Origin of the sequence: Lactobacillus colini (assembly GCF_017874575.1) — a bacterium.
In the GTDB taxonomy this organism is placed as follows: domain Bacteria; phylum Bacillota; class Bacilli; order Lactobacillales; family Lactobacillaceae; genus Lactobacillus; species Lactobacillus colini.
In genome coordinates, this window is sequence record NZ_JAGGLU010000014.1 from 1 (window position 1) to 48,704 (window position 48,704).

Sequence of the window (48,704 nt, forward strand, 5' to 3'; positions counted from 1 at the left end):
ATTTCTATAAAATTTTGATTTGGATATTAATACTGAACTAACCAAACAAGAAAATTTATTAAAAATATTGATATTACTTGACTTTAGGTGGAAAAGGCATCCCAGTAAAGACTCATCCAAGCAAGGGTCCATCAGAAACTTGGCAGTTCTGGGCAGTGGATCCTGACGGTAATAATTTTGAGGTACAAGAATTTACAGAAAAATCCTATCAAAAAATAGGACACGTTAATGAATAATAAAATTTAAATAAAGCAATTCACTATAAAAAGCTGCTAGTCTAAGTTCATCTCAATGAAACTTAGTTAGCAGCTTTTTAACTTTATATTTAGCTTAATTATTTAGAACTTGATGATGAAGAGCTGGTTGAAGTAGAACTACCAGTTGATACGTATGATGATAATACATTCTTCAAGTCATTGTCCTTGATAGAAACATCAGCACGTTTTAAGACAGTAGAAATGACACTCTTCATTACATTTTGATCTTGAGCCATTTCGCTGTAAATTTGCTTATCAATTTCTTTCTTGTGTTCCTTGAAGGTACCCTTAGCTGGGTGCTTGATCATCTTGATTACGTGGTAACCATATTGTGACTTAACTGGAGTTGTAGTGTATTCACCAGTCTTCAACTTGAAGGCAGCAGTCTTAAAGTCTGAGTCTAAAGTAGTATCAGTTGAATCAAATGCTGGTAATTTACCTGCATCGTTCTTAGTAGCAGTATCAGTTGAATACTTCTTAGCTAAAGACTTGAAGCTCTTGCCATCCTTTAACTCTTGGATGATCTTTTCAGCAGTACTCTTCTTAGATACTAAGATATGTTGTACAGTAACTTTAGGTTGATAACTCTTCCAGGCTTTCTTTTCTTGAGCTGAAGTAATCTTCTTGATGTGCTTTAAAGCAGCTTCAGTCAAGAGGTTAGTCTTCAAGTTCTTCTTGAAGCTAGAGTTAGTCAATCCATTCTGTTCCAAAATTGAACTAAATGATGAACCGTATTGCTTCTTGTACTTGTTGTATTCCTTAGTAACTTGCTTATCAGAAACGTCTTTACCGTATTGGCTTTCTAAGGCATCATAGATAATCATATTAGCTAAGGTAGATTGACCAGCTTGAGACTTCTTCATCTCATCATAATATTGTTGCTCGGTAATCTTACCACCTTTATAATTTACAACTGTCTTACCGCTACTTGAGCATGCTGCAGCACCAAGGGCGATACCTACGAAGGCTAAGGCTGCAGCAGCTTTTTTCCATACATTCTTTTTCATAAGAATAAATCTACCATCCTTTGCTTAATTACAGATTCAAATATAACATAAAAACTCCCGATGCCCAAAGAAAGCACCAAGAGTTTTTTTATTTTTTAATAGTTACTTTAAATTTTTACTTTCTGAATTCAATTTATCAAGGCTAGCTTGAATGTTTTTCAAGTTAGGTTGAATATTATATTGAAATTCTTTAATAGAACGTTGAATACTTTGAATATTTTTTTTAGCTTGTGGAATATTTTTCTCTTTAAGCAAGGCAAGTTGTTTTTGGGCTTTTTGAGTATTAGTAGAAATATCTTTAATATCTGAACTTGTACTATCTACCAAGTCTTTAACTTCTTTATTAATTGGCTGACCAGTTTTTTGATCAGTCATAAAAGAAACTACCGTCCCCAGTAACCCGCCTAGGCCTAATCCAATCACAAAAGGCTTAAATTTAATCATTAAAATTCTTCCTTATCTTCATCAGAATATTTAAAATCCTGAACACGGTCTGCCAGATCGCTTAAGTCATTATTCTTCTTGATGACACTCTTAACTGCAGTTACTAAGTCAGCTGCCTTATCCTTAATTGGACCACGGCTTGCTTGAACTTCATCATTGACTTCAGGATCAATATTTTCTTGAGTGAGGTTCCGTTCTTCTTGTAAAGAAGCGTAGGTAGCTCTGATATCATCACAAGAATCACTAAGAGAGCTTGCAGTAGATTGAATATCTTTTCTAACGGAGTTATTAGTTAATGGATTCTTGGCAAAGGAAGCCACACTACCAACGATAGCACCAGAAATAAATCCAAGTAGAAATTTAGCCATAATATTACCTCCAATTGGTAATTTAATAAAATTTATTTTTTCTTTATAGCTTAATTATAAGCTATTCGAGGTTACTTTTGATAGCATTAGCAACTGCTTGGTAATTTTTTTCTGAATATTGGCTAGAGTTATCAACGTGAGGTACAACCATATCATCATCTTCGCTATAGCGTGGAATTAGGTGGATATGTGAGTGCATTACGGCTTGACCAGCAATCTCACCATTATTAACTTCTAAGTTCATCCCCTTAATTGCAGGGTCAGATTCTCTAATTGCCTTGGCAACAGTTGGAATGTATTGTAAGTACTTAGCTGCATCTTCTTGACTGTAATCAAAGATGTTCTCTAAGTGCTTTTTAGGGATTAAGAGGGTGTGACCTTTAGTGACTTGGGAAATATCCAAGAAGGCCTTAACATCATCATTTTCAAAAACGGTATAAGATGGAATTTCACCGCGGATAATTTTACAGAATAAACAATCTTTTTCTAATTCTGACATAGAAAAAACCTCTTTCTACTATGATATATAATTTAGTTTGAATTAATTTCATGATAACATTAAGTAGCAGTCTTTTCAGTAATAGGAGGACATAAATTTTGAGTTTAAAAATAAATAAATTAACTGGTGGTTATACTGGTATCACCATTATTAAAGACCTCAATTTGAATATTGAACCTGGTCAAGCAATCGGCTTGATTGGACTTAACGGAGCTGGTAAATCAACTACAATTAAGCATATCTTAGGCTTGTTAAGAATGCAGAAGGGGACAATTGAGTTAAATGGTACTAATTTAACCCAGAATCCTTCTAAATTTAAAAAGATGGTGGCATATATTCCTGAGACACCAATTTTGTATCCAGAACTCACTCTAAAAGAACACTTGGAACTTACCATGCTTACTTACGGTTTAACTGATATTGACAAGGCTTGGCAGCGAGCACATGAATTGTGTAAGATGTTCAGGTTAGATAATAAGCTTGACTGGTTACCAATTAACTTCTCTAAAGGGATGCAGCAGAAAGTTATGCTAGTAGCTGCATTCTTGGCTAACCCTGATCTCTATGTAATTGATGAGCCGTTTACAGGACTTGATCCCTTGGCAGTGGCTAACTTTATTGACTTAATTAAAGAAGCTGTAAAGCAAAATAAAATGGTATTGATGACTACTCATGTTCTAGCAGAAGCCCAAGAAGCTGTTCAGAAGTTTGCCGTGCTTAATAATGGTACGATCGAGATTGTGGGTAGCTTAGAAGAAATTAGGAGCTTCTACCATCTTAAGCCAACTGATTCAATTGACCGTTTATACAAGATTTTGAACCAGGAGAGCGCGAATGAATAGAATAGTAAATAAGCGCCTGCAATCTAATCAAAAAAAGCAACTTCATTATCTAACTTTAGTGTTTAATGACTTCTTTATCTTGGCTTTGATTTTTATGTTTGGTGCATTAATGTTCTGGTATGCCAAGAATATTAAGTCCTGGCCTAATAATTTGTGGTTTTATAAGCCACTGATAGCCTTGATTTTGGCTACAGTTATGAGTGTTGGGCATTTGGCAACTTTATTTGAGAAGGCAGATATCCAATTCATGCTTAATCAAGATGATCAGATGCAAGCTTACCTGAATCCGATGATCAAGCATAGCATGTACTTGCCAACGCTATTAATAATCTTAGTTGCGGGGATATTATTTCCATTTGCTTTGACGCGGGCAGGAATTTCAAATTATGCCTATTGGTTTGTAATATTAGGGCTAATTTTGACTAAGTTTACCCAGTTAAAATTAATTTCTCAGAGTTTTTATTTCAATGAACATAACTTTTATCAAGCTGGGTGGTTCTTTTTAGTAGTATTAGTTATCTTAATATTATGCTTAATCTACTTGCCATATTTATATTTCATATTTGCCTTAATTAGTGCAATAGGTGTTAATTACTTACCATGCGGTAGAGTCTTTAACTGGAATTATGCTGTTGAATATGAAGAACGTAGACGGGATATTGTAGATAACTTTTATAGTATGTTTACTGATGTGCAGGATAAGAAGGTTAAGATTTATCGTAGGAAGTATCTCGACTTCTTACTTGATAAGAAGAATCAGACGCCGAATACTTTCTTATATCAGCGGGCGCTATTGCGTGATCCAGAATACAGTAACTTATTGATTAGAATGACGCTCTTTTCATTATTGCTAACTTGGGTCTTACAAGATTATTTATGGGCAGGTGTCTTTGGCGGGTTGGTTATCTTTTTGACTATGTATCAACTAATACCATTAGGGACGGTATATGAACATAATATGATGTATCATGTGCAGCCAATCTCTCAAGCAAAGAGAGGGCAAGACCTGGCAAGGGTACTGCAGAAGGGAATGCTACTACAGTGGCTAGTAATAAGTCTAGGTTTGATTATCTTTTCACCAATGAAACTCTATGCCTTATTAGCCATAGTTGTCTTATTGGCATTTACATTTATCTTGCTCTATCTTTATTTACCAGTTAGAATTAAACAGTTATTTAGTAAGATTAGATATTAATTGAAGGGATAATTAAATGAGATTACGCAATAAGCCTTGGGCACAAAAGTTAGTTAAAGAACATCCAGAAGCAATCCTAAATGAACCAGATCCAGAGGTAAAGATTAATTGGAATGAGCGTTTTGAAGATTTTTCTAAGCCTTTAGCAATTGAAATTGGCTCAGGCAAAGGACAGTTTATTACTACGTTAGCTAAGCAGCATCCTGAGATGAACTTCATTGGTGTGGAGTTACAGACTACAGCTGCAGGGATGATCTTGAGGACTAAGCTTAATGAAGGTATTGATAACTTGCAATTAATGTGTGCTGATGCAGCTAATATTGCACAATATTTACCTAAAAATAGTGTCGATGTCCTTTACTTAAACTTCTCAGACCCTTGGCCTAAGACTAGGCATGAGAAGCGTCGCTTAACTTATCAAAGCTTCTTAGATAAGTATCAGACTGTCCTTAAAGACGAAGGGCACATAGAATTTAAGACTGATAACCGGGGATTATTTGAATATAGTTTAATAAGCTTAAATAATTATGGAATGAAGTTCGATCATGTGAGTGTTGACCTTCACAACGACGATGATGAGATTGCTCAACGTAATGTTGAAACTGAATATGAGCATAAATTTGCGGCAAAGGGTAATCCAATATACTGTTTGCATGCACATTTTGCATAAAATTGTTATAATTAACTTATAACTGAATAGCGGGGAGCTTAGATATAGGCTGAGAGGAAGTTAGATACTTCGACCCATGAACCTGATGCGGATAATGCCGACGTAGGAATTTTAAGTATAGATATTAATTTTCGAGAAGACACCGCGAGGTGTCTTCTTTTTTTGTAATAAGGAGCAGAGATATATGTTTGGGGAATTATTAGAGAATGTCCGCCGTAATGTGCCACTAGTCCACAATATTACCAATTACGTGACTGTTAATGATGTGGCTAACATAATCCTAGCTGTAGGTGGCTCGCCAATTATGGCTGATGATGAACGTGAGGTAGCAGAGATAACTTCTAAGAGCAGAGCTTTGTATCTTAACTTAGGAACATTGAATACTAGGACAATCAAGTCGATGCTTATAGCAGCTGAAGAAGCGAATAAAAATAATATCCCGGTTATACTAGATCCTGTAGGGGCTGGCTTTTCTAAGTTGCGAGATGAAGCTATTGATCAATTATTAGGTCAGGTCAAGTTTTCAGCGATTCGCGGGAATATGTCAGAGATTAAAGCCTTACTCAAAAAGGGCAGCCAGGCTAAAGGGGTTGATGTTCAAGTAAGTGATCAAATCGGTCAAGATAATTTAAAATCATGTGTTGAATTTGCCAAGCAAGCGGCTAGGGCCCTGCAATGTGTGATAGCAATATCTGGTCCAATTGATATTGTTTCAGACGGAGAAGTAGCTTATTGCGTATATGGTGGCGATAAGTTGATGAGTCGAATTACAGGGACTGGTTGCCAGTTAACAGCAATGATTGCGACTTTTATTGGAGCTAATCCTAGGAAAGTTTTGCTTGCGAGCGTTGCAGCTATAGCGATGATAGATATTTGCGGTGAGCAAGGGGTTAGAAGAATGACTGATCTAGATGGTAATGCAAGTTTACGAAATTATATTATTGATGCAGTATTCAATTTAACCGAGACAGAACTAGATAAGGAAGCAAGATATGAAACTAAATAAAAAAGACCTATTACTCTATGCAGTAACTGACCGTCATTGGGTGGGCAAGCAGACTTTATTTGAGCAAGTAGAAGAAGCAATTCAAAACGGCGCAACCTTAATCCAACTTCGTGAAAAGCATTTGGATGAAGCAAATTTTTTAAAAGAAGCTATTGCGATGAGAGAATTATGTCACAGATATGGCGTGCCATTTATTGTCAATGATAATGTAGAAGTGGCTTTAAGGAGTCATGCCGATGGTGTGCATGTGGGGCAGGACGATATGGCAGCTAGGGATGTACGGCGCTTGATTGGCGATGAAATGATTTTGGGTGTATCAGCACATAATGTTCAAGAAGCTAAGGCTGCGCAAGATAACGGTGCGGACTATTTAGGTGTTGGTGCAATCTTTACTACTGCAACTAAAAAAGACGCTACTGCGGTATCATTAAGTGCTTTAAAGGAGATAGTTGCTAATGTTGATATTCCCGTAGTGGCAATTGGCGGAATTAATGAAAACAATATCTTGCAGTTAAAAAACACTAGAGTAGCGGGTGTATCAATAATTTCAGCAATCTTCGGCGCAGAAGATATTGGATCAGCAAGTAAGAATTTATTAAAGTTAGCAAAAGAGGTCGTGAAATAAAATGAAATGTGTCTTATCAATAGCTGGTAGTGATTCAAGTGGTGGAGCTGGTATTCAAGCAGATTTAAAAACCATGATAACTAATGGTGTCTTTGGTATGACTGCTATCACAGCCCTAACGGCTCAGAATACAACTGGGGTAGCTGATGTAATGAATGTGACGCCAGAGTTTTTGGCTGAACAGATTGATGCTGTCTTTGAAGATATTCACCCTGATGCAGTGAAGATTGGGATGGTTTCAGAACCAGATTTAGTAGCAACGATTGTTCAACGATTGCAATATTACAAGGCTCAAAATATCGTTGTTGATCCTGTTATGGTCGCAACCAGTGGGAGTAGCCTTGCTAAAGATAGTACTGTAGTAATGATGCGTGAGCAGCTATTGCCAATAGCAACTGTAATTACGCCAAATATCCCTGAAAGCGAGGTTCTTGCTGGAATAAATATCAAATCTGAAGTTGATATGGAACATGCTGCCAAAAAAATTGGAGATGAACTAGGTTGCAGTGTTCTATGCAAGGGTGGTCATCGTGTAAATGATGCCAATGACTTATTGTATGATCATGGTAAATTCACTTGGTTTAAGGGTGAGCGGATCGATAATCCTAATACTCATGGGACTGGTTGCACCTTATCGAGTGCAATTGCCTCTAACTTGGCTAAAGGACAGGATTTAGTGAATGCAATTAGGCTTGCTAAAGAATATTTATCTCGGGCCTTAGACCAGCAATTGAACTTAGGGCACGGAAGTGGTCCGGTGGATCATGCATTTGATCTTAAAGGAAAATTTTCTAGATAAATTACTAGCAATTTTGGACAAAGATTAGTACAATAAAATTAACTTATAAAAAGTAAGAAAGAAGGATGCGTTATGGAAGAAATCAAAGCATTAACCAAGGAAAAACTTGAAGAAATCACTGCTGCAGGTCGTACAGTCTTGCTTTTTAGTGCAGGTTGGTGCCCAGATTGCCGTTTCTTAGATCCATTTTTGCCAGAAATTGAGCAAGACTTTTCTGATTCAAAATTCTATAAAATTGATCGTGACGACTCAATTGATATTGCTAAAGAATTAAATATATTTGGAATTCCTAGCTTTGTTGTCTACCAAGATGGCGAAGAAATTGGTAGACTAGTAAATAAGGACAGAAAGACAAAAGAAGAAGTAGAAAACTTCCTCAATTCTCTTAAATAGTCTAAGAAAGGAAAATTTACTAGAATGATTGTTTCTACTAATAAAACTAGTTATCCAAATACATTAGTTGTCATTACTGCTCAAGATAAGAGCCGGAGTCAATTTGAAGAAAAAGATAATATTACCGTCGTTAAAGATGAAGATGGTAAGATTATCGGCTACAATTTCTTTGAAGTTAGTGACTTTTTAGATTATGACAAGTTGCCAAATGGTGAAGTTCACCCAACACAAGATTTAGTTGATACCTTGAATAAGAAGTTGGCTGAAGCTGGCTTTGAAGCTAATTTAGAACTTGGTAAACCAACTTTAGTTTATGGCTATGTTGAAACTTGCACTCCTCACCCGGACTCTGACCACTTACATGTAACAACTGTTGATGTTGGCGATGAGAAGCACCAAATCGTTTGTGGTGCTCCTAATATTGCACAAGGCCAGAAGGTTGTTGTAGCTTTACCGGGTACTTTAATGCCAAATGGACAACAAATTTGGCCGGGCGAATTACGTGGCGTAGATTCATATGGTATGATTTGCTCAGCACGTGAATTGGGCTTACCACATGCTCCACAAAAGCGTGGTATTATGGTGGTTCCAGATAGCTTTAAGGTTGGAGATGAATTTGAACCAACTAAGTGTGATGAATTGCTGGCTAGTGGTGCAATCACTTTAGACTAGTATGAATATCCTGTCTTCTTAATGAAGATGGGATTTTTATTTTTTGCAAAAATTTGCCGAGGAGAATAGTATCTTTTTTGATTAGATTTAATCAATTATCTAGTAAAAATGTTAAAATTAAAGACGGTATAATTTTGACATAAAATTAATGGAGAAGACTTAAATGTTAGATAAAACAAAACAAATTTGGTTCATTGGTATTAAGGGTACCGGTATGGCATCTTTGGCATTGCTCTTGCACGACTTGAGTTATAATGTAGCTGGTTCAGACATTGAAAAGTATACCTTTACCCAAGTTCCATTAAAGGAAGCGGGAATTGAGGTTAAAAATTTTGCCTCAGAGAATATTAAAGGTGAAGGACAAGTTATTGTTAAAGGAAATGCCTTTAAAGAGGATAATATTGAAGTTGCCGCTTGCTTAGACAAGGGAGTTAAGTGGCAATCTTATCCAGATACTGTTGAAGAGATTGTGCAAGCACATACTTCAATTGGGATTTCAGGTACTCATGGCAAAACCTCAACTACTAGTCTTTTAGCACATGTATTAGGAGAAGTTGAACCAACTTCTTACTTGATAGGTGACGGTCGCGGTAAGGGTGTTGAAAATTCACGCTTCTTTGTCTATGAAGCAGATGAATATCGCCGTCACTTTTTGGCATATCACCCAGATTATCAGATTATGACTAACATTGACTTTGATCACCCAGATTATTTCAAAGATCAAGCTGATTATACTTCTGCATTTCAAACGGCTGCTGAACAGACTAAGAAGGCACTCTTTGTTTGGGGTGATGACGAGAGGTTGCAATCTTTAAGAACTGAAATTCCTAAGTATACTTATGGTTTTAAGGATAGTGATGACTTTCAAGCAGTTAACATTGAAAAGACCACTGAAGGGTCTAAGTTTAATGTTTTAGCACATGGTAAAGATTTAGGCAGGTTTGAGATACATTTATTCGGTGACCACAGCATCTTGAATGCTACTGCGGTAATTGCTGTTGCTTATACTGAGAATGTTCCAATGGAAGATATTAAAGAAGGTATGCTTACCTTCAAAGGTGCGAAGCGAAGATTCTCTGAAAAAGATTTCGGCGATATTGCAGTAATTGATGATTATGCTCATCACCCAACTGAAATGCGTGCAACTATTCAAGCAGCTCGTCAAAAGTTCCCTGACAAGGAGTTAGTTGTAGTATTTCAACCACATACTTTTTCAAGAACCAAGAAGTATCAAAAAGATTTCGAAGAAATTTTACGTGGTGTAGATAAAGCATATATTACTCCAATCTATGCTTCAGCTCGTGAGGCTAATGGCGATATTACTAGTGAAGATTTAACTGTTAATATTCCAGGATCAGAAGTTATTGATTTAGATAATATTGCAGACCTAACTAAGCACAAGAATGCCTGTGTAGTCTTTATGGGTGCTGGTGATATTCCTAAGTATGAAGATGCTTATGAAGATTTGTTAACAAAGTAAATTTAAAGAAGAGTAATTAAAACGCTCAATCTTGATTCTTTGATGGATTAAGATTGAGCGTTTTAGCTATTTAAATTAAGTAAATAGTCTAAAAAAATACTTTGATTAATTAAAAAAATAACCGATATTTTGCGTAAAAAAAGTAGGTAGGCTTATGGCTAGCTTACTCAATTTAATTACGGAGGATATTATGGTTACTTCAAATAGTCTAAAGAATTGGATAAGTGAAGATATTACTAATGATGCAATCTTTGGTGATGTGATTGGGCGTAAGGAGAATTGTTTACAGTTATTGCGGGCAATTCTACCACAATTGAATATTCAAAAGATTGTTAAAATTCAACGCCAAAAAACTATCTCGCTCAAAATGTTGCGTAAAGGAACACGCTTCGACGTTTGGGCAACAGATGATAAGGGGCAGAATTTTGATATTGAGATGCAAACATCAAATGATCCGGCTTTATTAAAGCGTTCATTGTTCTATCTTGGTCGTATCAATGATGAGCAATTACTGTCTGGTAAGAAGTATGGTGAAATTAAGAATAGCTATATCATTTTCTTATGTACTTTTGATCCATTTGGTTATAATGAAGCCAAGAATGAAATTATTCAAGTTTTAGAAAGACATCGCAGTCAAAAATTACATTCAGGTCAGCACATTATCTTTTTTAATGCCAATGCATTGGACAAGTCAGAATTAACACCAGACTTGCGAGATTTTCTAAATTATATGAATGGAAAGATTAATTCAAGTAGTGATTTTATCAAGCGACTAGATAAGGATAGACGAAAATACATTAATGGAAGGGAATGGAGAAGTTTTATGTTAGACTTTAAGCAATTTGAAGCTGAGGTAAAGGAACAAGGGAGAATAGATGAAAAAATTCGCAGTATCAAGGTTATGGTTAAGACCTTACGTAGCTATGGGATTTCAGATAAAGAAATATTAAATACATTAATCAAAAACGAAGGAGAATATTTTTCAAAGGATGAATTACAGAAGTTCATACAAGAAAGTAAATAGTCGTTAATAAAATTAGAAATTAGTTAATTTTTTTGAAGTTAATTGTCTATAGCGATTCTTTAAGATAAAATTTTGTAATTAGTAACAAGTTGAGGAGAACTTTATGAATCTAGAAAAAATTACTTGGGTAAGGTTAGCATATTCGTTAATTTTAATTTTTGAGCCAATAGCTTTAGTTAAGTTGATTGATGGGATGGTTGGCATTGATAATGACTATTTATTATTAGTTACTGTATTGGTAATAGCTGAAGTAATTACTTTTAAGTTACTTGGCGTTATATTGAAAAAATTAAAAAAGGTATAAATAGATTTAAAGGCGAAAAATCATGTTTTAATGCATGACTTTTCGCCTTTTTTCAAGAATTTTTGTAACCAAGTACTTTTTTAGCTGCATCAGACATTCTATCCGGAGTCCATACTGGATACCAGACAAATTCTACATCAACATTCTTAACTTCCTTGACCTTTTTGACAGCTTCAGTTATTCTGTGTGTTAAAATTCCGGTTAAAGGGCAGGCTGGCGTAGTGAGTGTCATATTTATCAAGCATATACCATCTTTATCTAAGTCTATGGCGTAAATTAAGCCTAGATTCACTACATCAATATTAAGCTCAGGGTCAATAACTGTCATTAATTGAGATATAATATCATTTTTAATTTCTTTGGCAGAACGCATGTATGATCACCTTAAGCATCTTTTCCAAAAATTTTAGTTTTAATTGCAATTCCTGTTGGTGTCCCAGCAAGACCACCTAATCCTGTTTCGCGTAATGATTCTGGCATACTATGGCCAACTTCTTTCATCGCTTCAATACATTCATCAGCTGGAATAGTACTTGTACAACCGGCTAAAGCCATGTCGGCCGCAATAAGGGCATTAGCTGCACCAATAGCATTACGCTTAACGCAAGGAACTTCAACTAACCCAGCAATTGGATCACATACTAAGCCAAGTAAGTTTGAAAGGGCGATTGCTACGGCAGTAGAGCTTTGCTGAGCTGTTCCACCAGCAATCTCAACTGCTGCGCCAGCTCCCATAGCTGAAGCACTCCCAACTTCTGCTTGACATCCACCGGTAGCCCCTGCAATTTCAGCTTTATTGGCAATTACCATTCCAATGCCTCCAGCCGTAAAGAGAAATCTAATCATTTGCTCCTCACTTAAGTTTAGTCTGTCTTTTAACATGAATAAGACGCCTGGCAAAGTTCCAGATGATCCTGCTGTCGGAGTTGCGCAGATAATCCCCATAGCTGCATTAACTTCATTAGTTGCTACAGCATTTTGAACTGCGCTCATCATAATGTCACCAGATAAAGTACGATTATGTAGACGATAATTTTTAATTTTTACAGCTTCGCCACCTGTTAGGCCAGTCTTAGAAAACACACCTTGATCGGCTTGACCTCTTTCAACTGCTGCTTGCATAGTTGAAAGATTGTATTTCATTTTATTCCAGATTATATTTCGTGGCAGTCCTGATATTTTGCATTCTTGTTCAATAATTAGTTCAGAGATTGTCTTTTTAGTAGTTTGGGCAGCAGTGACAATCTCTTTAATGTGATTATACATAGTTTAAGCCTCAATTTATAAGCAAATTATAGATTTAAATTTTTGTGTTAATTCTTTAACTAAAGAATCTTGGATATAATTTTTGATATCATACTCATAGATAAAGTAACTGGCGGTTTCATAGACTTTTTTAACACTGAAGGGCGCATTTTTTTCTAAGAAAGAAGTTACAGGTATACCATTTTCGTGCCGTTTTTGCTTATCTATATAGAGTACGATAGGTAAAGGACCTTCTGGCTTAATGTTTGAACCATACATTTTAATGTTTCGAATTTCGATAGCGCCACCGCCAATAGAACAACCTGATAATTGAATATACTTGTTATCATCACTCATGTCTAAGATGGCAGTATTAGGATGATTAATCGGGCTCGGTCCATCTTCCTCGACAAATCTAATATCTATACCTTGTTGTTTGGCTATTTCGGGAGCTTTTGGCACACGTTTATCATCAGTGTCGAAGCCTAGAATCCCAGCTGCAATCGCATAATCAGTGCCGTGCCCTCTATGCGTTTGAGCAAATGAACCGTAGTAGTGGACAGTTACTTTCTTAGGAACGCCATTGAACAATTTGTTACCTTCTTGTCCAATTGCGACAGCTCCAGCAGTGTGGGAGCTAGATGGACCAATCATTACAGGACCGATAATATCAAATACACTTCTATAATTTCCAGCCATGAAGAGCACTTCCTTACTTAACTTTAATTATCTGATAAGACAATAGCACATTGTCAGCAATTATAAAAATAATAAAAGGAAAAAGTAGTAGCTATTTTACAAAAAAATAGAAAGTTAAAAACAAGACCAAGAAGCATAAAAATTCAACTTCTTGGTCTTATTCGTATCTTAAACTACTTATTGTTGACGAGTTAAACGCATTACGTCACGAGCAATCATTAATTCTTCATTTGTAGGGACAATGAGCGCCTTAACCTTAGAATTTGGTTTAGAAAGAAACTTCTCCCCGTCAGTTTGGTTAGCCTTGTAATCTGGTTCAAGTCCAATGTACTTAAAGGCAGACATTACACCAGCACGGATACCAGGATCATGTTCACCAACACCAGCAGTGAATACAATACCATCAATATGACCCAGTTCGGCTATATAAGCTCCAATATAGCGAACAACGCGATTAATAAAGATACGACGTGCTAGTTTGGCATTTTTTTCTTTACTTTCAATAAGATCACGCATGTCTGAAGAAACGCCAGAAATGCCTAGGACACCTGATTTATGGTTTAAGACATTGATTACCTCATCAATTGACATACCAGCTTTATCCATCAATCTCTGTACAACAGTAGGATCTAAGTCACCACTACGAGTTCCCATTGTTACCCCTGCAAGTGGGCTAAAGCCCATTGAAGTATCGTAAGACTTACCACCTTTGACGGCAGTAATTGAAGCGCCTGAGCCAAGGTGGCAGACAATTAAGTTAATAATATTGTGGTTAATACCCATTAGCTTAGCTGCACGTTTGACAACATAGTCAACTGAAGTACCATGAGCACCATATTTACGAATGCCATAATCTTCATAGTAGCTATAAGGGATAGAGTATAGATAGTGCACTGGATCCAGGGTCTGGTGGAAAGAAGTATCGAAGACAGCGACTTGTGGTACATTAGGTAAGATCTGCATAAATGCCTTAATTCCGTTAGCTTCAGGAATATTATGTAGCGGAGCTAAGTCAGCTAGATCATAGATTTGTTGTAACTTAGCTTGATCAATAATCGTTGAATCCTTAAAAATTTCACCACCATTAACGACACGGTGTCCAATACCTGCGAGCTCTGTTAGGCTATCAATTACATGATATTGCTTCAAGCTCTTAATTAATAAGTTAACAGCTGCCTCTTGGTCTGGAATATGGGTGTTGTTAATATATTCTCTGCCATTTGCAAGCTTAATCTTAAAGACTGCATTCTTTAATCCTACGCGGTCTGCTATCCCAGAAGCGATGACTTCTTCGTTAGGAAAAGTAAACAGTTTGTATTTAAATGATGAGCTACCTGAATTAATTGCCAAAACTTTTTTCATAATATTACCTCAATTTTTATATATTTTTATTTTATCTCCTAAATAAGTATAGCGCTTTCAACAACACTATAGTAGCAATTAGGAATAAAATAATCAACATCTAGCTTAATGAGACAAATTGGACTCAAAAAATTATATAACATAAATAATGATTGAAATTTTTGACAAAATATAGAAAATAAAAAATGTAATTAAATTTTTGGAGGAAAAATAATGAAATTAAGAACGAAGTTGCTGGCAAGCATTACTCTTTCAATTGCTCTTGCAGCTGGAATAACAGAAACTAATACTCCTAACAACCAAGTTAACTCGATTGCCCAAGCTGCTAAAAAACGGACCAGCCAAGCCCCAATTACTGTTAAGTTTGTAGATGTTGATGTTGATGGAAATGTTTATTCAGCTCCAAATCGCAATAATACTACTATGACTGCTGTTGCTGGTACTTTAAGAATTTATGATACAGTCACTGATAGTGATGGTACTACTTGGTATCGGATTGATAATAATACTTCTGAACCTGAATGGATAATTGGTACAGGTCTCAATGTCATAACTGGAACAACAGATGATGCCAATTGGGATAATTGGGGAGATAATGATGGTATAATCGACTTTGGACCAACTATCAAGAGTGACAAGAAGTATAAGAATAAGTTAGTGCGTAGTGCGGCTAAGTTAGTCGGTTATTTCCACTATGGTAGTCATGCTGGTTTTGGTAATTGGAAAAAGCCAAGCAAAAAGGGAACCACAGATTGTTCAGGATTTGTCTGGTTAGCAATGAAGCGCGCTGGTTACCCAGTCGGCAGTTATCCATTTACTACTGCAGATATGGAACGCGATGCTAAGGGTGCTCATCGCTACTTAAAGAAGATTTCACCATCTAAAGCAAGGCCAGGCGATGTAATAATTGCTAATGTAGGTAACGGCTTGTACAATAACGGCCACACTGCAGTTATTGATGGCACATATAATGAATATGATACCCAAATTATCCAAATGGGTGGCGATGACCATACTGGTCCAGCTCACCGTTCATTTATCGGTCGCTCATTTGGTGATAGACTATTAAGTGGTCGTGTAACTTATGCTCGTCCAGTACATAGAAGAAAATAATAGGTAAAAACAAGATTTCAATTTTTAAGAAATCTTGTTTTTTATTAACGGATATTTTCTTGTAAGGGAACTTTTTCAAATGTAGTGACTAAATCTTGAAGAGCTGGTGATAATTGAGAGCCTTTTTTAGTTCCAATGAAGTACCTAACTTTGATGAGATTGGGGTCTAAAGGATAAAGATTGATGGGTTTTTCTTGAATTCGCTTAAGTACGCTTGCACATGAAAATGTAAGACCAAGACCATTAATAGACAAGTTGGCTGCGGTAATAACACTGTTAGTAATCATGCTGATCTTAGGGACAATCTTGTAAGTCTGAAATAAGCCATTTACTTGGTGACGAATGGCGGAATCAGGTGAGCTTAAGATAAATGGTTCTTGCAATAAATCTTCTAAGTTATAGCTATCAGGCGAAAGAATAAATTTATTCTTGATAAAATATTTAGACTCTTCGGGAATAACTATATAGTAGACCTCACCACCATTGACATGGGCTTTAATTCCTTGAGAGAGAGTTTCAGGAGTCTGCCCCATGTAACAATCTACGTGATTATTTAATAATCGTTCCTCACTCATATTAGGAAATCCTTCAGCTATTTGTATTTTTACATTGGGGTGTTCTTTTAAGAATTGGGGTAGAATTTTAGGCAATAAAAATGTTCCCAAACTCTCTAAGACAGCAATACGAATAATCTCTTTGTCGTTATCAATAAAGCGCTGAAGCTGCTGAGTAAGATGATGATTCTGAGAAGAGATATTTTCTAAATAGTGATAATATACTAACCCAGCATCTGTTAAAGAAAAAGGCACAGTATCATGGTTAAGAACCTTGGTTCCTAATTTATTTTCAAGTTGTTTAATTAGCTTACTTAGGTAAGGCTGGGAGATATATAGTTTTTCAGCAGCTTTATGAAAGTTGCTTTCCTTTAGTAACATATCTAGGTAGGCCATCATGGTATCAGAATTGTTCATACTTATTTCCTTTCTCGCACTTGATTACTAAATGGTTATCGCTTGATAACAATTATAGTCTTTTACATATTTTGATGTAAACGATAACATAGTATGTGTAAAGAATTTGATAATAAAACATTCTAAAAGGAGCAATATATCATGAAATCAGGTACTTATAATGTAAAGGCAAAAGGTCACGGCTCGTCATTTATGCCGATGGCAGTTACGATTGAAGATGACAAGATTGCTAGTATCAAAGTTGATTCAACTGGTGAAACTAGCGGAATTGCAGATGAAGTATTTAAGCGCTTGCCCAAACAAATTGTTGAAAATCAAACTCTAAATGTCGATGCAGTATCAGGAGCTACCTTGTCTTCAAACGGTGTGATTGCTGGTGTAGCTCAAGCAATTAACGAAGCTGGTGGCGATAGCAATGAATGGAAGCAGCGCAATAAGCCTAAAGCTGAATCAGGAGCAAATGAAGAATTTACTACTGATGTGGTAATTGTTGGTGCTGGTGGTGCAGGATTAACAGCAGCAGCTAGAAGCTTGCAACATAACAAGAAAGTTATCGTTTTAGAGAAATATCCTCAAATTGGTGGTAATACTAGTCGTGCTGGTGGGCCAATGAATGCAGCTGAACCAGAATGGCAAAGGGGATTTAAGGCATTAACTGGTGAAAAGGAAACTTTAGAAAAGATTGCCCAAACTCCAATTGACCAGATTGATCCAGAATATCAAGAAGATTTTAAAAAGCTTCAAAAGCAAATCAATGACTATGTTGCTTCTGGAGCAGATTATTTATTTGATTCAACACTACTTCATGAAATTCAAACTTACTTAGGTGGTAAGAGAACCGATCTTGATGGTAATGAAATTCATGGTAAGTATGAATTAGTTACTACCTTGGTAAATAACGTCCTTGATTCTGTTAAGTGGTTAACTGATCTAGGCGTAGAATTTGACCGTAGTCAAGTTACTATGCCAGTAGGTGCATTGTGGAGAAGAGGTCACAAGCCAGTTGAGCCAATGGGATTTGCCTTTATTCATGTACTTGGTGATTGGGTAAGAGAACATGGTGGTCGAATCTTAACTGAAACTCGCGCTCAACATTTAATCATCAAAAATGGAAAAGTAGTTGGTGTAGAAGCTAAGCGAGTTGACGGCTCTAAGGTAACGATTCATGCTAAGGCTACAATCTTAACTGCTGGTGGCTTCGGTGCCAATATGAAGATGGTTCAAAAGTACAACAACTACTGGGATAAGATTAACGATGATATGCCAACTACCAATTCACCTGCTATTACTGGAGATGGGATTGACCTAGGACTTGAAGCTGGCGCTGCATTAACAGGGATGGGCTTTATCCAAATGATGCCGGTATCAGATCCTGTTACAGGCGAAATCTTTACTGGCTTGCAGACACCACCTGAGAACTTCATTATGGTGAACCAAGAAGGTAAGAGGTTCGTTAATGAATTTGCTGAACGTGATACTTTAGCTAAAGCTGCAATTGCTAATGGTGGCTTATTCTACTTGATTGCAGATAATAAGATTAAAGATACTGCCTACAATACAACTCAAGAATCTATTGACGCTCAAGTTGAGGCTGGTACGCTATATCGGGATGATACTTTAGAAGGATTAGCTAAGCAGATTGGAATGGATCCAGATACTCTGGTAGCAACTATCAATAAGTATAATTCCTATGTTGACGCAGATGATGATCCAGAATTCCATAAGAGTGCCTTCAACTTGAAGTGTCAAGTAGCTCCATTCTATGCTACCCCAAGAAAGCCTGCTATTCACCATACGATGGGTGGCTTAACAATTGACAAGCAAGCTCATGTATTAGATAAGGCTGGTGAAATAATCCCCGGCTTATATAGTGCTGGTGAGAATGCTGGTGGACTTCATGCAGGTAACCGTTTAGGTGGTAATTCATTAGCAGACATCTTTACCTTCGGTAGAATTGCGGCTGATACGGCATTTGCAGAAAGAGAAACGGCAGCTGACGTTACAACTGGCGCCTCAGCTAAGTAGGTATTCACTAATTGCTTGATAAATGTAATTAAAACTTAAAAAACCAATACTTCATTTTTCTGATACAACCCTAGTCAAGTGGACAGTAGAAATATATAAAAAATATTTTTAGTCAACTCATTAATTTGAGTTGGCTTTTTGCTTACATTTCCAATGATGGTAGGCTATTTGTACTTTAGTTCGTCCAACATCAACTCTCTATCTAGTTTCTGCAATTTTTTGAGAATTCATTCTCCATTTTCGCCATTTTGACAAAAATCCCGTCTCCGTAGACAGCGGAGGCGGGATTGTATCAAAACAAATCATTAGTGAATACTATAATTAAGTTACTTAATTATGAGAAAAATTAATCCCAAAACTACAATAAATAATAAAAAAAGATACAATATTTTAGTAAATCGTTTTATCTTTTTGCTTTCAACTATTTTTATAGTTCCGTAAGTTCCAATATACATAGGGATTATATTTATCCATCTATTGCTATATTGAGTGTTTTTCAGTAGGTAATATGATATAAGTGTAGTCACTATGCCATATATAAAAAATTCTACCATATCCTTTAACTTCATATTAACTCCTCTTAAAAATTAATACGACCATTGTGTGGGTATTTATCATAATCATCCCAATATTTTGCAAGCCAATGACTTGGGCTAGAATAATTTCTGACTATTTCAAGTATAAACCAATTGTCTACAAAAGTTTTACGTAGTAGGCACTTTTTAGTCTACTCTTAATTTCTCTAAAATCTTTATTTGAAGATCAATATTTAAGCTAATCAAATAAATTTGTTAAAAATATTGATATTACTTGACTTTAGGTGGAAAATCCCACCTCCATGGATAGTTCAATTTTTAGTGAGATTGTATCATTCATTGAAGTGTTGGTTTTTCTTTACATATTTTTAAATCTGTCTATAAATCTACAACTTGCTCATAAGTGTACTAGGTATCTTGGCTGTCATTAACTATGATTACTAATATAGAGAATAAGCAGATGAGGTAATAATGATGGACAAAATTGCAACCTTAGTAGAAAAAATAAAAGCCGCAGATGCGGTTATTGTAGGAGCTGGAAGTGGCATGTCAGCGGCGACTGGATTGAACTTTTGGTATCAGAATACACCAGAAGTAATGGAACATTTTGAGTATTTTTATGATAAGTATCATTTTCAAGGATTATTTGATGCGTCGTATACACAATTTGACTCAGAAGAAGAGCGTTGGGCTTTTACAACTATCTTGGCTAATTTAATTTATACAATTGAACCGCCTAAGCCTACTTATCAATATTTAAAAACACTACTCAAGCAAAAGAATTATCACATTATTACTACTAATCAAGATGACTTATTTTTGCGATATTTTACTAAAGATAAGATCAGTATGATCCAAGGCTCATGGTCATATCTTCAAAGCTCTAATCCCGATACTGATAAGAACTTGTATGACGCAAGGAAGATTTTTGCTAAATTAACCAAAAAAATCAGCAATCATAAGATTGCAAGGGAAGATTTTCCTAGAAGTGAAGTTGATGGTAGTGTCTTAACTCCTTGGTACCGCAGCCCTAAGTTCTTGGAAGATAAGCAATACTACATTGAACATGAGAAGTTTAATAATTTTATTGGTCAGTATAAGAACCAAAAAATACTCTTCCTTGAATTGGGAGTAGGCAGGATGACACCGATGTTTATTCAAGAGCCATTCTGGGAAATGACCAAGTACTTGCCTAAGGCCTACTACATTAACATTAATCCTAAAGATGCCAGAACTAATCCGGCAATTGAAGATAAGTCATTATTGATTAATGATGATATTAATGAGGCACTTAAGCAGGCAGTAGAGATAAGGTAGGGAATATTCATGTCAAAAAAAGATATAACTTTAGCACACCAATGGTTAAAAGAAGCGGACAGGATCTTAGTTACAGCTAGCAATGGCTTAGCAATTTCTGAAGGAATAAACTTATTCGCTAATGATAGTAGATTGCGGAAAGTATTGGGCGACTTAGTTGATAAGTACCACCTGACTAGCTTATTGCAAGCATTTTCATTTCCTTATAAAGATGAATTGGATTATTGGCGCATGGTAGCTAGAGTAGCAGAATATTATAATTACAACTATCAAGCTAGTATATATATGAAACAGCTTAAGAAATTATTGGCTGGGAAGCCATACTTCATTTGGACATCTAATACTGATTATTATTTTGTGCAGGCCGGTTTTGATCGAATCTTTGAAGTAGAAGGCAATTGGATGACTGGAGTATGCACTAGTCATCCTGATGAACATGGAACTTTTAATTTAAGTGAAAAATTACATACTATCTATCAAAAAGACCAAGCAAATACCCTAACCAGTGTAGACTTGCCTAGATGTGATAAGTGTAATGCTCAGCTTAGCTTGAATGTGGCAGGAGAATACTTTCAACCAGATAGAAGCCAGATTGATAGTTTAAGGAAGTTTCTGGTTGAGAGCGAAGGTTCTAAGCTTTTAGTACTTGAATTAGGGATTGGTGCACATAATCAGTTAATTAAAGAGCCGAGTATGGAACTAGTTGCTAGTTATCCTGACAGCAGATATATTACAATTAATAAGGGAGAAATAAATATCTTTCCAGATATTGCGGACCGTTCGATTGGCTTTTTGGCAGGTATTGGGGATGCCTTAGAAGCGATTATGACAGGCGAGAGCTCAGAAATTCAAACACAAGGCCCTAGTAAATCTCAAGTAGCTAATAAGATGTCTGACAAGCAAGAAGAATTAATGAATCAGATCTATCCTAACTATATGGTAGATTCTTCATTTCACGGTAGTTATCCAATTTATATTACGATAGATAAGGACCATCCTGCTCTATTACACGGCTCAGAAGCTGGGCAATCTTGGATGTATAGCATTGGTGATAGTGCTACGGCACATTGCTTTACTCCAGATGGTCAATATTATAAAGTTAAGTTAGGCTTAGATAAAAGCAAGAACCAAGTTCACGGCTTTTATCTAAATCCAGGGACATTAATTGCAATTGAAAAAGACGATGGCAGTGCTGGATTTGCACAATTAAGTACGAATATAGCAGTTAATAGTAGTGGTAGAATCTTATTGCCGAAAGTTAATGAACTAATTGCAATGTATCCTGAACAAGAAGAATTAATTAAGCATTTAGCAATTAGGGCTGATTAAGTTGAAGCGAATTAGGAAGACGGATCGACGTACGCTGTATACAATTGATGTTATCAAGGAATCTTTTATTAAGTTAGTTAATGACAAAGGCTATGCTAAAGTAACCGTAGCTCAGGTATGCCGTGAGGCAGAAGTTACGAGATCAACTTTTTATTTGCATTTTGACGGGCTAAGTCATCTTTTAAATGCGGTATTAGATGATGCACTGTTATTAACACAAGAAACTAAGGATGTCGATTTTACAAAGGAGAACTTGTCTTTTAAAGATTTAAACGAAAATGAATCCCTTGTCCCAGCTTGTCAAAGAATTGGCAATTCAAAGAAATATCAAAAATTATTAATGGATCCAGATTTAAGTGAATATATCATTGGTCGCATTGCCCTAACTGAAAAAGAAAGACTAGTACCAGTAATTATGTCTAAGGCTGGGGTAAGTCGTGAAGATGCAGAAACTATCTTTGCTTATACTTTACATGGGTCTTTTGCCATTAATCGTGCCCATCATTTTGTCAAAGATAAAAAATGGTCACATGATGTTCAAATGCTTAACCGCTTTATTCAAGCGGGTTACCAAGCTTTAAAAGAAAAATAATGCACAAGACAAGATCTAAGTTTTTATGGATCTTGTCTTGTGCGTTTTTTGTTTAGTCGGTAACTTAATAATTAAAAAAATGCTAAATATTGTTTTTGAGTTTTAAAAAAGTATAATGAAAGCAAAAACAGAAAGATTACGAGTGTGAGAATTATGGAGAATTCTAAATTAGTTGAATGGACCGTAAAATTTAGAAAATTAGAATTTATTCGGGTTCTTCAACGGACAATGCTAATTTTGTTTCCAATCATTCTAATAGGAAGTTTTGCTCAATTTTTAAGTGAAGGAGTTTTTTCAGCTAATGGCTATATTGGCAATTTAGTAAAAATTAACCAACTTCCAAATTACCGCTTCTACCGATTTATTTTTAGAGATGTGATGAATGTATCAAATAATTGGTTATCACCATACGCTGCAATGGTCAGTGCGTTCTTGACTACCAAACGGCATGGCTATGAAGGCGTCCTAGGGGCATTAGTGGCTCTTAGCAGCTATGTTTTACTTTTTTATAATGGAGGAAATGGGACACTTGTCAATAATGAACGCTATTATGGCACAAGTTGGTTTATTGTTGGCGTCATCTTTGGTTATTTAGTTGGTAAGGTATTTGTAAAGTTTGGCCGAGATTTGTGGCAAAATGATAATCAAAATCGAGAAAAGATTTTGGAAATTATTTTGTATGATTTACGTCCAGTTCTTTTGATATTGATACCTGTTTTAATTATCCATATTATCATTAAAATTTTTGGCTTTTTCGGTATTGATGATAATATCTCTCAAACTGTTACTGCAATCGTTAGCCAGCATAGTAATTATATGCTCAATATTATAATTTCCTTGGTAGGGACTGTGGTAACATGGTTTGGCTTCCCAGATGTTATGTCTTTTTCGAGCAGGTTATATGATAATGAAACCTTATCTAATTTAACCTATGCCTTAACTCATAAAAGAAATTGGGGCATTCCTTATCCATTCACACCTTCAGCTCTTTACAATGGATTTGCCAAGTTTGGTGGACTAGGTGTTTCTTTAGCTTTATTAATTGCAATTTTATGGGTAAGCAGACGTAAATATATGCGCCGCATGGCCGATTTAACTGCAGTGCCTGTATTTTTTAATATTCCAGGGGCATTGACTTTTGGAATTGGGTTAACACTTAATCCAATCTATGTAATCCCATTCGTCTTGTTGCCAATTATGAATATTGTTTTAGCGAGTGTTGTTATCTATTTCCATGTAATTCCACCGATTGTTTATCCAGTACCTAATGGAACCCCAGGCATCTTAGTTCCCTTAATTGGGACAGGCGGCAATATCTATGCCTTTATATTTTCAATTTTGTTATTAATTTTAGACGTTATGGTTTATATCCCATTTGTAAAATTAGCTGATATAGTTGATGATCAATTACTTGTAGATGAAAGAGGCGATCAGCATGCGTAAAAGCCAGCGAATTTTGATTATTGTTCTTACTCTAACAATTGGGATCCTAGCAGTGGTGTCATATTTTTGGACTAGAGATAGTGTGCATGCTTTAGAAAATAGGCAAAGATCAGCTCTTTCACCTGTAATTATGATCCCCGGCAGTAGTGCGACGGTTAACAGGTTCGATACACTGGTTGAAGAAATAAATAAACACACTTCTCAAAAACATAGTTTATTAAAGGTTAAGGTTTTTGATAGCGGTAAAATTTCATATTATGGCAAGATAAAAAGAAGAGATACTGAGCCATTTATTGTGGTCGGATTTGAAAACAATAAAGATGGCTACAATAATATAAAAAAACAAGCCCAAATGTTCAATAAGGCCTTTAACCAGTTGAAAGAAACCTATAATTTTAATAATTTCAAAGGGATTGGTCATTCTAATGGTGGGCTAATTTATACATATTATCTTGAACATTATTTTAATGAAAAACAGATTCAAATTAAGCGTCTAATGACAATTGGAACCCCATATAACTTTGCTGAACCTACTTCTCGTCGAACTGATATGTTAAAGGACTTTATTAAATATAGAAAAAATCTGCCTAATAACTTAATCATGTATTCGATTGCTGGTTCAGAAAATTATATAGAAGATGGGCTTGTGCCAGTAAGTAGTGTTTTGGCTGGCAAGTATGTTTATCAAGGTGCGGTAAAGCAATATACACAGATAACTGTTACAGGCAAATTAGCACAACATTCAGCACTTCCTCAAAATAGTGAAGTTTTAGATTTAATTCAAAAATATGTTTTAAATCAACCTCAAATCAACAGCCGTCAAAATCAACAAAGAGATCGCTAGTGATTAATTAAACAAACTAAAAAGCTGATAATCAATGCTTGAGCAAAGATTATCAGCTTTTTTAATTATTAACGAAAGAGATTATTCGTCAATTTCATCAATCTTGATGTCGACAACGAAGGCTTGAGGAGCACCAGCTGCTTCTGCAATCTTCTTTTGGTAGTCGTCATCTTCGTGGATAGTTGCAGTACCAATAATACGTACGTTGGTGTGACTTGGCTTGTCTGCAACAACAACGGCAACTTTTGAACCGTTCTTTAAGTTTTCATAAGCATGAGCTTTAGTCTTTTCAAGGTATTGTAAGTGATTGTCATCAAGCACATGCATAGATTGCTTAGGACCAACTTGAGGCATACCGTTAGCATCAACAGTTGCTAAGAATGCCAAGTGAGTCTTGAAGAATTCTTTTTGTTCATCAGTAAGTGTGGTTGAATCTAATTTTTTCATAGAAAATACGCTCCTTTAATTAATTGAAAATGACTAAATGTCCCTTTCAACTGATAAGTATACACTATTTTTTTAGATTTAAAAAAATATAAGTCTCAGAAATTCCAAAAATTTTTTCTTAATTTTAGCGATAATTAATCTGTTTAGTTACTAATAATATCTAAATTTTTAATATCTATTATACTAAAATATGAATAAGGTTAATATTTGTTTAAGTGGTATTGATTTTCTCCATCTTAGAAACTACTATATTAACGGATAAAATATTTAGCAAATAAACTGTTAGGTGAGACTCCTACGTGAAAACATGCTGTCGCTCAGAAACATCCAGAGATGCCAATGGGTCAGACAGAGGCTGTCGATATAAGGCAGACTCCAGAACAGCTAGCAACATGCTTACGTCACGTAGTGTTAAAGCTGAACGACGAGTATAGAAATATTCTTGGATAGGAACCGATGCAGTTATTGCTTCGGCTCTTTTTGTTTGTTTGCATAGCGAAGTTTAGGAAGGTAGTTGATTATGATGAAGCAACTTACAAATTCTGTAAAAAAACAAACTGCAGACACCAAGTTGGTGCAAAAAATCGCCCAACAAGATAAGAAACATGTTCTTAAAGAATTAGATACTTCTCTTGATGGCTTATCAGCAATTCAAGTTACTCAACATCGGGAAAAATGGGGTAAAAACGAGTTAGAAAATAAATCTAAAAATACTAAGTGGCATTTTTTGGTTCAGTCATTTATGACACCATTTACTTTAGTGTTGTTATTATTAGCTGTGATATCTTTATGTACAGACTATCTTTTTGTTCCAGATGATCAGAAGGATTTGAGTACGGTCATTATTATGCTGGTTATGGTATTTATTTCTGGAATTATTAGTTTTATTCAGAATGTTAGAACTAATGATTCAGTTGAAAACTTGCTCAATATGATTTCTGATACAACAGGTCTAAAAAGAGATGGTCAAGAAAAAGAAATGTCTACTAAAGAATTAGTTGTAGGCGATATTGTGAATGTAACTGCCGGTGATATTGTGCCAGCAGATATCCGTTTATTAGGTAGCAAGGATCTATTTTGTTCTTCAGCTTCTCTGAATGGTGAATCAGAACCTGTTGAAAAAAATGCCAATCAAAAGCCAGTAGCCGATAATTTAGAAGATTATTTAGATTATCCTAATGTTATTTATGAGGGAACTACGATTGTTTCTGGATCTGGGGTAGGGGTTGTTTTTGCCACTGGGGAAAGGACAATTTTTGGTAAGTTAGCTCAGAATATTTCTCGTAAAGAAGTCAAAGAAACAACCTTTGATAAAGGAATTAAAAATATTTCTAAGTTATTGTTGACGATGACTGCAATTATTGCACCTTTAGTATTCATCATTAATGGTCTAACTAAGGGAAATTGGCTGAATGCATTAATTTTTGCTATTGCAACAGCAGTTGGTTTGACACCAGAAATGTTGCCAGTAATTGTGACTAGCAATCTTGTCAAAGGATCAGTTGAGTTATCTAAGCATGATACAATTGTAAAAAGAATGAATTCAATGCAGAATTTTGGCGCAATTGATATTTTATGTACTGATAAGACTGGTACTTTAACGCAAGAACAAGTTATTTTGAATAGGTTTTATAATTTAAATCTGCAATCTGATAAGAATATTTTAGAATTGGCATATTTAAATAGCTTTTATCAGACTGGAAATAAAAACTTAATCGACAAGGCGATCGTTAAAGCTGCTAAAGTAATTGATACCGATGGCATATTAATGAAATACAGCAAAGTAGATGAACTGCCATTTGATTTTAAACGACGTCGTTTGAGTATTTGTGTTGATGACGGTCAAAAGCAAGAATTAATTACTAAGGGTGCAGCAGAAGAAATGCTTGCTTGCGCAAATAGGATTAAGTTGGACCAAGCAATCTTGCCTTTAACTGCTCAAGAGCGGGACAAAATTTTAGAAAATATTAAAACTTTGAATGAAGATGGCTTTAGAGTAGTTTTATTAGGTTATAAGCCTCTTGAAAATGTAACTAGTATAAGTGTTGAAGATGAGGACAATTTAATTCTTTGTGGGATACTTGCCTTTATTGATCCGCCAAAGACAAGCGCTAAGAGTACAATGAAGCAATTAAAGGTAGATGGCATTACTGTAAAGATTCTAACTGGTGATAATGCAGCAGTAACTAGAAATGTTGCTAAGCAAGTGGGATTAGATGCTGATAAAGTGTATTCTGAAAAGGATTTTGCTGGTAAGACTGATTCTGAGATGAAAAAAATGGTGGAAGAGTGCGATATTTTTGTCAAGCTTTCACCAGAAATGAAGGCTAGAATTATTGAACTTCTAAAAGAAAATCAACATTCAGTTGCCTATATGGGAGATGGAATCAATGATGCTTCAGCAATGAAATCAGCAGATGTAGCAATTTCAGTTGATTCAGGAGCTGACATTGCCAAAAAATGTGCCGATATTATTCTCTTGAAAAAAGACCTTCATGTTCTAGAACAAGGAGTAAGGATTGGACGGCAGGTTTTTGGCAATACAATGAAGTATATAAAAATAACCTTATCGTCAAATTTCGGTAATATTTTATCGATTTTGGTTGCATCATCATTTTTACCATTTTTGCCAATGTTACCTATTCAGTTATTAGTATTAGACTTAATGTATGGTACGAGTTGTTTATCAATTCCATTTGACAAAATGAGTAACCAATATCTGAAAAAGCCGCGTAAATGGAAGGTCGATAAACTACCTAAGTTTATGCTTTGCCTAGGGCCAACTTCTTCAGTATTTGATATTATTACTTTTTCTGTATTATACTTTGTCGTTTGCCCACAAGTTGTTGGCAGTAGCTATGCTTTAGCTAGTTCTAGCCAAAAGACAGTGTTTGCGGCAGTATTTTGCACTGGATGGTTTATTGAATCACTTTGGACTCAAGAAATGATTATCCATGTTTTGCGTGCACCGGGGATGCCATTTATTAAGCAGCATGCAACTTGGATTGTTACACTTGCGACAATTGGGATTGCTAGCGTAGGTACTATAATTCCATTTACTTCTTTAGGAAGAAAGATGGACTTCGGCAATATTCCAGTATCTTATTTGGCTATTGTATTTGTTATCTTAGTAGTCTACCTATTATTCACCACGTTAGTTAAGAGAGTTTACTTAAAGCATGAAGAATATTTGATTTAAAAATTAATAAGGACCGTAGTTTATTTTGAGATAAGCTACGGTCCTTTTTTGACATTATTAAATTATTTGATAAATGGAATATTAGAAAGAATATTCTGAATTTCAGGAATATGGTAACGGATTGTTGACCAGTTAATGCCATAACTAGCAAGACTAAAGATCACTATTATTCCAACAAATAAAATCGTACTTTTCTTCATAAGATATTGTCTACCTCGTCTGATTTTAGTTATAAAAATATTTTATCATGCGAAATTTTATAAGAAAATCAAAACTACTTATCTATCTTTTTGATTGTTCCATTGGTGTAAACCAGATAATTATGACCACTATCATCTAAGGCATAAAAGTAGTCATTTTTGGCAGAGGTGCCATTGAGGACGAACCAATCTTTTTTACCTTTCTTTTTATTAAGATAAGCAATGACAGCTTGAGAATTTTTTAACTCAACTTTAGAAGATGAAGTTTTCTTATTGCTAGAAGTACTACTTGAGGATTGTTTCTTAGCTTTAGAAAAGTTAGCCTGTTTAATGTATTGATTAGCTCCGATTTTATAGAATTTGACTTTTTTGATGGTTTTACTGCCAAAGGTCTTTAAAGAAGTTCCTTTGGGAAGTGTACCTGTAACTTTTCCTTTAGAGTTATAGACATATGATTTTTGGTATAATTTTCGCTTAATTCCTTTAGTTTGAGCTTGGGTAAGCTTAGTAGGAATAATATATGGTGATATAGTTGTGCAAAAGCCTAATAGGGATGTCCCAATTATAATTTTGTAAAGACCTTTTTTCATGTAAAAAGAAACCTCCTTTGCGTGAGATAATTAATTGTTAATTCTAATTATAGACGCATTTTTTGTAAAAATAAAAGCATACCGTAAGGTATGCTTTTATGACATATGAATGAGTTTAAAGCTTAGAGGTTCTTTTTGAAGAAACTATCGAATTTATCGAATGGAATTTTATCCATCTGATCATATAGGTCTACATGAGTTGCGTTAGGAACAATAACCAATTCTTTAGGATCTTTCAAACGCTTGTAAGCACGTTCAGCCATGTAGCGTGAATGGGCCTTTTCACCAGTGACGATTAACTTAGGTGCCGTAATTGTTTCAATATTTTGTTGAAGTGGGAAGTTATAGTAACCCATTGGAGTAAGGGCATCCCAAGCAGCGTTTGAGTTTATTGAGCGTGGGTGGAAGGCACGTTTAACATAATAATTGAAGAAATCCCGAGTTACAGGATCAGCATCTTCTGGCAAAGTCTTGCCAAACATCTTGTTAAAATATACCGGTTTGTTTTTTTCGTCAAAGACTAATTCGTGAGGACCAGGAATTGCGCCATTTTCTACTTCTTCCCAGCGCTTTTGTGCGAGATATTGCTTTTCGAGCTCACGTTGTTGGTCAGTCTTGGTATCGTTTAGTCCTTTCCACATTGATTCAGACATGTCATACATTACACTAGTAGCAACAGCCTTAATGCGGACATCAATTGCAGCAGCTGTTAATACGTGTGATCCTAAGCCGCAGATACCAATTGCTCCAATACGTTCACGATCGACGAAGTTTTGCATCCCTAAAAAGTCAACAGCAGCACTATAATCTTCAACAAAAATGTCAGGTGAAGCCATATTGCGGCGACTGCCAGAACTTTCGCCAGTCATTGATTGATCAAAAGCAAGAGTTACAAATCCACGTTCTGCCAAAGTTTGAGCATAAAGTCCAGAAGATTGTTCTTTGACAGCTCCAAATGGGCCAGAGATTGCGATTGCTGCATATTTTTGATTATCGTTAAAATCCTTAGGTAAGTAAAGATGTCCTGCCAAAGTGAATCCATAGCGGTTACTAAAGGAAACGTTTTGAACATTAATATCAGAATCTATCTTAAATACACGGGTATCATTTGCTAGTTTACTCATAAGACTTCCTCTTTTCTAATTTGATGGTTTTATTTTAAAATTTATATTTTAGCATGTAAAAGATTTATGAGTTATACTGAAGTATAGATTATAGTTATGGAAGTGTTAAAAATGGACATTAGGGTCTTGAGGTACTTCTTGGTTATTTGCCAAGAAAAAAATATAACCCGGGCAGCACAAAGATTGCATTTATCACAACCGTCACTATCTAAGCAGATTAAGGATTTAGAAGATGAATTAGGGGTAACGTTATTTATGCGTGGTCATCGCAAGATTACCTTAACTGAGGAGGGATACTTCTTGCGTGACCGTGCTAAAGAGATTGTGAACTTGACGGACGATACTGCTAATAGCTTAGAAAAGACTAAAATTATTTCTGGCACCTTGAGAATAGGTCTAGGAGAAAGTCCTGCCATATATCCGATTATGCAGCTACTAAATAGGCTAATTTTGAACTATCCCGAGATCAAAATTGAACTAGTTGATGATATTGCGGATACTGTTGAGAGAAGGCTTAATCAAGGAACATTAGACTTTGGAATTGTTATGGGGGATCGGCTTTTAGATGATTTTGATAGTATAATTTTGAAGCCCAAGAACGAATTTGTAGCTGTTTTTGATGGCAAGTTACCACTAGCCCAAAAGGCCCTAATTAAGCCACAAGACTTGGTAGATTATCCTTTAATTATTACTAGTCAGACTCATGTGGAAGGAAAGTTTAAGGACTGGTTTGGTAAGTATTATCCTAAGATTAACATTGTAGCTAATAGTAATCTTTCTTATAATGGTTCTTTATTAGCACAGGCTGGACATTTGGTGCATATAACTTATCGCGATATTGCTGATATTGATCGAACTAATTTAGTCCAGAGACCACTTTCTCCAAATGTTTGGGATAAAAATACTTTAATCTGGAAGAAAGACATTAAGCAATCCAATCTTGAACGCTTATTTTTAAATGAAATAAAAAAATTATCTTAAATAAAAAAGCGCCAAATTTAGCGTGGCGTCTTTAAAAATCTAAAAAATTATTTGCCTCTTGGAGACAGTTGAATAAAGCAGGACGAGAGAGTAGATCTTTAGCAGTCTTTAGGTCAACCCACTTGCCGTCGACAATTTCTTCTGGTTGCCAGATCGGAACTTGTTGTTCATCAAATTGCGCTAAGAATAAAGTAACTAGCTTGTCTTGACCAGAAGCAACAGGGTAGGTAAGACTAGTCTTAAATTGAGACAGAAAGTTAGGTCTAAGACCTGTTTCTTCAAATACTTCTCGATGAGCAGCTTGTAAGGTGGTCTCATGATTTTCTAAATGGCCTTTAGGAAAGCCCCAAGTTCTGTGCCATAGACTCTGAACAATTAGGAATTTGCGTTCAGTCTCAATTGTACGAAAAATAATTGCTCCAGCTGAATATTCCATTTTGCATTTCCCCTAATAATTAATTTTGTAGAATAAGGATATTTTAGCACTTAATTTTCGTTATAATAAATAATGTTGAGAATTTTGTTATTTGGAGGACTCTTTTGAAAAAAATTGACGCAGACCAGTTATTGAAAAGGCTTGAATTGATAGATACATTATTTCAATTGATGTTGGGTATCCTTTTTATGTATTCGGGATTAACTCAGGACCAGAATGTTATGGCTAGGATGTGCATTGTTAGCTTATTCATTCTATTGGTAATTACTGAACACTACTTGAGTTCTTGGAAGAAAGAATGGTTTCCAGATCATGATGATGAAGTATTACAAGAAGCACTTGGTGGTAATAAAGCTGTTACGCTAATCGCTGTAGCGATAACCATGTTTATAATAATTGCTGCAATTGCATTTTTATTTTTTAAGTTTAAGATTTCATTACTTTTAATGTTTGGAATTGTAATTGTCGCCATAAATTTATTAAATATCGGATTAGAAATCTTAATAGCTATTTTAGAGAAATTTATTAGCTAGTATTAGGTCACCTTTGAGAGGTGACTTTTTTGATGACTTAAATAATTATAAAAAATAAAATAAGATCTTAAATTTTTATAATTATTTATTTTATTTTTTGGATTACTCGTGTAATATACTTATATGTAGTTTTTTAGGTATTTAATTAAATTAATTTGGAGGGATTAAATGAGTTTTTGGCAAAAAATAACCCATAAACAGGATCCAAAGGTTTATGCAGATAAAGATAAGAAGTTAGTTCCTTCATTGACAACGATTGACTTATTGGCTTTAGGAATCGGAATGGTTGTTGGGACAGGCATTTTTACCCTTCCTGGAATTGTTGCTGCTAATCATGCTGGACCTGCTGTAACGATTGCCTTTATCTTAGGAGCAATTGGAGCAGGCATGGCGGCACTGGCTTATGTAGAAACGTCGTCAGTCTTACCATTTGCGGGATCGGCTTTTTCGTGGATTAGCGTTCTATTTGGTGAATTTTTAGGCTGGATTTGTGGCTGGGCATTATTAGCAGAGTACTTTGTTTCAGTAGCCTTTGTAGCTTCTGGCTGGTCTGCTTATATGCAAGGATTTTTGAAGCAATTTGATATTGTTTTACCTAATTTTTTAGCCCAAGGATTGGACTTTAAAGGGCATGGCGGAGTGGATATTCTAACAATTTTCATTACCATGCTCACAGGCTTCCTTCTTTCTCGCGGATTGAAGAAGGTTAGTCGGGTAGAGAATTCTCTAGTTATATTGAAGATTATTGTAATTGTTTTATTTATTGCAGTTGGTCTGACAGCTATTCATCCAAATAATTATGTGCCATTTATCCCACCGCATAAGGCGGGGACTAACTTTGGTGGCTGGCAAGGAATTTTAGCTGGGACATCGCAGCTGTTTTTGGTATATGTTGGCTTTGATGCGATTGCTGCCAATACTGCCGAAGCCAAGAACCCTCAAAAGACAATGCCGCGTGGAATTGTGGGGACTCTGGTAATTGGTACAGCATTGTTTGTAGCTGTTTCTTTAGTGTTAGTTGGAATGTTTAATTACAAGATATATGCTGGTAACGCAGAACCTGCAGCTTTTGCATTAAGAAAGGCTGGTCACTTGTTAACTGCTAACTTACTTTCAGTTGTGGCTATCTTTGGTATGTTAACTGGCATGATTGGGATGCAGATGGCTTCATCAAGACTTATCTATGCTTTTGGACGAGATGGATTCTTGCCTAAATCTTTAGGCCACTTAGATAAGAATAAGACACCTCAAAAGGCCCTCTGGATCGTGACGGTCACTGCTGCTATAGTTGGTGGTGTCTTACCATTTACGTTTTTATCTAATTTAGTTTCTGCTGGTACTTTAATTGCATTTATTATGGTGTCGATTGGCATATATCGTTTGAGGAAGCGTGAAGGAATTGACCTACCTAATCCTACTTTCAAGATGCCGCTATATCCAATTTTGCCAGCACTTTCGGCAATTGTTTCAGGAATCATCTTTTGGCAATTAAGTATTGATGCTAAGCTCTTAATGTTAGTCTGGCTTATCTTGGGCAGTATCGTTTACTTCATTTATGGCTGTCGCCATGCTCATTCAGAAATTCCAGACGAAATAAGCGAAAATATTCAAGATGAAATTTAAAACGTTTTTCAAATGAACGTTAACTACAAAAAACTGTTAAAATGTAGTACGAAAGAAAATTGTATTACTTTTAACAGTTTTTATTTTAGGAGGACTTATGACCGATAAAAAATTACTTTTAATTGACGGAAACTCTGTAGCTTTTCGTGCTTTTTATGCTTTATACCGTCAACTTGATAACTTCACAAGTCCTGATGGCTTGCATACAAATGCAATTTACGCGTTTAAAAATATGTTAGACGTTGTTTTGCGTGATGTAGATCCAACTAATGTTTTAGTGGCTTTTGATGCTGGAAAAATTACATTTAGGAATAAAATGTATGATGATTACAAGGGTGGTCGTGCTAAAACCCCAAGTGAATTGTCTGAGCAAATGCCAATAATTAAGGAGTTATTAGCTGACTTGGGTATTAAGAGTTATGAATTGCCAAACTATGAGGCTGACGATATCATCGGAACAATGGCAAAAAAAGGTGCTGAAAAAGATTTTCAAGTTACTGTAGTAACTGGAGATCGTGACTTGACTCAACTTGCTTCTGATCATACCACTGTTATGGTAACTAAGAAGGGAGTTGGCGAACTTGAAGCCTATACCCCAGAACATATGAAGGAAGTTAATGGTGTAACACCAACTGAATTTATTGATATGAAAGCTCTGATGGGTGATAGCTCTGATAATTATCCTGGAGTTGAAAAGATTGGTCCTAAGACCGCTTCTAAACTTATTCAAAAATATGGCAGCGTTGAAAACTTATATGACCATATTGATGAAATGAAGAAGTCCAAGATGAAGGAGAACTTAATTAAGGACAAAGACAAGGCCCTCTTAGGTAAAAAACTAGCTACTATTAATTGTGATTCACCAATTGAAGTCAGTTTAGAAGATACCAAGCTCCAAGCAATTAATTATGAACAATTGCGTCAGCTTTATGAACGATTGAACTTTAGGAAGTTTTTAGCCCAGCTTAATAATGAAGAAGCGGCAGGCGATGAAACACCAAGTCCTGCAGAGAGCTACCAATATCAAGTGTTGACAAAAGATAATTTAGATCTAGTTGTTAATCCTGATGGGCAAGAAGTTAGCTTCTATTTAGCTATGCTAGGAGAAAATTATCATTTAGCGTCTTTTGAAGGCTTTTCATTAAAGATAGGCAATCAAATATACGTATCTAAAGACAGCAACTTACTTAAAGAATCTAGCTTACAGAGCTTATTGGAAGATAAGAATATCTCTAAGAATGTCTTTGATATTAAGAGAACCTATGTTGGCTTACATCGTCTAGATATTGAAGCTGAGGGTCTAAATTATGACATGTTATTAGCTTCATACTTAGTTAATAATGAGAATAACTCTAATGACTTAGGTGAAATTGCCCACCTCTATGATGAATATAGTGTTAAGACGGACTTAGAAGTCTATGGTAAGGGTAAGAAGACAGCTATTCCAGAAGATAATGAATTCTTTAAACACTTGGCGGCTAAGGTGGCTGTAATTGACAAGCTAAAGCCACTACTCTTAAACAAGTTAAAAGAGCATGAGCAAGATGACCTATATGAAACGATTGAAATTCCGGTAGCCTTTGTCTTAGCTAAGATGGAAATTGTTGGTATGAAAGTAGAAGCTCCAGTTCTAATTCAAATGGGTAATGATCTGGCAGTTAAGATTGATGAATTAGAGAAAAAAATCTACTCTCAAGCAGGCGAAGAATTTAATTTAAACTCACCTAAACAATTGGGTCATATCTTATTTGAAAAGCTAAACTTGCCACCAATTAAAAAGACTAAAACCGGTTATTCTACTTCGGTTGAAGTTTTAGAACAATTAAGACGAAAAAGTCCAATTGTTTCTGAAATTTTAGACTATCGTCAGTTAAGTAAGCTCCAATCGACCTATATTAAGGGCTTGCTTGAATGTATTCAATCTGATGGTCGAATTCATACTCGTTACTTGCAAACTTTGACCGCAACTGGACGTCTATCATCAGTTGATCCTAACTTGCAGAATATTCCAACTAGAACTGATGAGGGTAAGCAGATTAGGAAGGCATTTGTACCTAGCACTGAGGATGGCTATATTTTCTCCTGTGACTATTCTCAAGTTGAATTACGTGTATTAGCTCATGTTTCAGGAGATGAAGCTATGCAAGAAGCCTTTAAGTCTGGCTACGATATTCATGCTCATACTGCGATGAAGATTTTTCACTTAGCTTCTCCTCAAGAAGTAACGCCACTGATGCGTCGTCATGCTAAGGCAGTTAACTTCGGAATTGTATATGGTATTTCCGATTATGGCTTATCGAAGAATATTGGAATATCACGTAAGCAAGCTAAGCAATTTATTGACAATTACTTCGAACAGTATCCTCAAGTACATGAATATATGGATAAGGCAATTAAACTTGCCCGTGAAAAAGGCTACGCAGAAACAATCATGCACCGCAGACGGTATTTGCCAGATATTCATGCTAAGAACTTCAATGTGAGGAGCTTTGCCGAGAGAACGGCAATTAATTCTCCAATTCAAGGTTCAGCTGCCGATATTATTAAGATTGCGATGATCAATATGCAAAACAAGCTTGATGAACTTCACTTAAAGACTAAGATGGTCCTTCAAGTTCATGATGAATTGATTTTTGATGTGCCAAAAGATGAGCTAGAAACAATCCAAAAGATAGTTCCTCAAGTAATGCAATCAGCAGTTCAATTAGATGTACCACTAATTGCTGATTCTAACTGGGGTAAGAATTGGTATGATGCAAAATAAAAAAAGTAGGTGATTATCTATGCCGGAAATGCCAGAAGTAGAAACAGTTAGACGAACCTTATCCCCTCTAATGCAGGGAAAGATAATTAAAGAAGTAACAGTCTGGTATCCCAAAATAATCGTAGGAGATAGTAATGCTTTTATTCAAAAGTTAACTGGCAAAAAAGTACTGAAAATTGATCGCTATGGAAAGTATTTACTTATTAGGTTAAGTGATGACCTAACTTTAGTATCTCACTTAAGAATGGAAGGTAAGTACCGAATTACTACTGCCGCTGCTCCTAAAGAAAAGCATGAGCATATTCAGTTTATCTTTACTGATGGAAGTGCAATTCGTTATGATGATGTTCGTAAGTTTGGCCGGATGCATTTAGTAGAGACAGGGACGGAGAGGCAGACTACAGGAATACGTCACTTAGGTCCTGAACCTAATACGGATGAATTTAGTGTTGAATATTTTTATCAAAAACTCGCCAAAAAGAAGAAAAATATCAAAAATACCTTATTAGATCAAACTATTGTCTGTGGTTTAGGAAATATCTATGTTGATGAGGTTCTATGGCAGAGTAAGATTGCTCCTTTAAGTAGTGCCCAAAGAATTCCTTATGATGCAGTTGTTAAGCTACATCATAATATTAATCAGACAATTGCCGAAGCAATCGAAAAGAACGGAACAACAGTTCATAGCTTCTTAAATGCAGCAGGTAAAACTGGTGACTATCAAAATGAACTAAAAGTATACGGTCGTGCAGGGCAAGAGTGTTTACGCTGCAAGACAATTCTAGAAAAAATTAAGGTTAACGGAAGAGGGACAACATATTGTCCTAATTGTCAGGTACTGTATAAATGACATACTTGTTAGGATTAACTGGCGGGATAGCAACTGGCAAAAGTACAGCTGATAGATTTTTTATTAAGAAGAAAATCCCAGTTATTGATGCTGACCAAATAGCCCATGAATTAATGCTCAAGGGAAATTCTAGTTATAAGCTAATTGTGGCTCATTTCGGAGAGGGCATTTTAGCTGCAACTGGTGAAATTGATCGTAAAAAGTTAGGCGCAATCGTTTTTAATAATAAAAATCAACTAAAAAAATTAAATGAATTGACTCATCCACTTATTTTAAATAATATGGAAGAAAAAATAGGTCAATATCGAGCCAATAATGAACCATTGGTAATTCTAGATATTCCCTTACTTTTTGAGGGTAATTTAACTAATCTGTGTGATGCAACACTATTAATTAGCGCTCCAGTTCAATTACAATTGAGCCGCTTAATGATAAGGAATAGTTTAAGTAAGCAGGAAGCTCAAAGAAGAATCGCTAGTCAAATGCCATTATCTGAAAAGAAAAAATTGGCAGATTATGTAATTGAGAATACTGGGACAATTAATGATTTAGAGAATAAATTATCTAATTTATTAAAAGAAATAGGTAGGTAAAAATTATGGAATGTCCAAATTGTCATGAAAATTCTTCGCGTGTAATTGATTCGCGTCCCAGTGATGAGAATCGGGCAATTAGAAGAAGAAGAGAATGTGAAAAATGTGGGTTCCGTTTTACAACTTTTGAAAGAGTAGAGAAGGCCCCATTATTAGTGATAAAGAATGACGGAACGCGTGAGCCATTTAACCGTGAAAAAATTCTCCATGGTGTTGTTATGGCTGCCCAAAAGCGCCCAGTATCAAGTGAACAACTAAATACCTTAGTGGATCATGTTGATAATGCAGTTAGAAAGCAAGGCGTAAGTGAAATTTCATCTAAGGATATTGGTGAATATGTGATGAAAGAATTAGCCGATATTGATGATGTTGCTTACATTCGCTTTGCAAGTATTTATCGTCAATTTAAAGATGTTTCTGGATTTATGGAGGCCATGGAAGATATGATGGCCAAGCATGATAGGGAGAAGTAGTTCATGTTTGCAAGTACAGATCCTAGAGAGCCTTTTTACGTTGCAAATAAAGTTGAACTTGATGATGAAAAAGAAAGAGTCTTAACTAGGCTTTATCAACCTTTAGTTGGAATCTTAGGCGTTGGTCTGTATATAACATTAATGAGTGAATTTGATAGTGTCCCTTTAGCTGGAGATTATAAGACGCTCTATCAGTTGCAAGATCAGACTGACAGTAGTTTGAAAGATATTTTTGATGCAATACATAAGCTAGAAGCTACAGGATTAGTTAAGACTTATGTTGGGAATAATCCAATTTTGGGTGAAGTTATTATTTTTGAAATTCTACCAATTCCAGCTGCACAGGAGTTTTTTAAGACTTTTTTGCTTTCAAGTCTATTATTAGAGAAGGTAGGCTCTTACGCTTACCAGCGCCTAGTTGATGACTTTACACCAAGGAAGTTTAGGGGATTAGAGAATGCTCAAGAAGTTACGAGTGGATTTTTTGATGTATTTCATTTAAATAAAGAAAAAGCTATCGAACCTGAACAAGAAGTAAAAGCGGCCTCTCAAAAGGTAGGCGATAGTCCCAAGAAGGGTATTAATATTGGTCATAACGTAGCTGAAATTGATTGGCAGTTCTTAATTGATAGCTTTGAACTATATCATATTGATAAAAAAGAAATTACTCTGCATAAGAATGAAATTAGTCAGATTATTAATTTCTATGACCTAAGCGAATTAGAATTCGTTAATGTAACTTTGCCTACTTTATCGTCAGCTAGTAACAAGCTTGACATTCGTGCTATTCAGCTTGCCGCTAATGAAAACTATGGCAGCAGAACTAATAGCAAGATTATTAGCAATCAGATTAAACAGGCCAACGAAGATAAGGTAAAGAATAATGTTGCTGAGCCTAATTTATCCGAAAAAGAAAAAGAACTAGAAAAGAATATGGCAACTCTTAAACCAGTTGACTTCTTGCAAGATTTGAAGAAAGCTAAGAGGCAGTTTGCAACTTCGGCTGAACGTGTTGCAGCATTTAAGATTGAAAACAATTACGGTATTAGTATGGAACTAGCTAATGCGGTGATTTATGGCTGCTTACAATCTAATTTATCTTTATATTTGAGAAGTGCAGAAAGAATTATCAATGATTGGGCTAGTCATGAGATTACTACGGCAGCAGAAGCAATTGTCTATATGCGTAAACGCAAACAAGCTAAACAAGAGCGCCAAGAAAGAAGTTATACCCCGAAGCGTTATTACCAACCTAAACCTCCGCGCCCAGTTCAAGGAGTGGATTGGGATAATTATCATCCTGAATCAGAAAAAGAAGGTCCTGTCTTATCTAAAGAAGAAATGAATGAGATATTTCGTAAATATGGAAAAAATAATGATTAAGGTGGTGAGTTAATTGGAGTCTATTGGGGATGTCTTAAAAAATATTGTAGATAAAAAATACCTAAATCAAAATCAATCCCGAATGAGAGAACTTGCCTTGCAAAATCCTAAAGTGCAAGAATTTTTAAATCAAAATCAGGTCGATCAAGCAACACTAAATCGTTCATTAAGTAATTTAGTTCTGTATGTTCAGCAATTAAATTCTCAAAGTAATAAGCGAGTAATGGCAGGCTATGAGCCTAAGCTATTTCTTAACGGCAATGTTATCGACGTAACCTATACTCCTACTAGACAAAAGCAAAAGCATGATGCAAGTCAAGCAGCTGCTAGAAGGATTGAATTGATCGACTTACCTTTAAAGCTACGTAATATTGAATTACAAGAAGTTGATCAAACAGCAGGTAGGATGTTAGCATTAACTGAAATTGCTAAATTCTTAGATGAATTTGATGAAAATAAACATGCTAGAGGACTTTATTTAGATGGTGATTTTGGGGTTGGCAAGACATATATGTTAGCAGCCTTAGCCAATTCAATCGCAAGAAAGGGGACTAAGGTAATCTTTTTACATGTGCCTTCTTTTATAGCTAGTTTAAGTAGTCACTTTGAAGATAATAGTCTAAATGAAGAAATAGATCGTATTGCACAAGCACCAGTTGTAATCTTTGATGATATTGGAGCTGAGACTTTAAGCGAATGGTCACGTGACGACGTTTTAGGTGTAATTTTGCAAAAACGCATGGATAATGAATTGCCAACTTTCTTTAGTTCAAATCTTAACTTAAATATGCTTAGTGATCACTTTGCTCAAGTAAAAAATGGTCAAAATAATTTAAAGGCTGATCGTTTAATGGAGCGGGTTACTTTTTTAAGTAAAGAGGTCCTAGTTCGTGGAGAAAATCGCCGTCATCAATAAAAATTTTTAATTTTCACTTGCATCTAAACTGTTAGCTAGTATAATGTAAAGCGATGAAAGACATGACTGCCTCTACCTCAGAGACAAGAACCTAGTTCTGGAAGTTCTTGATTAGGAGGTCGCCCCACTTTCTTCAGCCCAAGTTTGATATTATATTTTTGGTTAGGTACCATTAACAACCTTAGAGGAACTAGTAAACGACTAGTTCGAATTTTGGGTGGAACCACGTAATTAACGTCCCAGCACTTTTATGAGTGCTGGGATTTTTTATTTGGAGGTAAAAATATGAGTTTTGCTGTAACTTTGCCAGATGGCTCAAAGAAAGAATTTAATGAACCAGTATCAGTTAAGGAATTGGCTTCATCAATTGCAACCTCTCTTGGAAAGGCTGCTGTTGGTGCCAAGATTAATGGTACTGTTAAGCCATTAGACTATGTTGTAGATCAAGATGTAGAAGCAGCTATTATTACTGATAAGGATGAAGAAGGATTAGATATTTTACGTGCTACTGCTGCATTCTTATTTGAAGCAGTTGTTAAGCGCGAATATGATAATATCCGCTTAGGTCAACATGAAGCTAGTGAAGATGGTTTCTTTGTTGATACTGATAAAGAGAACCAAATTAAAGTTTCTGAATTGCCAAAGCTTGAAAAAGCTATGCAAAAAGCTATCAAGAATGGTGAAAAGATTGAATATACCACTATGGATAAGAGTGAACTTGAAGGTCTTTTCAAGGATGATCCATTTAAGCTTGACTTACTTAAAAATGAAGCTGACGAAGTTGCAGTTTATAAGTTAGGTGATTTTGTAGACTTTGGCTTTGAGGCATTATTACCAAATACTGGCAAGATTAAGCAATTCAAATTATTGTCAGTTGCCGGTGCTTACTGGATGGGTAAGTCTTCTAACCCTATGCTTCAAAGAATCTTTGGTACTGCATTCTTTAAGGCAGCTGACTTAGAAGCAGATCTTAAGCGTCGTGAAGAAATTAAAGAGAGAGATCACAGAACTATCGGTAGAGATTTGGACTTATTCTTTGTTGATCCTAAGGTTGGTGCAGGTCTTCCTTACTGGTTACCAAAGGGTGCAACTATCCGTCGTGTAATTGAACGTTACATTATTGACAAGGAAGTTGCAGATGGCTATAAGCACGTTTACACTCCAGTCTTAATGAACTTAGATGCTTACAAGACTTCAGGTCACTGGGCACACTATCGTGATGATATGTTCCCACCAATGGACATGGGTGATGGCGAAATGCTTGAATTACGTCCTATGAACTGTCCAAGTCATATCCAAATCTACAAGCATCACATTCGTTCATACCGTGACTTACCACTTCGTATTGCTGAATTAGGTATGATGCACAGATATGAAAAGTCAGGTGCCTTGTCAGGTCTTCAACGTGTACGTGAAATGACCTTAAATGACGGTCACACATTCGTAGAGTTAGACCAAGTTCAAGAAGAATTTGCTAAGGTATTGAAGTTGATTATGGATGTCTACAAGGACTTCGATATTACTGACTACTACTTCAGATTATCTTACCGTGATCCTAAGAATACTGATAAGTACTTTGCTAATGATGAAATGTGGGAAAGAAGTCAAAAGATGCTTAAGGCAGCTATGGATGACTTAGGTCTTGACTACGTTGAAGCAGAAGGTGAAGCTGCATTCTATGGTCCTAAGCTTGATATTCAAACTAAGACTGCCTTGGGTAACGACGAAACCATGTCAACTATCCAATTAGACTTCATGCTTCCAGAAAGATTTGGCTTGACTTATGTAGGTAAAGATGGTGAAGAACACCGCCCAGTTATGATTCACCGTGGTATTGTTGGTACTATGGAAAGATTCATTGCTTACTTAATTGAAATCTACAAGGGTGCCTTCCCAACTTGGCTTGCTCCAGTTCAAGCTGAAATTATCCCGGTTAACCTTGACGCTCATAGCGAATATGCTAAGAAGGTTGAAGAAGAGCTTAATAAGCGTGGCTTTAGAGCTGAAGTGGACAACCGTAATGAGAAGTTAGGTTACAAGATTCGTGAATCTCAAACCCAAAAGGTACCATACACTCTAGTTCTGGGTGATGATGAAATGAATGCAGGTAATGTAAATGTTCGTCCTTATGGTACTGAAGATCAAATTACTATGAGTTTAGATGAATTTATTAATAAGATTGACGCAGATGTTAAGTCATACTCACGTGAAAAATAATCAAATACTATTGTAGAAAAAGTATTTAATTAAAAAACTAAATATTAAAAGAAAAAATCTACTAGAAAATTTAAAATCTAGTAGATTTTTTCTATACATTTTAATCAAATGTCGCTATAATTGAGTCACTATAAATAAAAAGAAAGGTGTACTATTTTGAGGAAAATCTATTGAATGATAACATAACAATTGAGAAAAGATTTATTAAATAACACTACTAAAGCTGTTATTTTCACTTAATATAACTGACAAAACAAAGTATACATGTTACCATTATATTGTAAGCGATGACATGTTTTTTCATTGTGTGAGGTACAGATATGAAGAATTGGATAAGTACAAATGAAAAGCAACGCTTTGCGCTGAAAAAGATATCAGGTAAAATGGTATCCGTTTTAGTGGGTACAACGTTGTTTGGATTTTATTTAGGAACCAAAAACAATATTCAAGTAGTTCACGCTGATACAATCACAGCTTCTTCAGATGTATCAGCTAGTTTAGAAACTGCAAAGACTAATACTGAGACGGCTTCAACAACTAAAAATACGCCAGCAGCAACTGATTCTACAGATAATACAGTTAAGGATGCGGCATCAATAACAGCTGCAACCAATAATAATCAGTCAACAACAGCTTCAACAACTAATAATGATCAAGAAACTGCGAAGACTGCAACAACCGCTGATCAAACTGCAGATACTGAGAATAAGACTGCATCTACAACTTCAACAGATAAAGAAGCTAAGCCAGTAGCATCGAATGCAACAGCAGCTACTAATGATAATTCTCAATCATTAACTCCTAGTGTAGATCCAAATAAGACTGAGGAAGCAAGTAGTACTGCTGCAGTACCAACATCTGAAACAACTACTGTGTCCACATCTGACTTAAATACTACTAATAATCAAAATGCTAAGAGTACTTTAGCTACTACACTTTTAGCAGCTACCAATACTACTGCAAGCACAACTAGTTCAGAGGAGGGATTACCTAAGTCTGATCAAGTTTTCACCCTTGTAGAAGCTCCACTTTACAATGACATAGTATCAACAGAACAGACCAAGGGTAGAGAAAGTACCTGGTTATGGAAGGTTATAAACTCTGGTCCTTATCATGAACAAGGATATAACGAAGTTAAAAGGATATTGCAGGATCCCAACTTGTATTACTTCGCTGCTTTTGGTGACTATAACAACTCTACTCACAGAGTTATCTTAGTAGCGCGCGATAAAAACAATTTGGATAATCCAACCATTACAGTCAACATTGTAGGCTTTGATGCAGGTATGAATACTGAGACGGTAAAAGTTGCCGCAAACACCACTAAAACCAATACTTACTATAATTCTGCAGATAAGGGTGATTACACTATTCAAAACTTTGGTAATGGTTCATACTCTATTACCTTAAATACCTTTACTAATGGCTTTGGGTTATTACCAGTATTTGATAGTGGGCACTTGAATAATGACCTTGTTAATAAGACCGAAAGTCAATATAACGATATTGCTCGGAATGAATCAATTGGTATCTATGCTAGCTATATTCCTAAACCGCGTACCCAAATTATTCGCTATGTAGATCAAGCGACAGGCAAGGATATCGTTCAACCGATTGACATTAGCGGCTATGGTTACCAACCATATAGAACAAGTGATGTCACTCCGCCAACTGTTGATGGCTATACTTACAAGGGGTCTTCAGGCTTTGCCACTGATGGATCTGAGCCTCAATATGAGGAGTTAGGTGTACCAACTGTCGGTTATGTGACTGAATTTAGCGTCGGCGAAGCCTTTGACTTCTCTGAGACTAGCGACGTTATGGTCAGAAGCACTGTCATCGATAAAGATGGTACTATTCGTTCCGTTGTCTACTACAAGGGTAAGCCTTTAAATGAAACTGCTGGTACAAGTGGCGTAAAGATTCTTGGTACTAATGCCAATAACAATACCATGAACTTTACTATAAATGGTTTGCAATATACTTTCACTAACCCAGTAACTGCTACTGACAACAGTACTGTATACTACTACGCTAAAACTGGTCATGAGCAAGAAAGTACTATGACTGTGCACTACATCGATGTTACTAAGAGTGGGCTTAATAGTAACTTTATTCCAACTGATGGTACAGAAGTATCTAAACAAGTTTTAACTGGAAATATCGGTGAAGCTTACACCAATACTCTGGAAGCACCAAAAGGCTATAAGATAGTAGCAAATGATGAAACTGCTAAAAGTGGTACCTACTCAATTGATGAGCACGATGCTTATGTATATGTCAAGCAAGAGTCTCCATTAAACGAGCAATATGATCCACAGCCAAATGAACTTACAGCAAATGTGGGAGATGAAGTGCCAGAAGCAAAAAGCCAAATTAAGAATACTGGCGATTTACCAGCAGATACTCAATACGCATGGCAAACTCAGCCGGATCTTTCAAAGGCAGGCACAAGTACAGCAGTAGTTAGAGTAACATATGGAGATGGTACATATGATGATGTTAATATTCCAGTAACTGTAACTGTAAAGCAGACAGAAGCGGACAAGTACACGCCAAATGTTCCAACGACCAAGGTACCAGTAGACGACGTAAATAACTTAACAGACGAAGAAAAAGGTCAGGTTAAGACCAACGTAGAAAAGGCTAACCCGGACTTACCATCAGGAGCGACAGTGACTGTTGGTAACGATGGAACAGCAACAATTACATACGGCGACAAGTCAACTGATACGATTGACGGTAAGCAATTAGTCGAGGCAAAGCCAGACGCCGATAAGTACACGCCAAATGTTCCAACGACCAAGGTGCCAGTAAACGACGTAAATAACTTAACAGACGAAGAAAAGGGTCAGGTTAAGACCAACGTAGAAAAAGCTAACCCGGGCTTACCATCAGGAGCGACAGTGACTGTTGGTAATGATGGAACAGCAACAATCACATATGGCGACAAGTCAACTGATACGATTGACGGTAAGCAGTTAGTTGAAGCAAAGCCAGACGCTGACAAGTACACACCAAATGTTCCAACTACTAAGGTACCAGTAAACGATGTAACAAACTTAACAGACGAAGAAAAGGGTCAGGTTAAGACTAACGTAGAAAAGGCTAACCCGGACTTACCATCAGGAGCGACAGTGACTGTTGGTAACGATGGAACAGCAACAATCACCTACAGCGATAAATCAACAGACACATTATCAGGTAGCGACTTAGTTGAAGCTAAGAAAGATAATGAAAAGTACGAACTGAAGCCGGGCAAAGAAGTCAAAGTTGACGATACAAACAAGTTAACGGATCCAGAAAAGCAAGCTGTAGGCGACGCAATCAAAGAGGCTAACCCAGATGCTCCAATCAAGAATATTGCAGTCGACGATAAGGGTAAAGCAACTGTAACCTTCAACGATGACAGTACAGGTGAAGTACAAGGCAATGTAGTAGCTAAGAAGGATAATGAAAAGTACGAACTGAAGCCGGGCAAAGAAGTCAAAGTTGACGATACAAACAAGTTAACGGATCCAGAAAAGCAAGCTGTAGGCGACGCAATCAAAGAGGCTAACCCAGATGCTCCAATCAAGAATATTGCAGTCGACGATAAGGGTAAAGCAACTGTAACCTTCAACGATGACAGTACAGGCGAAGTACAAGGCAACATAGTAGCTAAGAAAGATAATGACAAGTACGAACTGAAGCCGGGCAAAGAAGTCAAAGTTGATGATACAAACAAGTTAACGGATCCGGAAAAGCAAGCTGTAGGAGACGCAATTAAGGAAGCCAATCCAGATGCCCCAATCAAGAATATAGAAGTAGATGATAAGGGTAAAGCAACTGTAACCTTCAATGATGACAGTACAGGTGAAGTACAAGGTAACGTAGTAGCTAAGAAAGATAATGAAAAGTACACACCAAATGTTCCGACTACCAAGGTACCAGTAAACGATGTAACAAAGTTAACAGACGAAGAAAAGGGTCAAGTTAAGACCAACGTTGAGAAGGCTAACCCTGACTTACCAAAAGATGCGCAAGTAATGATTGGCGATGATGGTACAGCTACCATTACTTACGGCGACGAATCAACTGACACGATTGCCGGTAACCAATTGGTTGAAGGTAAGAAAGATGCCGATAAGTATGATTTGAAGCCGGGCAAAGAAGTCAAAGTTGATGATACAAACAAGTTAACGGATCCGGAAAAGCAAGCTGTAGGAGACGCAATCAAAGAAGCTAACCCGGATGCTCCAATCAAGAATATTGCAGTTGACGATAAAGGCAAAGCAACTGTAACCTTCAATGATGACAGTACAGGTGAAGTACAAGGCAACATAGTAGCCAAGAAAGATAATGAGAAGTACGACCTGAAGCCAGGCAACGAAGTTAAAGTAAATGATCCAAGTCATTTAACAGACGAAGAAAAGCAAGCTGTAGGAGACGCAATCAAAGAAGCTAACCCAGATGCTCCAATCAAGAATATTGCAGTCGACGATAAGGGTAAGGCAACTGTAACCTTTAATGACGATAGTACAGGCGAAGTACAAGGCAACATAGTAGCTAAGAAAGATAATGACAAGTACGAACTGAAGCCGGGCAAAGAAGTCAAAGTTGATGATACAAACAAGTTAACGGATCCGGAAAAGCAAGCTGTAGGAGACGCAATTAAGGAAGCCAATCCAGATGCCCCAATCAAGAATATTGCAGTTGACGATAAAGGCAAAGCAACTGTAACCTTCAACGATGACAGTACCAAAGATGTTCAAGGAAACATAGTAGGCAAATCCGATGCTGACAAGTACACACCAAATGTTCCAACGACCAAGGTACCAGTAAACGATGTAAACAACTTAACCGAAGAAGAAAAAGGTCAAGTTAAGACCAACGTTGAAAAAGCAAATCCAAACTTACCATCAGGTGCAGAAGTAACGATTGGCAATGATGGTACTGCAACAATCACTTACAGCGACAAGTCAACAGACACAATTGCCGGTAACCAATTAGTTGAGGCAAAGCCAGAATCTGAGAAGTACACACCAAACGTTCCAGCAACCAAGGTCCCAGTAAACGACGTAAACAACTTAACTGAGGAAGAAAAGGGTCAAGTTAAGACCAACGTTGAAAAGGCTAACCCAGATTTACCAAAAGATGCGGAAGTAACGATTGGTAACGATGGTACAGCTACAATTACATACGATGACAAATCAACTGACACAATTTCAGGCAGTGAGTTGGTAACTAAGAAGCCAGATACTTCTACAGAGCAAGAAGTAAAATTGCCAGACAGCAAGGTAGAAGTCGTCGATCCAAACCACTTAACTGATGA

The 48,704-nt window shown here is 36.1% G+C and carries 45 protein-coding genes and 2 riboswitches; of the genes, 31 read left to right on the forward strand and 14 right to left on the reverse strand.

Annotated features, from left to right (window positions below; all coding sequences use genetic code 11):
• The first annotated feature begins 77 nt into the window (after window positions 1-77).
• Window positions 78-236 carry a hypothetical protein gene (locus J2Z60_RS09535; RefSeq protein WP_209687470.1) on the forward strand — a complete coding sequence of 53 codons (159 nt, stop codon included), beginning with the start codon at window positions 78-80 and terminating at the stop codon, window positions 234-236.
• 98 nt (window positions 237-334) lie between these two features.
• On the opposite strand, the gene J2Z60_RS09540 is transcribed toward J2Z60_RS09535, so the two are convergent.
• The 4 genes from J2Z60_RS09540 to J2Z60_RS09555 form a co-directional block, all read right to left on the reverse strand.
• Complete coding sequence (locus J2Z60_RS09540) at window positions 335-1,264, reverse strand: peptidylprolyl isomerase PrsA (protein WP_209687471.1); 930 nt, start codon at window positions 1,262-1,264, stop codon at window positions 335-337.
• 102 nt (window positions 1,265-1,366) lie between these two features.
• Window positions 1,367-1,708, reverse strand: a complete 342-nt coding sequence (locus J2Z60_RS09545) for a hypothetical protein (RefSeq protein ID WP_209687472.1) — start codon at window positions 1,706-1,708, stop codon at window positions 1,367-1,369.
• A complete protein-coding gene (locus tag J2Z60_RS09550) occupies window positions 1,708-2,076 on the reverse strand; it encodes a hypothetical protein (protein WP_209687473.1) in 369 nt (122 codons plus the stop codon). Before J2Z60_RS09550 ends, J2Z60_RS09545 begins: the two co-directional genes overlap by 1 nt.
• A gap of 61 nt (window positions 2,077-2,137) precedes the next feature.
• Complete coding sequence (locus J2Z60_RS09555; RefSeq protein WP_209687474.1) at window positions 2,138-2,575, reverse strand: HIT family protein; 438 nt, start codon at window positions 2,573-2,575, stop codon at window positions 2,138-2,140.
• Window positions 2,576-2,673: 98 nt separating this feature from the next.
• On the opposite strand from J2Z60_RS09555, the gene J2Z60_RS09560 reads away from it, so the two are divergent.
• The 11 genes from J2Z60_RS09560 (at window position 2,674) to J2Z60_RS09610 (ending at window position 11,585) form a co-directional block, all read left to right on the forward strand.
• Window positions 2,674-3,417 (forward strand): ABC transporter ATP-binding protein, encoded by a 744-nt coding sequence (locus J2Z60_RS09560; protein ID WP_209687475.1) that lies wholly within the window; start codon window positions 2,674-2,676, stop codon window positions 3,415-3,417.
• Window positions 3,410-4,612: an ABC transporter permease gene (locus J2Z60_RS09565; protein ID WP_209687476.1), complete on the forward strand. Its 1,203-nt coding sequence runs from the start codon at window positions 3,410-3,412 to the stop codon at window positions 4,610-4,612. The genes J2Z60_RS09560 and J2Z60_RS09565 overlap by 8 nt, the downstream gene beginning before the upstream one ends.
• Window positions 4,613-4,628: 16 nt before the next feature.
• Window positions 4,629-5,282: a tRNA (guanosine(46)-N7)-methyltransferase TrmB gene (trmB, locus tag J2Z60_RS09570; RefSeq protein ID WP_209687477.1), complete on the forward strand. Its 654-nt coding sequence runs from the start codon at window positions 4,629-4,631 to the stop codon at window positions 5,280-5,282.
• A 20-nt stretch (window positions 5,283-5,302) separates the two neighbouring features.
• A riboswitch (TPP riboswitch) is annotated at window positions 5,303-5,408 on the forward strand.
• Between the two features lie 58 nt (window positions 5,409-5,466).
• Window positions 5,467-6,288 (forward strand): hydroxyethylthiazole kinase, encoded by an 822-nt coding sequence (thiM, locus tag J2Z60_RS09575; protein WP_209687478.1) that lies wholly within the window; start codon window positions 5,467-5,469, stop codon window positions 6,286-6,288.
• Window positions 6,275-6,913, forward strand: coding sequence for a thiamine phosphate synthase (gene thiE / locus J2Z60_RS09580; protein ID WP_209687479.1), 639 nt, complete (start codon window positions 6,275-6,277; stop codon window positions 6,911-6,913). Before thiM ends, thiE begins: the two co-directional genes overlap by 14 nt.
• 1 nt (window position 6,914) lies before the next feature.
• On the forward strand, window positions 6,915-7,712 hold the full coding sequence (thiD, locus tag J2Z60_RS09585) for a bifunctional hydroxymethylpyrimidine kinase/phosphomethylpyrimidine kinase (protein WP_209687480.1): 798 nt from the start codon (window positions 6,915-6,917) through the stop codon (window positions 7,710-7,712).
• A 72-nt stretch (window positions 7,713-7,784) separates the two neighbouring features.
• Window positions 7,785-8,105 carry a thioredoxin family protein gene (locus tag J2Z60_RS09590; protein ID WP_209687481.1) on the forward strand — a complete coding sequence of 107 codons (321 nt, stop codon included), beginning with the start codon at window positions 7,785-7,787 and terminating at the stop codon, window positions 8,103-8,105.
• A 24-nt stretch (window positions 8,106-8,129) separates the two neighbouring features.
• On the forward strand, window positions 8,130-8,777 hold the full coding sequence (gene ytpR, locus J2Z60_RS09595; protein ID WP_209687482.1) for a YtpR family tRNA-binding protein: 648 nt from the start codon (window positions 8,130-8,132) through the stop codon (window positions 8,775-8,777).
• Between the two features lie 163 nt (window positions 8,778-8,940).
• On the forward strand, window positions 8,941-10,257 hold the full coding sequence (gene murC, locus J2Z60_RS09600; RefSeq protein ID WP_209687483.1) for a UDP-N-acetylmuramate--L-alanine ligase: 1,317 nt from the start codon (window positions 8,941-8,943) through the stop codon (window positions 10,255-10,257).
• A gap of 190 nt (window positions 10,258-10,447) precedes the next feature.
• Window positions 10,448-11,281, forward strand: a complete 834-nt coding sequence (locus tag J2Z60_RS09605; RefSeq protein ID WP_209687484.1) for an Rpn family recombination-promoting nuclease/putative transposase — start codon at window positions 10,448-10,450, stop codon at window positions 11,279-11,281.
• A gap of 103 nt (window positions 11,282-11,384) precedes the next feature.
• Window positions 11,385-11,585 carry a hypothetical protein gene (locus J2Z60_RS09610; RefSeq protein ID WP_209687485.1) on the forward strand — a complete coding sequence of 67 codons (201 nt, stop codon included), beginning with the start codon at window positions 11,385-11,387 and terminating at the stop codon, window positions 11,583-11,585.
• A gap of 52 nt (window positions 11,586-11,637) precedes the next feature.
• Here J2Z60_RS09610 and J2Z60_RS09615 read toward each other — a convergent pair whose 3' ends face one another.
• The 4 genes from J2Z60_RS09615 to J2Z60_RS09630 form a co-directional block, all read right to left on the reverse strand.
• On the reverse strand, window positions 11,638-11,958 hold the full coding sequence (locus J2Z60_RS09615) for a metal-sulfur cluster assembly factor (RefSeq protein ID WP_209687486.1): 321 nt from the start codon (window positions 11,956-11,958) through the stop codon (window positions 11,638-11,640).
• Window positions 11,959-11,969: 11 nt separating this feature from the next.
• A complete protein-coding gene (gene sdaAA, locus J2Z60_RS09620; RefSeq protein WP_209687487.1) occupies window positions 11,970-12,851 on the reverse strand; it encodes an L-serine ammonia-lyase, iron-sulfur-dependent, subunit alpha in 882 nt (293 codons plus the stop codon).
• A 15-nt stretch (window positions 12,852-12,866) separates the two neighbouring features.
• Window positions 12,867-13,529 (reverse strand): L-serine ammonia-lyase, iron-sulfur-dependent subunit beta, encoded by a 663-nt coding sequence (gene sdaAB / locus J2Z60_RS09625; protein ID WP_209687488.1) that lies wholly within the window; start codon window positions 13,527-13,529, stop codon window positions 12,867-12,869.
• 177 nt (window positions 13,530-13,706) lie between these two features.
• Entirely contained in the window at window positions 13,707-14,891 is a 1,185-nt protein-coding gene (locus tag J2Z60_RS09630) for an acetate/propionate family kinase (RefSeq protein ID WP_209687489.1), read from the reverse strand.
• 213 nt (window positions 14,892-15,104) lie between these two features.
• Between J2Z60_RS09630 and J2Z60_RS09635 the strand changes: the two genes are divergently transcribed.
• Window positions 15,105-16,004, forward strand: coding sequence for an NlpC/P60 family protein (locus J2Z60_RS09635; protein ID WP_245328794.1), 900 nt, complete (start codon window positions 15,105-15,107; stop codon window positions 16,002-16,004).
• 44 nt (window positions 16,005-16,048) lie between these two features.
• On the opposite strand, the gene J2Z60_RS09640 is transcribed toward J2Z60_RS09635, so the two are convergent.
• Entirely contained in the window at window positions 16,049-16,975 is a 927-nt protein-coding gene (locus J2Z60_RS09640; RefSeq protein WP_209687490.1) for a LysR family transcriptional regulator, read from the reverse strand.
• Window positions 16,976-17,116: 141 nt separating this feature from the next.
• On the opposite strand from J2Z60_RS09640, the gene J2Z60_RS09645 reads away from it, so the two are divergent.
• The 6 genes from J2Z60_RS09645 to J2Z60_RS09670 all read left to right on the forward strand — a co-directional run bounded on the left by J2Z60_RS09645 (window position 17,117) and on the right by J2Z60_RS09670 (window position 25,061).
• Window positions 17,117-19,000 carry a flavocytochrome c gene (locus tag J2Z60_RS09645; RefSeq protein ID WP_209687491.1) on the forward strand — a complete coding sequence of 628 codons (1,884 nt, stop codon included), beginning with the start codon at window positions 17,117-17,119 and terminating at the stop codon, window positions 18,998-19,000.
• Window positions 19,001-20,007: 1,007 nt separating this feature from the next.
• The gene (locus tag J2Z60_RS09650; RefSeq protein WP_245328795.1) at window positions 20,008-20,853 is read left to right on the forward strand and encodes an SIR2 family NAD-dependent protein deacylase; all 846 of its coding nucleotides are present in this window, start codon (window positions 20,008-20,010) and stop codon (window positions 20,851-20,853) included.
• A gap of 9 nt (window positions 20,854-20,862) precedes the next feature.
• Window positions 20,863-22,182: an SIR2 family NAD-dependent protein deacylase gene (locus tag J2Z60_RS09655; protein WP_209687492.1), complete on the forward strand. Its 1,320-nt coding sequence runs from the start codon at window positions 20,863-20,865 to the stop codon at window positions 22,180-22,182.
• 1 nt (window position 22,183) lies between these two features.
• A complete protein-coding gene (locus J2Z60_RS09660) occupies window positions 22,184-22,774 on the forward strand; it encodes a TetR/AcrR family transcriptional regulator (protein WP_245328796.1) in 591 nt (196 codons plus the stop codon).
• A 153-nt stretch (window positions 22,775-22,927) separates the two neighbouring features.
• Complete coding sequence (locus J2Z60_RS09665; protein ID WP_209687493.1) at window positions 22,928-24,217, forward strand: PTS sugar transporter subunit IIC; 1,290 nt, start codon at window positions 22,928-22,930, stop codon at window positions 24,215-24,217.
• Complete coding sequence (locus J2Z60_RS09670; RefSeq protein WP_209687494.1) at window positions 24,210-25,061, forward strand: alpha/beta hydrolase; 852 nt, start codon at window positions 24,210-24,212, stop codon at window positions 25,059-25,061. The genes J2Z60_RS09665 and J2Z60_RS09670 overlap by 8 nt, the downstream gene beginning before the upstream one ends.
• Before the next feature lie 81 nt (window positions 25,062-25,142).
• Here the strand turns inward: J2Z60_RS09670 and J2Z60_RS09675 are convergent, their stop codons facing one another.
• Window positions 25,143-25,508 carry a pyridoxamine 5'-phosphate oxidase family protein gene (locus tag J2Z60_RS09675; RefSeq protein WP_209687495.1) on the reverse strand — a complete coding sequence of 122 codons (366 nt, stop codon included), beginning with the start codon at window positions 25,506-25,508 and terminating at the stop codon, window positions 25,143-25,145.
• 271 nt (window positions 25,509-25,779) lie between these two features.
• A riboswitch (M-box (ykoK) riboswitch) is annotated at window positions 25,780-25,945 on the forward strand.
• 86 nt (window positions 25,946-26,031) lie between these two features.
• Between J2Z60_RS09675 and mgtA the strand changes: the two genes are divergently transcribed.
• Entirely contained in the window at window positions 26,032-28,707 is a 2,676-nt protein-coding gene (gene mgtA / locus J2Z60_RS09680) for a magnesium-translocating P-type ATPase (protein WP_209687513.1), read from the forward strand.
• A gap of 62 nt (window positions 28,708-28,769) precedes the next feature.
• On the opposite strand, the gene J2Z60_RS09685 is transcribed toward mgtA, so the two are convergent.
• The 3 genes from J2Z60_RS09685 to J2Z60_RS09695 all read right to left on the reverse strand — a co-directional run bounded on the left by J2Z60_RS09685 (window position 28,770) and on the right by J2Z60_RS09695 (window position 30,621).
• Window positions 28,770-28,907, reverse strand: a complete 138-nt coding sequence (locus tag J2Z60_RS09685) for a hypothetical protein (protein WP_209687496.1) — start codon at window positions 28,905-28,907, stop codon at window positions 28,770-28,772.
• A gap of 74 nt (window positions 28,908-28,981) precedes the next feature.
• The gene (locus tag J2Z60_RS09690; protein ID WP_209687497.1) at window positions 28,982-29,497 is read right to left on the reverse strand and encodes an SLAP domain-containing protein; all 516 of its coding nucleotides are present in this window, start codon (window positions 29,495-29,497) and stop codon (window positions 28,982-28,984) included.
• A 122-nt stretch (window positions 29,498-29,619) separates the two neighbouring features.
• Window positions 29,620-30,621, reverse strand: a complete 1,002-nt coding sequence (locus J2Z60_RS09695) for an alpha/beta hydrolase (RefSeq protein WP_209687498.1) — start codon at window positions 30,619-30,621, stop codon at window positions 29,620-29,622.
• A gap of 111 nt (window positions 30,622-30,732) precedes the next feature.
• Here J2Z60_RS09695 and J2Z60_RS09700 point away from each other — a divergent pair, with 111 nt between their 5' ends.
• Window positions 30,733-31,602, forward strand: coding sequence for a LysR family transcriptional regulator (locus tag J2Z60_RS09700; RefSeq protein WP_209687499.1), 870 nt, complete (start codon window positions 30,733-30,735; stop codon window positions 31,600-31,602).
• A 31-nt stretch (window positions 31,603-31,633) separates the two neighbouring features.
• Here the strand turns inward: J2Z60_RS09700 and J2Z60_RS09705 are convergent, their stop codons facing one another.
• Window positions 31,634-32,038 (reverse strand): bis(5'-nucleosyl)-tetraphosphatase, encoded by a 405-nt coding sequence (locus J2Z60_RS09705; RefSeq protein ID WP_209687500.1) that lies wholly within the window; start codon window positions 32,036-32,038, stop codon window positions 31,634-31,636.
• Between the two features lie 104 nt (window positions 32,039-32,142).
• On the opposite strand from J2Z60_RS09705, the gene J2Z60_RS09710 reads away from it, so the two are divergent.
• The 10 genes from J2Z60_RS09710 to J2Z60_RS09755 all read left to right on the forward strand — a co-directional run.
• Window positions 32,143-32,571 carry a hypothetical protein gene (locus J2Z60_RS09710; RefSeq protein ID WP_209687501.1) on the forward strand — a complete coding sequence of 143 codons (429 nt, stop codon included), beginning with the start codon at window positions 32,143-32,145 and terminating at the stop codon, window positions 32,569-32,571.
• A gap of 168 nt (window positions 32,572-32,739) precedes the next feature.
• Window positions 32,740-34,194, forward strand: coding sequence for an APC family permease (locus J2Z60_RS09715; protein WP_209687502.1), 1,455 nt, complete (start codon window positions 32,740-32,742; stop codon window positions 34,192-34,194).
• 97 nt (window positions 34,195-34,291) lie between these two features.
• A complete protein-coding gene (gene polA, locus J2Z60_RS09720) occupies window positions 34,292-36,958 on the forward strand; it encodes a DNA polymerase I (RefSeq protein ID WP_209687503.1) in 2,667 nt (888 codons plus the stop codon).
• Between the two features lie 19 nt (window positions 36,959-36,977).
• On the forward strand, window positions 36,978-37,808 hold the full coding sequence (mutM, locus tag J2Z60_RS09725; protein ID WP_209687504.1) for a bifunctional DNA-formamidopyrimidine glycosylase/DNA-(apurinic or apyrimidinic site) lyase: 831 nt from the start codon (window positions 36,978-36,980) through the stop codon (window positions 37,806-37,808).
• A complete protein-coding gene (coaE, locus tag J2Z60_RS09730) occupies window positions 37,805-38,401 on the forward strand; it encodes a dephospho-CoA kinase (protein WP_209687505.1) in 597 nt (198 codons plus the stop codon). The genes mutM and coaE overlap by 4 nt, the downstream gene beginning before the upstream one ends.
• Window positions 38,402-38,406: 5 nt before the next feature.
• A complete protein-coding gene (gene nrdR / locus J2Z60_RS09735) occupies window positions 38,407-38,874 on the forward strand; it encodes a transcriptional regulator NrdR (protein ID WP_209687506.1) in 468 nt (155 codons plus the stop codon).
• 3 nt (window positions 38,875-38,877) lie between these two features.
• Complete coding sequence (locus J2Z60_RS09740; RefSeq protein WP_209687507.1) at window positions 38,878-40,257, forward strand: DnaD domain protein; 1,380 nt, start codon at window positions 38,878-38,880, stop codon at window positions 40,255-40,257.
• Window positions 40,258-40,270: 13 nt separating this feature from the next.
• Window positions 40,271-41,173, forward strand: coding sequence for a primosomal protein DnaI (gene dnaI / locus J2Z60_RS09745; RefSeq protein WP_209687508.1), 903 nt, complete (start codon window positions 40,271-40,273; stop codon window positions 41,171-41,173).
• Between the two features lie 285 nt (window positions 41,174-41,458).
• Entirely contained in the window at window positions 41,459-43,390 is a 1,932-nt protein-coding gene (gene thrS / locus J2Z60_RS09750) for a threonine--tRNA ligase (RefSeq protein ID WP_209687509.1), read from the forward strand.
• Window positions 43,391-43,710: 320 nt separating this feature from the next.
• The coding region (locus J2Z60_RS09755; protein WP_245328797.1) for a MiiA motif-containing surface protein at window positions 43,711-48,704 on the forward strand (4,994 nt) is incomplete at its 3' end.

Bases quoted from the DNA above. Each gene is read 5' to 3' on its own strand.
- J2Z60_RS09540 (WP_209687471.1), bottom strand. From the start codon at position 1,264: ATGAAAAAGAATGTATGGAAAAAAGCTGCTGCAGCCTTAGCCTTCGTA.
- J2Z60_RS09545 (WP_209687472.1), bottom strand. From the start codon at position 1,708: ATGATTAAATTTAAGCCTTTTGTGATTGGATTAGGCCTAGGCGGGTTA.
- J2Z60_RS09550 (WP_209687473.1), bottom strand. From the start codon at position 2,076: ATGGCTAAATTTCTACTTGGATTTATTTCTGGTGCTATCGTTGGTAGT.
- J2Z60_RS09555 (WP_209687474.1), bottom strand. From the start codon at position 2,575: ATGTCAGAATTAGAAAAAGATTGTTTATTCTGTAAAATTATCCGCGGT.
- J2Z60_RS09565 (WP_209687476.1), top strand. From the start codon at position 3,410: ATGAATAGAATAGTAAATAAGCGCCTGCAATCTAATCAAAAAAAGCAA.
- trmB (WP_209687477.1), top strand. From the start codon at position 4,629: ATGAGATTACGCAATAAGCCTTGGGCACAAAAGTTAGTTAAAGAACAT.
- thiM (WP_209687478.1), top strand. From the start codon at position 5,467: ATGTTTGGGGAATTATTAGAGAATGTCCGCCGTAATGTGCCACTAGTC.
- thiE (WP_209687479.1), top strand. From the start codon at position 6,275: ATGAAACTAAATAAAAAAGACCTATTACTCTATGCAGTAACTGACCGT.
- thiD (WP_209687480.1), top strand. From the start codon at position 6,915: ATGAAATGTGTCTTATCAATAGCTGGTAGTGATTCAAGTGGTGGAGCT.
- J2Z60_RS09590 (WP_209687481.1), top strand. From the start codon at position 7,785: ATGGAAGAAATCAAAGCATTAACCAAGGAAAAACTTGAAGAAATCACT.
- ytpR (WP_209687482.1), top strand. From the start codon at position 8,130: ATGATTGTTTCTACTAATAAAACTAGTTATCCAAATACATTAGTTGTC.
- murC (WP_209687483.1), top strand. From the start codon at position 8,941: ATGTTAGATAAAACAAAACAAATTTGGTTCATTGGTATTAAGGGTACC.
- J2Z60_RS09605 (WP_209687484.1), top strand. From the start codon at position 10,448: ATGGTTACTTCAAATAGTCTAAAGAATTGGATAAGTGAAGATATTACT.
- J2Z60_RS09610 (WP_209687485.1), top strand. From the start codon at position 11,385: ATGAATCTAGAAAAAATTACTTGGGTAAGGTTAGCATATTCGTTAATT.
- J2Z60_RS09615 (WP_209687486.1), bottom strand. From the start codon at position 11,958: ATGCGTTCTGCCAAAGAAATTAAAAATGATATTATATCTCAATTAATG.
- sdaAA (WP_209687487.1), bottom strand. From the start codon at position 12,851: ATGTATAATCACATTAAAGAGATTGTCACTGCTGCCCAAACTACTAAA.
- sdaAB (WP_209687488.1), bottom strand. From the start codon at position 13,529: ATGGCTGGAAATTATAGAAGTGTATTTGATATTATCGGTCCTGTAATG.
- J2Z60_RS09630 (WP_209687489.1), bottom strand. From the start codon at position 14,891: ATGAAAAAAGTTTTGGCAATTAATTCAGGTAGCTCATCATTTAAATAC.
- J2Z60_RS09635 (WP_245328794.1), top strand. From the start codon at position 15,105: ATGAAATTAAGAACGAAGTTGCTGGCAAGCATTACTCTTTCAATTGCT.
- J2Z60_RS09640 (WP_209687490.1), bottom strand. From the start codon at position 16,975: ATGAACAATTCTGATACCATGATGGCCTACCTAGATATGTTACTAAAG.
- J2Z60_RS09645 (WP_209687491.1), top strand. From the start codon at position 17,117: ATGAAATCAGGTACTTATAATGTAAAGGCAAAAGGTCACGGCTCGTCA.
- J2Z60_RS09650 (WP_245328795.1), top strand. From the start codon at position 20,008: ATGATGGACAAAATTGCAACCTTAGTAGAAAAAATAAAAGCCGCAGAT.
- J2Z60_RS09655 (WP_209687492.1), top strand. From the start codon at position 20,863: ATGTCAAAAAAAGATATAACTTTAGCACACCAATGGTTAAAAGAAGCG.
- J2Z60_RS09665 (WP_209687493.1), top strand. From the start codon at position 22,928: ATGGAGAATTCTAAATTAGTTGAATGGACCGTAAAATTTAGAAAATTA.
- J2Z60_RS09670 (WP_209687494.1), top strand. From the start codon at position 24,210: ATGCGTAAAAGCCAGCGAATTTTGATTATTGTTCTTACTCTAACAATT.
- J2Z60_RS09675 (WP_209687495.1), bottom strand. From the start codon at position 25,508: ATGAAAAAATTAGATTCAACCACACTTACTGATGAACAAAAAGAATTC.
- mgtA (WP_209687513.1), top strand. From the start codon at position 26,032: ATGAAGCAACTTACAAATTCTGTAAAAAAACAAACTGCAGACACCAAG.
- J2Z60_RS09685 (WP_209687496.1), bottom strand. From the start codon at position 28,907: ATGAAGAAAAGTACGATTTTATTTGTTGGAATAATAGTGATCTTTAGT.
- J2Z60_RS09690 (WP_209687497.1), bottom strand. From the start codon at position 29,497: ATGAAAAAAGGTCTTTACAAAATTATAATTGGGACATCCCTATTAGGC.
- J2Z60_RS09695 (WP_209687498.1), bottom strand. From the start codon at position 30,621: ATGAGTAAACTAGCAAATGATACCCGTGTATTTAAGATAGATTCTGAT.
- J2Z60_RS09700 (WP_209687499.1), top strand. From the start codon at position 30,733: ATGGACATTAGGGTCTTGAGGTACTTCTTGGTTATTTGCCAAGAAAAA.
- J2Z60_RS09705 (WP_209687500.1), bottom strand. From the start codon at position 32,038: ATGGAATATTCAGCTGGAGCAATTATTTTTCGTACAATTGAGACTGAA.
- J2Z60_RS09715 (WP_209687502.1), top strand. From the start codon at position 32,740: ATGAGTTTTTGGCAAAAAATAACCCATAAACAGGATCCAAAGGTTTAT.
- polA (WP_209687503.1), top strand. From the start codon at position 34,292: ATGACCGATAAAAAATTACTTTTAATTGACGGAAACTCTGTAGCTTTT.
- mutM (WP_209687504.1), top strand. From the start codon at position 36,978: ATGCCGGAAATGCCAGAAGTAGAAACAGTTAGACGAACCTTATCCCCT.
- coaE (WP_209687505.1), top strand. From the start codon at position 37,805: ATGACATACTTGTTAGGATTAACTGGCGGGATAGCAACTGGCAAAAGT.
- nrdR (WP_209687506.1), top strand. From the start codon at position 38,407: ATGGAATGTCCAAATTGTCATGAAAATTCTTCGCGTGTAATTGATTCG.
- J2Z60_RS09740 (WP_209687507.1), top strand. From the start codon at position 38,878: ATGTTTGCAAGTACAGATCCTAGAGAGCCTTTTTACGTTGCAAATAAA.
- thrS (WP_209687509.1), top strand. From the start codon at position 41,459: ATGAGTTTTGCTGTAACTTTGCCAGATGGCTCAAAGAAAGAATTTAAT.